This window comes from Ralstonia sp. RL, assembly GCF_001683835.1.
In the GTDB taxonomy this organism is placed as follows: Bacteria; Pseudomonadota; Gammaproteobacteria; order Burkholderiales; family Burkholderiaceae; genus Ralstonia; species Ralstonia mannitolilytica.
The window spans coordinates 1-56,965 of record NZ_LWRX01000095.1; the positions used below are offsets into that span (position 1 = coordinate 1).

53 protein-coding genes (1 of these 53 cut by a window edge) are annotated in these 56,965 nt (G+C 63.6%); 19 read left to right on the forward strand and 34 right to left on the reverse strand.

Annotated elements, in window-relative coordinates; all coding sequences use genetic code 11:
• The 3 genes from groEL to A6M56_RS09000 form a co-directional block, all read left to right on the forward strand.
• Positions 1 to 1,072, forward strand: a 1,072-nt coding sequence (gene groEL / locus A6M56_RS08990) for a chaperonin GroEL (RefSeq protein ID WP_286758078.1), incomplete at its 5' end; no start/stop codon positions are given.
• 210 nt (positions 1,073 to 1,282) lie between these two features.
• Positions 1,283 to 2,359, forward strand: a complete 1,077-nt coding sequence (locus A6M56_RS08995) for a YjgN family protein (protein ID WP_286758079.1) — start codon at positions 1,283 to 1,285, stop codon at positions 2,357 to 2,359.
• Positions 2,360 to 2,377: 18 nt separating this feature from the next.
• Positions 2,378 to 3,463 (forward strand): M48 family metallopeptidase, encoded by a 1,086-nt coding sequence (locus A6M56_RS09000; RefSeq protein ID WP_102080787.1) that lies wholly within the window; start codon positions 2,378 to 2,380, stop codon positions 3,461 to 3,463.
• Positions 3,464 to 3,478: 15 nt separating this feature from the next.
• On the opposite strand, the gene A6M56_RS09005 is transcribed toward A6M56_RS09000, so the two are convergent.
• From A6M56_RS09005 to A6M56_RS09090, 18 genes are all read right to left on the reverse strand, one after another.
• Positions 3,479 to 3,925: a GtrA family protein gene (locus A6M56_RS09005; RefSeq protein WP_045786116.1), complete on the reverse strand. Its 447-nt coding sequence runs from the start codon at positions 3,923 to 3,925 to the stop codon at positions 3,479 to 3,481.
• 17 nt (positions 3,926 to 3,942) lie between these two features.
• A complete protein-coding gene (locus A6M56_RS09010) occupies positions 3,943 to 5,016 on the reverse strand; it encodes a glycosyltransferase family 2 protein (protein WP_102080788.1) in 1,074 nt (357 codons plus the stop codon).
• Between the two features lie 57 nt (positions 5,017 to 5,073).
• Complete coding sequence (locus tag A6M56_RS09015; RefSeq protein WP_102080789.1) at positions 5,074 to 6,384, reverse strand: glycosyltransferase family 87 protein; 1,311 nt, start codon at positions 6,382 to 6,384, stop codon at positions 5,074 to 5,076.
• 29 nt (positions 6,385 to 6,413) lie between these two features.
• A complete protein-coding gene (locus A6M56_RS09020) occupies positions 6,414 to 7,436 on the reverse strand; it encodes a TadG family pilus assembly protein (RefSeq protein ID WP_045786119.1) in 1,023 nt (340 codons plus the stop codon).
• A 31-nt stretch (positions 7,437 to 7,467) separates the two neighbouring features.
• Positions 7,468 to 7,914 (reverse strand): TadE/TadG family type IV pilus assembly protein, encoded by a 447-nt coding sequence (locus A6M56_RS09025; protein ID WP_045786120.1) that lies wholly within the window; start codon positions 7,912 to 7,914, stop codon positions 7,468 to 7,470.
• Positions 7,915 to 7,959: 45 nt separating this feature from the next.
• Positions 7,960 to 8,904 carry a type II secretion system F family protein gene (locus A6M56_RS09030; protein ID WP_102080790.1) on the reverse strand — a complete coding sequence of 315 codons (945 nt, stop codon included), beginning with the start codon at positions 8,902 to 8,904 and terminating at the stop codon, positions 7,960 to 7,962.
• Between the two features lie 61 nt (positions 8,905 to 8,965).
• Positions 8,966 to 9,943, reverse strand: coding sequence for a type II secretion system F family protein (locus A6M56_RS09035; protein WP_062739522.1), 978 nt, complete (start codon positions 9,941 to 9,943; stop codon positions 8,966 to 8,968).
• Positions 9,944 to 9,955: 12 nt separating this feature from the next.
• Positions 9,956 to 11,320, reverse strand: a complete 1,365-nt coding sequence (locus A6M56_RS09040; protein ID WP_102080791.1) for a TadA family conjugal transfer-associated ATPase — start codon at positions 11,318 to 11,320, stop codon at positions 9,956 to 9,958.
• A gap of 45 nt (positions 11,321 to 11,365) precedes the next feature.
• The gene (locus tag A6M56_RS09045; protein ID WP_045786124.1) at positions 11,366 to 12,559 is read right to left on the reverse strand and encodes a CpaE/TadZ family protein; all 1,194 of its coding nucleotides are present in this window, start codon (positions 12,557 to 12,559) and stop codon (positions 11,366 to 11,368) included.
• 81 nt (positions 12,560 to 12,640) lie between these two features.
• Positions 12,641 to 12,949, reverse strand: a complete 309-nt coding sequence (locus A6M56_RS09050) for a hypothetical protein (RefSeq protein WP_045786125.1) — start codon at positions 12,947 to 12,949, stop codon at positions 12,641 to 12,643.
• Between the two features lie 28 nt (positions 12,950 to 12,977).
• Positions 12,978 to 14,861 carry a type II and III secretion system protein family protein gene (locus tag A6M56_RS09055; protein ID WP_102080792.1) on the reverse strand — a complete coding sequence of 628 codons (1,884 nt, stop codon included), beginning with the start codon at positions 14,859 to 14,861 and terminating at the stop codon, positions 12,978 to 12,980.
• A gap of 149 nt (positions 14,862 to 15,010) precedes the next feature.
• A complete protein-coding gene (gene cpaB, locus A6M56_RS09060) occupies positions 15,011 to 15,868 on the reverse strand; it encodes a Flp pilus assembly protein CpaB (protein ID WP_045786127.1) in 858 nt (285 codons plus the stop codon).
• 363 nt (positions 15,869 to 16,231) lie between these two features.
• Positions 16,232 to 16,774, reverse strand: coding sequence for an A24 family peptidase (locus A6M56_RS09065; RefSeq protein WP_045786128.1), 543 nt, complete (start codon positions 16,772 to 16,774; stop codon positions 16,232 to 16,234).
• Positions 16,775 to 16,896: 122 nt separating this feature from the next.
• The gene (locus tag A6M56_RS09070) at positions 16,897 to 17,073 is read right to left on the reverse strand and encodes a Flp family type IVb pilin (RefSeq protein ID WP_027678035.1); all 177 of its coding nucleotides are present in this window, start codon (positions 17,071 to 17,073) and stop codon (positions 16,897 to 16,899) included.
• 530 nt (positions 17,074 to 17,603) lie between these two features.
• Positions 17,604 to 17,819 (reverse strand): hypothetical protein, encoded by a 216-nt coding sequence (locus A6M56_RS09075; protein WP_045786129.1) that lies wholly within the window; start codon positions 17,817 to 17,819, stop codon positions 17,604 to 17,606.
• A 635-nt stretch (positions 17,820 to 18,454) separates the two neighbouring features.
• Positions 18,455 to 18,979, reverse strand: coding sequence for a TPM domain-containing protein (locus A6M56_RS09080; RefSeq protein WP_102080793.1), 525 nt, complete (start codon positions 18,977 to 18,979; stop codon positions 18,455 to 18,457).
• A gap of 17 nt (positions 18,980 to 18,996) precedes the next feature.
• Positions 18,997 to 19,860: a TPM domain-containing protein gene (locus A6M56_RS09085; RefSeq protein WP_286758083.1), complete on the reverse strand. Its 864-nt coding sequence runs from the start codon at positions 19,858 to 19,860 to the stop codon at positions 18,997 to 18,999.
• 22 nt (positions 19,861 to 19,882) lie between these two features.
• A complete protein-coding gene (locus A6M56_RS09090; RefSeq protein WP_082062813.1) occupies positions 19,883 to 20,509 on the reverse strand; it encodes a LemA family protein in 627 nt (208 codons plus the stop codon).
• A 406-nt stretch (positions 20,510 to 20,915) separates the two neighbouring features.
• On the opposite strand from A6M56_RS09090, the gene dapA reads away from it, so the two are divergent.
• From dapA to A6M56_RS09105, 3 genes are all read left to right on the forward strand, one after another.
• Positions 20,916 to 21,824: a 4-hydroxy-tetrahydrodipicolinate synthase gene (gene dapA, locus A6M56_RS09095; protein ID WP_102080795.1), complete on the forward strand. Its 909-nt coding sequence runs from the start codon at positions 20,916 to 20,918 to the stop codon at positions 21,822 to 21,824.
• A 456-nt stretch (positions 21,825 to 22,280) separates the two neighbouring features.
• Positions 22,281 to 22,724, forward strand: coding sequence for a hypothetical protein (locus tag A6M56_RS09100; protein WP_052698598.1), 444 nt, complete (start codon positions 22,281 to 22,283; stop codon positions 22,722 to 22,724).
• 87 nt (positions 22,725 to 22,811) lie between these two features.
• The gene (locus A6M56_RS09105) at positions 22,812 to 24,041 is read left to right on the forward strand and encodes a S1 family peptidase (RefSeq protein ID WP_045786133.1); all 1,230 of its coding nucleotides are present in this window, start codon (positions 22,812 to 22,814) and stop codon (positions 24,039 to 24,041) included.
• A gap of 89 nt (positions 24,042 to 24,130) precedes the next feature.
• Here A6M56_RS09105 and hemL read toward each other — a convergent pair whose 3' ends face one another.
• The gene (gene hemL, locus A6M56_RS09110; protein WP_102080796.1) at positions 24,131 to 25,432 is read right to left on the reverse strand and encodes a glutamate-1-semialdehyde 2,1-aminomutase; all 1,302 of its coding nucleotides are present in this window, start codon (positions 25,430 to 25,432) and stop codon (positions 24,131 to 24,133) included.
• A gap of 202 nt (positions 25,433 to 25,634) precedes the next feature.
• Between hemL and A6M56_RS09115 the strand changes: the two genes are divergently transcribed.
• The 6 genes from A6M56_RS09115 to A6M56_RS09140 all read left to right on the forward strand — a co-directional run bounded on the left by A6M56_RS09115 (position 25,635) and on the right by A6M56_RS09140 (position 36,080).
• Positions 25,635 to 25,817, forward strand: a complete 183-nt coding sequence (locus A6M56_RS09115; RefSeq protein ID WP_003261842.1) for a rubredoxin — start codon at positions 25,635 to 25,637, stop codon at positions 25,815 to 25,817.
• 281 nt (positions 25,818 to 26,098) lie between these two features.
• Positions 26,099 to 26,614 (forward strand): response regulator, encoded by a 516-nt coding sequence (locus A6M56_RS09120; RefSeq protein ID WP_045786135.1) that lies wholly within the window; start codon positions 26,099 to 26,101, stop codon positions 26,612 to 26,614.
• 30 nt (positions 26,615 to 26,644) lie between these two features.
• The gene (locus tag A6M56_RS09125) at positions 26,645 to 27,013 is read left to right on the forward strand and encodes a response regulator (protein ID WP_045786136.1); all 369 of its coding nucleotides are present in this window, start codon (positions 26,645 to 26,647) and stop codon (positions 27,011 to 27,013) included.
• Between the two features lie 76 nt (positions 27,014 to 27,089).
• Positions 27,090 to 27,635: a chemotaxis protein CheW gene (locus A6M56_RS09130; RefSeq protein ID WP_045786137.1), complete on the forward strand. Its 546-nt coding sequence runs from the start codon at positions 27,090 to 27,092 to the stop codon at positions 27,633 to 27,635.
• 208 nt (positions 27,636 to 27,843) lie between these two features.
• A complete protein-coding gene (locus A6M56_RS09135; RefSeq protein ID WP_045786138.1) occupies positions 27,844 to 30,075 on the forward strand; it encodes a methyl-accepting chemotaxis protein in 2,232 nt (743 codons plus the stop codon).
• A gap of 83 nt (positions 30,076 to 30,158) precedes the next feature.
• On the forward strand, positions 30,159 to 36,080 hold the full coding sequence (locus A6M56_RS09140; RefSeq protein ID WP_102080974.1) for a hybrid sensor histidine kinase/response regulator: 5,922 nt from the start codon (positions 30,159 to 30,161) through the stop codon (positions 36,078 to 36,080).
• Between the two features lie 65 nt (positions 36,081 to 36,145).
• On the opposite strand, the gene A6M56_RS09145 is transcribed toward A6M56_RS09140, so the two are convergent.
• Complete coding sequence (locus tag A6M56_RS09145) at positions 36,146 to 37,693, reverse strand: cryptochrome/photolyase family protein (RefSeq protein WP_102080797.1); 1,548 nt, start codon at positions 37,691 to 37,693, stop codon at positions 36,146 to 36,148.
• 77 nt (positions 37,694 to 37,770) lie between these two features.
• Here A6M56_RS09145 and A6M56_RS09150 point away from each other — a divergent pair, with 77 nt between their 5' ends.
• The 7 genes from A6M56_RS09150 to A6M56_RS09180 all read left to right on the forward strand — a co-directional run bounded on the left by A6M56_RS09150 (position 37,771) and on the right by A6M56_RS09180 (position 43,262).
• Entirely contained in the window at positions 37,771 to 38,523 is a 753-nt protein-coding gene (locus A6M56_RS09150; protein ID WP_102080798.1) for a 16S rRNA pseudouridine(516) synthase, read from the forward strand.
• Between the two features lie 83 nt (positions 38,524 to 38,606).
• Positions 38,607 to 39,179, forward strand: a complete 573-nt coding sequence (locus A6M56_RS09155; protein ID WP_045786142.1) for a YqgE/AlgH family protein — start codon at positions 38,607 to 38,609, stop codon at positions 39,177 to 39,179.
• Positions 39,172 to 39,615: a Holliday junction resolvase RuvX gene (ruvX, locus tag A6M56_RS09160; protein ID WP_045786143.1), complete on the forward strand. Its 444-nt coding sequence runs from the start codon at positions 39,172 to 39,174 to the stop codon at positions 39,613 to 39,615. The genes A6M56_RS09155 and ruvX overlap by 8 nt, the downstream gene beginning before the upstream one ends.
• On the forward strand, positions 39,612 to 40,130 hold the full coding sequence (pyrR, locus tag A6M56_RS09165; RefSeq protein ID WP_102080799.1) for a bifunctional pyr operon transcriptional regulator/uracil phosphoribosyltransferase PyrR: 519 nt from the start codon (positions 39,612 to 39,614) through the stop codon (positions 40,128 to 40,130). Before ruvX ends, pyrR begins: the two co-directional genes overlap by 4 nt.
• Positions 40,131 to 40,200: 70 nt before the next feature.
• Positions 40,201 to 41,172, forward strand: coding sequence for an aspartate carbamoyltransferase catalytic subunit (locus A6M56_RS09170; protein WP_045786145.1), 972 nt, complete (start codon positions 40,201 to 40,203; stop codon positions 41,170 to 41,172).
• Between the two features lie 7 nt (positions 41,173 to 41,179).
• Positions 41,180 to 42,457, forward strand: coding sequence for a dihydroorotase (locus tag A6M56_RS09175; RefSeq protein ID WP_062737515.1), 1,278 nt, complete (start codon positions 41,180 to 41,182; stop codon positions 42,455 to 42,457).
• Positions 42,444 to 43,262: a lysophospholipid acyltransferase family protein gene (locus A6M56_RS09180; protein WP_102080800.1), complete on the forward strand. Its 819-nt coding sequence runs from the start codon at positions 42,444 to 42,446 to the stop codon at positions 43,260 to 43,262. The genes A6M56_RS09175 and A6M56_RS09180 overlap by 14 nt, the downstream gene beginning before the upstream one ends.
• A 10-nt stretch (positions 43,263 to 43,272) precedes the next feature.
• On the opposite strand, the gene A6M56_RS09185 is transcribed toward A6M56_RS09180, so the two are convergent.
• The 14 genes from A6M56_RS09185 to rfbA all read right to left on the reverse strand — a co-directional run.
• A complete protein-coding gene (locus A6M56_RS09185) occupies positions 43,273 to 44,136 on the reverse strand; it encodes a symmetrical bis(5'-nucleosyl)-tetraphosphatase (protein WP_102080975.1) in 864 nt (287 codons plus the stop codon).
• Positions 44,137 to 44,167: 31 nt separating this feature from the next.
• Positions 44,168 to 45,028, reverse strand: a complete 861-nt coding sequence (locus tag A6M56_RS09190; protein ID WP_286758080.1) for a GumC domain-containing protein — start codon at positions 45,026 to 45,028, stop codon at positions 44,168 to 44,170.
• Positions 45,029 to 45,041: 13 nt separating this feature from the next.
• The gene (locus tag A6M56_RS09195; RefSeq protein WP_102080801.1) at positions 45,042 to 46,142 is read right to left on the reverse strand and encodes an MraY family glycosyltransferase; all 1,101 of its coding nucleotides are present in this window, start codon (positions 46,140 to 46,142) and stop codon (positions 45,042 to 45,044) included.
• Positions 46,143 to 46,272: 130 nt separating this feature from the next.
• Positions 46,273 to 47,706 (reverse strand): mannose-1-phosphate guanylyltransferase/mannose-6-phosphate isomerase, encoded by a 1,434-nt coding sequence (locus A6M56_RS09200; RefSeq protein WP_102080802.1) that lies wholly within the window; start codon positions 47,704 to 47,706, stop codon positions 46,273 to 46,275.
• Positions 47,707 to 47,757: 51 nt separating this feature from the next.
• Complete coding sequence (locus A6M56_RS09205) at positions 47,758 to 48,504, reverse strand: glycosyltransferase family 2 protein (protein WP_102080803.1); 747 nt, start codon at positions 48,502 to 48,504, stop codon at positions 47,758 to 47,760.
• Between the two features lie 9 nt (positions 48,505 to 48,513).
• The gene (locus A6M56_RS09210) at positions 48,514 to 49,557 is read right to left on the reverse strand and encodes a glycosyltransferase family 4 protein (protein WP_102080804.1); all 1,044 of its coding nucleotides are present in this window, start codon (positions 49,555 to 49,557) and stop codon (positions 48,514 to 48,516) included.
• Between the two features lie 19 nt (positions 49,558 to 49,576).
• Entirely contained in the window at positions 49,577 to 50,545 is a 969-nt protein-coding gene (locus tag A6M56_RS09215) for a GDP-L-fucose synthase family protein (protein WP_102080976.1), read from the reverse strand.
• 17 nt (positions 50,546 to 50,562) lie between these two features.
• Positions 50,563 to 51,690, reverse strand: coding sequence for a GDP-mannose 4,6-dehydratase (gene gmd / locus A6M56_RS09220; protein ID WP_102080805.1), 1,128 nt, complete (start codon positions 51,688 to 51,690; stop codon positions 50,563 to 50,565).
• Between the two features lie 51 nt (positions 51,691 to 51,741).
• Positions 51,742 to 52,896: an EpsG family protein gene (locus A6M56_RS09225; RefSeq protein WP_286758081.1), complete on the reverse strand. Its 1,155-nt coding sequence runs from the start codon at positions 52,894 to 52,896 to the stop codon at positions 51,742 to 51,744.
• A 92-nt stretch (positions 52,897 to 52,988) separates the two neighbouring features.
• Positions 52,989 to 53,768, reverse strand: a complete 780-nt coding sequence (locus tag A6M56_RS09230) for a 2OG-Fe(II) oxygenase (protein WP_102080807.1) — start codon at positions 53,766 to 53,768, stop codon at positions 52,989 to 52,991.
• A gap of 65 nt (positions 53,769 to 53,833) precedes the next feature.
• The gene (locus tag A6M56_RS09235) at positions 53,834 to 54,775 is read right to left on the reverse strand and encodes a glycosyltransferase family 2 protein (RefSeq protein ID WP_102080808.1); all 942 of its coding nucleotides are present in this window, start codon (positions 54,773 to 54,775) and stop codon (positions 53,834 to 53,836) included.
• Between the two features lie 4 nt (positions 54,776 to 54,779).
• Positions 54,780 to 56,039, reverse strand: a complete 1,260-nt coding sequence (locus A6M56_RS09240; RefSeq protein ID WP_102080809.1) for an oligosaccharide flippase family protein — start codon at positions 56,037 to 56,039, stop codon at positions 54,780 to 54,782.
• 5 nt (positions 56,040 to 56,044) lie between these two features.
• The gene (rfbC, locus tag A6M56_RS09245; protein ID WP_102080810.1) at positions 56,045 to 56,599 is read right to left on the reverse strand and encodes a dTDP-4-dehydrorhamnose 3,5-epimerase; all 555 of its coding nucleotides are present in this window, start codon (positions 56,597 to 56,599) and stop codon (positions 56,045 to 56,047) included.
• Positions 56,586 to 56,965 carry the 3' end of a glucose-1-phosphate thymidylyltransferase RfbA gene (gene rfbA, locus A6M56_RS09250; protein ID WP_102080811.1) on the reverse strand. Its footprint extends 514 nt past the window's final position, so the window shows 380 of its 894 coding nt (coding positions 515-894); its start codon lies off the right edge, out of view; the stop codon is at positions 56,586 to 56,588. Before rfbA ends, rfbC begins: the two co-directional genes overlap by 14 nt.

Sequence of the window (56,965 nt, forward strand, 5' to 3'; positions counted from 1 at the left end):
AGGCATGCAGTTCGACCGCGGCTACCTGTCGCCGTACTTCATCAACAACCCGGAAAAGCAGGTTGTCCAGCTGGACAACCCGTTCGTGCTGCTGTTCGACAAGAAGATCAGCAACATCCGCGACCTGCTGCCGGTGCTCGAGCAAGTGGCCAAGGCCGGCCGTCCGCTGCTGATCATCGCTGAAGACGTCGAAGGCGAAGCCCTGGCAACGCTGGTGGTGAACAACATCCGTGGCATCCTGAAGACCGCTGCCGTCAAGGCTCCGGGCTTCGGCGACCGCCGCAAGGCCATGCTGGAAGACATCGCCATCCTGACGGGCGGCCAGGTCATCGCTGAAGAAGTCGGCCTGACGCTGGAAAAGGCAACCCTGAACGACCTGGGCCAAGCCAAGCGCGTCGAAATCGGCAAGGAAAACACCACGATCATCGACGGTGCCGGCGATGCCAAGAACATCGAAGCGCGCGTCAAGCAAGTGCGTGCCCAGATCGAAGAGGCGACCTCGGACTACGACCGTGAGAAGCTGCAAGAGCGCGTGGCCAAGCTGGCTGGCGGTGTTGCCGTGATCAAGGTTGGCGCTGCCACCGAAGTCGAAATGAAGGAAAAGAAGGCCCGCGTGGAAGACGCGCTGCACGCTACGCGCGCTGCCGTGGAGGAAGGCATCGTGGCTGGCGGCGGTGTTGCGCTGCTGCGTGCCCGCGCTGCCATCTCGAACCTGCAAGGCGACAACGCTGACCAGAACGCCGGCATCAAGATCGTGCTGCGCGCGATGGAAGAGCCGCTGCGCCAGATCGTCACCAACGCTGGCGAAGAAGCGTCGGTCGTGGTGGCGAAGGTCATCGAAGGCAAGGGCAACTACGGCTACAACGCCGCCACCGGCGAGTACGGCGACCTGGTCGAAATGGGCGTGCTGGACCCGACCAAGGTGACCCGCACCGCGCTGCAGAACGCCGCTTCGGTTGCATCGCTGATGCTGACGACGGACTGCGCCGTGTCCGAACTGCCGAAGGACGATGCAGCTCCGGCAATGCCGGGCGGCATGGGTGGCATGGGCGGCATGGACGGCATGATGTAATTTGCCTGTCCGGCAGACCGGCCCGACCGCTGGATCTTCCGGTGGTCGTTCCAGAGAAGAACCCCGTGGGTGCGAGCCCGCGGGGTTTTTTGTTGCCCGCGCGCCGGCGCTTTGTTAAGGCGCTGTTAACGGTGCCGGGCGGCCGGTTCGCTACAATCGGCCCACCCGTGGCCAAGCGGGACATCACAACAACTCAGGGAAGGGAACAAGATGAACGACATCGCCAGCGAGTCCGTCCTGGGCAGCGCGCCCGCTCCGGCAGTCCCGCGGCCGCTGCGCCTGCGCTTTATCGGCAGCGGTTCGGAATACTTCCGCATCTGGATCGTCAACCTGCTGCTGACCATCGTCACGCTGGGCATCTACTCGGCCTGGGCCAAGGTACGCACGCTGCAGTATTTCTATCGCAACACGCAACTGGCAGGGTCGAGCTTTGATTACCACGGCAGCCCGATCGCCATTCTCAAGGGCCGGGCGATCATCTTCGTGCTGGCGTTGGCGTTCAATGTGCTGAGCCATTCATCGCCGGTGCTGGGCTTGGTGTTCCTCGTCTTGCTGGCGGCGGTGTTCCCGTGGCTGCTGGTGCGCTCGCTGCGGTTCCGCATGGCCAACTCGAGCTATCGCGGCCTGCGCTTTGCCTTTGCGGGCAAGGATGCCGAGGGCTACATGGTGTTCCTGGTGTGGCCGATCCTGAGTGTGTTCTCGCTGTATCTGCTGGCGCCGCTGGCGCATCAGCGCTTCAAGCGCTATCAGCACAAGAACACGCGCTTCGGCACCACGCCGTTTGATTTTTCCGGCACGCCGGGCAACTTCTACGGCGTGTACCTGCGCACGTTCGGCCTGGCGGTGCTCGCACTTGTGGTGGCATTTGGCGTCCTGCTGCTGCTGGGTGTCTCGGTCGGCAAGGGGCATGGCAGCGCCGGCCGTATCCTCGCCATCGGGCTGACGGTCGTGCTGACCTACGCGGCGATGCTGTTTCTCACCCCGTACTTCATGTCGCGCCTGCAGAACGTGGTGTGGAACCACACGACGCTGGGTGCGCACCGTTTCCAGAGCCAGGTGGGCGCAGCGAAGCTGTTCTGGATTTTCATCTCGAACGCCGTGCTGACCGTGATCACCGTCGGGCTGTTCACGCCGGTTGCACGCGTACGCACGCTGCGCTACAAGCTCGATTCGGTGACGATGCTGGCGGCCGGTTCGCTCGATACCTTTGTCGCCGGCGAGACCGCCAAGGTCGGCGCGCTGGGCGACGCCGCCGTGGATTGGTACGACATCGACATCGCCCTGTAACCGCGCAAGGCCCCGCCCGTGATTCTCGCCACCTACTTTGACGGCCGCACCTCGCGCGCGCAACCGGTGCGCCTCGCCGTCGAGGCGGGCGAGGCGGTGCTGTTCGACCCCGAGGGCACGCCATTGCGCCGTGCGCCGCTTTCCACGCTGCGGGTGTCGGAGCGCGTCAAGCATGCGCCGCGCCTGATCACGTTTGCCGACGGGGCCTTCTGCGAGATCGGCGACGCGGCCGAACAGGCGGCGCTCAATGCGCTGCTGCATCGCACGGGATATCACGAAGGCTGGGTGGTGCTGGCGCAGAACAGCTGGAAGCTTGCTCTGGGTGCGCTCGTGGCCATGATTCTGGTGCTCGTGCTGGGCTACCGGTACGGCCTGCCGTGGGGCGCCAAGGTGGTGGCGAACCTCGTGCCGCAACGTGTGGAGACGCAGCTCGGGCACGGCACGCTGCGGGCGCTGGACGAGCGCTGGCTCGAGCCGAGCAAGCTGCCGGCAGCGCAGCAGCAGCGCATCCGCGCGCGCTTTGCCGCACTGCGCACGCCGCACGAGGCCACGCACACCTACAACATCGTGTTCCGCGACGCGGGCAAGCTGGGCGCGAACGCCTTCGCGCTGCCCGGCGGCGACATCATCTTGACCGACGCCCTGGTGACGCTGGTGGGCGAGGGCGATGGTCTCACCGGTGTGCTGGCGCATGAGGCGGGCCACGTGGAGTACCGCCACGGGCTGCGTCAGCTGATCCAGTCATCGGCGATCGGCGCCACGGCGGCGCTGCTGTTTGGCGATGTGTCCAGCATTCTGGCCGGCGTGCCGGCGGCGATGCTCACCCTGCGCTACTCCCGCGACTACGAGCGTGACGCCGATCGCTACGCCGCCAGGATGCTGCAGGAGAACGGCCTGTCCGTCGGTGCGTTTGCCGACGTGCTGCAGGCACTCGAAGACACGCACGCCGGCACGCGCAAGGCGGATGCCAACAAGAAGCGCGATGCGGCCCGCGATGACGACGCCTCGGCGTTCTTCTCGTCGCATCCGCTCACGCGCGAGCGCATCGAGACGCTGCGGCGTTTTGATCGGACGCATGGTGCCAGCGACGGCGAGGCCGACTGACGCACCGGCGTGCCTTCAGCGGAACGTCCAGCACCGGTGCAGCACGAAGGTCAACGGCGGCACTGTCGCCAGGATGGCCGTCAGCCCGATCCAGTAGCTTTGGCCCAGCGTCTGGGCCGTCCAAGAGATCGCCAGCGTCAACGCGAGGCCCAGCAGCGAAACGGCGTAGAAGCGCAGGAAATTGGCGCCGCCCGGCTTGGCCGAAAAGCTCCACAGCGCATTGAGCAGGTAGGAGCACACATTGGCGCACACAAATGCCACGCCATTGGCTGTCACCTGAGACGCCGACACTCCGTTGATGAGCGCGGTGGCGATCGCCACGTGCACGCCGGTGGCCACCACGCCCGACACCCCAAAACGGAAGATGCGCATCAGCATGGCCGGATCCGGCAGCCAATGCGCCAGAGGCGGCGGCAGCCTGCCAGCCAATGCGGCCATGACGCTGGATTCGGTTTGTCGCATGATGTGGCTCCGTTGCTTCAGCGGCGCGTGGCGTGGCTGCGTTGGCGTTCGCCGTGCGGCTGGCGTGTGCGCGCGCTGGCAATCGGGATGACCTGCCGGCTGCCATTGCCGGGGACGCGGCTGCGCGGCCGGCGCTCCTGGTAGCGGCGTTTGACGAGATAGATCGGTCGGCCCTTCGCTTCATCGTAAATGCGGCCGACGTATTCGCCGATCATTCCCAGGCCGATCATCTGCAGCCCGCCGAAGAACAGCATCAGCGACAGCTCCGAGGCGTAGCCCGGCACCACCACGCCGAAGATCATCGTGCGCAGGATGATGAATGCGCCATAGCAGAACGCCAGCGCAGCAACGAGCGCACCGAGATACGTCCAGCTACGCAACGGCAGCGTGCTGAAACTCGTGATGCCTTCCAGCGCGAAGTTCCACAGCCGCCAGCCAGAAAATTTTGACGTGCCCGCGCTGCGTTTCTCGCGCTCGTACTGCACGATGACCGTGCTGAAACCGACCCATGCAAACAGGCCCTTCATGAAGCGGTGCCGCTCCGGCAGTTGCTTGAGCGCGTTGACCACGGCGCGGTCCATCAGCCGGAAGTCGCCCACGTTCTCAGGCAGCTTCAGGTCGGATAGGCGATTGTGGATGCGGTAATAAGCGGCGGCGGTCACGCGCTTGAGGAACGAATCGCAGGCGCGGTTGGCACGCTGGGCCAGCACGACTTCGGCGCCTTTGCGCCAGTGCGCGACCAGCGTGGGGATCAGCTCCGGCGGATCCTGCAGGTCCGCATCGATGGGGATGACGGCATCGCCCTGCGCGTCGTCCAGGCCGGCGGTCAGTGCCGCTTCCTTGCCGAAATTGCGGGTCAGATCGACCACGCGTACGCGCGGGTCGGCATGCGACACGGCGACGAGCTTGGCGAGCGTGTCGTCTGCACTGCCATCGTTCACGCACACGATCTCGAACTGCATGCTGTCGATCGATTCCAGGATCGGCACCACGCGGGCGAAGAAGAGGTGCAGCGCATCGCCTTCGTTGTAGAACGGTACGACGAGGGAAAGCAGAGGCGCGTCGTGTGGGTCTTGATGATTCGGTTGCATGACTTCCCCCAAGAACTCTGATGACGATATGCAGACCTATGACGGGTCTGTCGATGCTTATGCGGTGGTGCGTGCGTTCGCCGCTGCCGGCATGGCTGTCGCAGCCGGCAGGCCGGAGTTGGCGCTGGTGGCGGTGTGCACGCGTGCGTGCGTGAGCGTTCGGTGCACGGTCATCGCCATCATCGCCACCAGGAAAAACGGCCCGACCTGCGGTAGCTGGAACAACGGATTGGTGAATTCGAATACCGGCAACAGCCATGCCGCAACCAGCAGCCCGCGCTCCATGCCCGACAGGCCGAAGCGAATGCCATGGCTGACGTAGCCCGCGATCGCCACGACGAGCCACGTGAGTTCATACGCCCGCACATAAGGCGAGATGAGCAGCGTGGCAGTTGCCAGCGCAGCAACACGCAGCCCGGTATCGCTCGTGCGGCGCCACACGATGGCGGCGGCAAGCGTTGCCAGTACGGCCACCGACATTTGAATCGCATAGGCCAGCTTGATACCGATGCCGGCTGCGCGCGCCGCCGCGAGGAAAGTCGGCATGACATACCACGCGGTGCCGCCGTGTTCGACGAGGTTGGTCTCGGCCCAGTGCGCGCTCCGGATGAAGGCGGGCACGGTGTCCCAGCCGCAGACGGCAACGCTGATGGCGGCGAACAGAACCGCGGTGACTGCCGCGCTGGCCATCGTCTTCCATGCGCGGGTGACGAGCAGCACCACTGGAAACAGCAGCGCCAGTTGCGGCTTGATGGCGAGCAGGCCCATGGCGATGCCGGCCAGCACGGGCCGCTTGTCGAGCCATGCCACGGCCGTAGCGGCCAGCCCCGCGGTGAGCATGGAGTTCTGCCCCATCAGCACCGTCACGAACACGGCCGGCGAGCTGACCACCGACATCCACGCGTGCTGGCGCGCATCCACCTTGTCACCAAGCAGCCGGGTTGTGGCCTTCACATACAAGCCGCCGGTGGCGAGCATGAACAGCAGATAGCTCGGCCACAGCGGCAACAGCGACAACGGCAGCACCACCAGCAGGAAGGTCGGCGGATAGAGCCACGGCAGGATGCGCTCGCTGCCCGCTTCCAGCGTGCCGAACTGGTTGATCACCACCATGATCTTGTCGATGTCGTAGGCGTCGAGCGGGTGACCATGGAGGGCGATGTGCGACGCGCCCCAGAACACCGAGAAGTCTGACCCTGGCCCGGTAATGCGCGTATCCGTGAAGCCGTTCGTCACCCACGCACCCAGCGTGAAGATCAGCAGGAAGACAGCGAGCGCCAGCTTGCTGCCTTTGCGCACGGTGCCGGCGTTGATCCAATGACGATCGGCCACCGGCTGCGTGTGTTGCTGTTGATTCGACTGGACCATGGCGCCTTCCCCGTGAATGGTCTGTGAGCCTAGTTTGCGAGGCGCGGCGGCACATAGGCGCCGTAGTTCGTGCCGGAACCGCCGCCACTGACTTTCGTGTTGGTAGTGAAGTTGCCCTCGATGTAGGAATGCGATCCGTTGGTGACGACCTTTGTGATCGTGAAGCCGGCAAACGCCACCACAGGCGAACTTGAGCCGGGCACAACGTTGGCCACCACGGGCATCGTCACGGTGTACGGAAGCGACGGGATTGCGTTGTAGACGCTGGTCTTCACCCCGGTTGAGATGTTGATGCTGTCGCCAACGTTGATCGTTGTCGGGTTGCCGCTGCTAACCAGTCCCTTCTCGGTGTTCGCATCGGTAGGGCCGTTGAAACCCGTCCACTCGCCACTGGCGCAAGTGCCACTGCCCGATCCATAACTGGTGTTGATCTGAAGGACCTTTGGCTGGCCGGTCGCCGGGTCGTTGATGGGCTGGTTGGTGGTGGAGTTCCAATACAGATCGAACAGGCACTTGTTGAGTGCCACCGGAAACAGCGCCCCCGGGTTGGCCGTGCCCGGCGCGGCAATGACAGCGACCGCCGTGGCGCGGATGTCCGCCGTGCCGCCGCCAAACACCCACGTCAACCAGCCTTTGACGGCGCCACCGTTGACGCCCGATGCGCGCGTAATGGTCACTTGCACGCCTGGCACGTCGTTCTTCCCCGGTGTGATGCTCTGCGCTTGCATGCCGGCCGGGGTGCCGGTCAGATTCCAGTAGCCGGCCGTGACCGTGCCGGTGGCGAGCTTTGTGCCATCGGAAGCATTGAGCGTGACGGCGTTGGTGCCCTTGGTGACGGCGTTGCTCCACTGCGGCGTGGGGCTGATCGGGTTGAGCCCCGCCGCGCCTGCCAGTGCCGCCGCGTCCGCCGCGTTCTGCAGCTCATTGCGCACCACATACAGGTGCGCCACGTCGACGGCGATCGCACCGATCGACAGGAAGACAACCAGCAGCATCGGGGCAATCATTCCGACCGCGCCGCGTTGCCGTAGAGAGAGGGCTTGCTGGGTCATGGCATACCTCGCACAGTGCAGGAGCTGCGGGCTATTCGCAGAGCATGGTGGTCTGCGCGCTCATCGCCAGCGATCCTGTAAATGGCGCCAGCTTGCCGAGCACGAGGCCCGTGAACGTGTACGACACCGTCACCGTGAGTGGATTGCCGGAGGCCGAGCAGGTCGTCACCGCGCCCACCGTGCAGTTGGCTGCGGCACCGAACGTCACCAGTCGGTTCTGGCAGTAGTTGGTCGCCACGCTCTGGATCTTCGTGCTCGTGGGCACAGGGTTGCTGAACACCACGCCCGCGCGCGCGGCCTCGCGGCTGGCGTTGGTGATGACCGCCTTGTCGTACCACGCCGCGCCAAATTCGACGATGCCGAACACCACCAGCAGCAGGATCGGAAAGACCAGGGCGAACTCGACGCCGGCCGCGCCGCGCATCTTGCGCGTGCGGGCAGGGCGGTGCGCGGTACGTTGGGAGGCACGGGAGCGCATGATGGTCTCCTTGAAGCGATGGCGGGTCGGCTGTCTGACTTCGATTTACTGTTGGGCCGCGACCGAACGCAGTGCGCCGATCACCTGGATGGCTGCGGGGCCCAGCAGCACGACAAACAGCGACGGGAAGATGCAGAAGATCAGCGGGAAGAGGATCTTGGTGCCGATCTTGGCGGCGCGTTCTTCGGCCAGCATGTGGCGCTTGGTGCGCAGCATGTCCGAATGCACACGCAGCGATTCGGCCACGCTGGTGCCGAAGCGGTCGGCCTGGATCAGCATGGCCACCAGCATGCTGACGTCTTCCACGCCGGTGCGGGCGGCGAGGTTGCGCAGGGCTTTTTCCCGTGCGAGGCCGGCCCGCAGTTCGAGTGTCAGTAGTTCGTACTCTTCGGCCAGCGCGGGGCGCGCGGTCCGCATTTCTTCCACCACGCGCAGCACGGCGGCATCCAGCCCGAGGCCCGCTTCCACGCACACCATGATGAGGTCCAGGCTGTCGGGAAACGCTTCGAAGATGTCGCGCTGGCGGCGGCGGATCTTTGCGCGCAGCACGATGTTTGGTAGGTAGAAGCCCAGCAGCGCGGCACCGAACAGCACGCTCAGGAATTCGTTCTGATGGTTGGCGTCAAAGCGGCCCAGCAGCGCCAACGACAGCAGCAGCGGCAGCCCGATCGCCAGCAGCGTCTTGATGCCGAAGTAGATGGCGGGTGCATCCGGCGAGCGCCAGCCGGCATGCACGAAGCGCGTGCGCAGGTCGGAAGATTCCCAGCCATCCTTGGGTAGCGACGCCTTGGCCAGCGGCTTGGCGATCCGGCTGATCTTGTGCAGCCAGTCGTTGGAAGTGTCCTGCGGCACGAGGCTGGGCGCTTCACGGTCGATCTGCCCGAGACGCCGCTGCAGCGCACTCGGGCGCAGCACATTGAGCGCCACCAGCACCGCGCCAAAGACGATGATGAACGTGCCGCCAAGCAAGACTGTCTGTGCGATCTGCATGTTCGTTCAGGGTTGCCCCCGCCTCCGAATTCTGTTCTGTGCTCTATGGCGCCGTGTCGTGTCAGATGTGGATGCGTACGATCTGGCGGATCCACAACACGCCGACGCAGGTCATCACAATGGCCGACCACATCATCTGAATGCCCGTTGGGTCTTTCCACAGCGTGGACATCAATTCCGGGTTCAACTGGTAGACCACCAGTGCCATGCCCGGTGGCAGCGCGGTCAGGATCCAGCCGCCGAGGCGGCCCTCTGCCGACAGCACGCGCACCTTGTCGAGCAATTGCAAGCGCTTGCGAATGAGGGAGCCCACGTTGTCCAGGATCTCGGCCAGGTTGCCGCCGGATTCGCGCTGGATGAGGATGGCGATCACCAGGTAGCGCAGGTCGTCCACCGGCACGCGGTCGATCAGGCCGGCGAGTGCGTCGTTCAACGAGACGCCGTAGTTGATCTGGCTGAACACCATCGCCAGCTCGGCGCCGATCGGCTGCGGCAGTTCATCGCCCGCCATCTCCAGCGCGCTCGGCAGCGAGTGGCCGGCACGCAGCGCGCGGCTGATCAGGTCGGTGGCTTCCGGCAGTTGCGCTTCGAGCTTCATCAGCCGGCGCGTGCGTCGATGCAGCACGTAGAACAGCGGCAGCGAGGCGCCCGCAGCGGCCAATGCGAGCGAGGCGACCCACGGCGGATTGAGCGGCGAGATGCCGATGAACACCACCACGGGCACCGCAAGCGTCAGCGCCAGAAACCGGGCGACGGACCAGTCCAGCCCCGATTGCAGCAACAGCAGGTCGAGCCGATTGACGCGTGGCAGCCGGCCGAGCAGTGCCGCCACTTCGGGCGATTCCGCCAGCACGCGCTGCTTGAGGATGCTCTCGTCGGCGCCGTGCCGTGCGCTGCTGAGAAGCGCCATCTTCAGCCGCTGGCTCAGGCGCTTGGCGGTCTGGCTGTGGCGGCTGTCCCACCACAGATACGCAGCGGATACGCCCAGCACAATGGCCACGAAAACCGAGAGCGTGAAACCGATCACCATGGTGTCCATGTCGGTTCTCCTTTAGACCTCGTATTGCACCGAGGGGTCGTACAGGGTTTCCGGCAGATGGATGCCGAAGGCCTGCAGACGTTCCGAGAACTTGGGCCGCACGCCCGTCGCGCAGAAGTGGCCCTTGATGCGGCCGTCCGCGTCGATGCCCTTGCGGCGGAAGGTGAAGATCTCCTGCATGTTCACGACTTCGCCTTCCATGCCGGTGATCTCCTGCACGCTCACCAGCTTGCGATTGCCGTCGGTCAGGCGCGTCACCTGGACGACCACCGTCAATGCCGAGGTGATCTGCTGGCGCATCGTCCTGGGCGGCAGTTGCAGGCCCGCCATGCTGACCATGTTCTCGAGCCGCGTGAGTGCATCGCGTGGTGTGTTCGCGTGAATGGTGGCGAGCGACCCTTCGTGGCCCGTGTTCATCGCATGCAGCATGTCGAGCGCTTCGGCACCGCGCACTTCGCCGAGGATGATGCGATCGGGCCGCATCCGCAGGGCGTTCTTCACCAGCGAGCGTTGCGTGATCTCGCCGCGGCCTTCGATGTTGGCGGGGCGCGTTTCCAGGCGCAGCACATGGTTCTGACGCAGTTGCAGTTCGGCCGCATCTTCAATGGTGACGATGCGTTCGCTTGCCGGGATGTAGCCCGACAGGATGTTCAGCAGCGTGGTCTTGCCGCTGCCCGTGCCGCCCGAGATCAGGATGTTCAGCTTGGCCTTGACCATCGCATCGAGCAGCTGCGCCATTTCCGGTGTCATCGTGCGGAAGTTGACCAGGTCCTGGATCGTCAGCGGGTTGACGGAAAAGCGCCGGATCGACAGCAGCGGCCCATCGATCGCCGACGGCGGAATGATCGCGTTGATGCGGGAGCCATCGGGCAGCCGCGCATCGACCATCGGGCTCGATTCATCGATGCGGCGGCCAACGCGCGACACCATCTTTTCAATCACGCGCATCAGGTGCGCGTCGTCGTGGAACGTCACGCTGGTCAGCTCGAGCTTGCCGCGGCGTTCGACGTACACATACTTGTGCGTGTTGACGAGGATGTCGGAGATGGTCGGGTCGGCCAGCAGCGGTTCGAGCGGCCCGTAGCCGAGCATCTCGTCCTGCACGTCGGAGACGAGGCGGCGGCGTTCGCTCTCATTGAGCTGGTGCTTGCCTTCATCGACGATGCGCTCGACCAGTTGCGCCAGCTCGCGCTTGATCTGCTCGGGCGTGAGCTGCTGCAGGCGGCTCAGTTCCACGCGGTCGATGATGATCTGGTGCACGTCCTGCGCCACTTGCTGATAGGCCGCGCTGGTGTGGCCATTCGAGCCGTTCGCGTTCGTCACGCGTTGCGGTAGCGCCTCGCCGGCTTGCTGAAAGAGTTGTTCTCGCAGTGACATGATGGGCTCCACGCGATCGAGGGTTAGAGACGTGTCGGGCGCCTGTCAGGCCCGCACCGGCGCCGGTACATGGTTGGCATGGCCGAACAGCTTGCGCAGCAGGCCGTCGCGCTGCGGCTGCGTGGCAGGGAAGAGCTGCCGCGCCATGTCCGTCAGCGCGCGGCTGATCGGGCTGTTCTCGGCCACGTCCAGGACTGGGCGGCCCTCGTTGACAGAGTCGCGCACGGTGGCCGGGTCATACGGCAGCACATGCGAGACCGGCATCCCGAAGGCGCTTTCCAGGGTGTTCTGCGTGAAGGGCACGCGCTTCTCGTACTGATTGACGATGAGTTTCAGCCGTTCTGCGCGATAACCGAGCGAGTGGCAGATCTCCATCAGCCGGCGGCCGGCACGCAGGTAGGCGAGATTCAGTTGCAGCACGGCGTAAATCGCGCTGCTGTGGTCCAGCACCAGGATCGACGCCGGGTTGATGTCCTGCCCGAGGTCGAACACGACCACGTCGTACATCGATGCGGCGAGCGTCAGCAGGCGTTCCAGATGCATCGCCTTGATCTCGCCGGCCTTGATCGGGTCACCCGCGCCGGCCAGCACGTCGAAGTCGGGGCCGACATGCGTGACACAGGTATCGAGCAGGGCGGCATCGAGCCGGTCGATCTGGTTGCAGACATTGGCCAGCGTTGCCGGCGGGGTCTGGTCCGTCACCAGGAAGGCGGCGTCGCCGTATTGCTGGCAGAGATCGACGAGCAGCACATGCTTGCCGTGCCGTGCGCTGAGCACATGCGCAAAGTTGGCGGCGGTGAAGGTGGTACCGCTGCCGCCCTTGCACGACAGGAACGACAGCACCTGGCCCTCGTTGCGCGAGCCGGACAGCGCGTGGCTCGTGCAGCGTTGCAGCTCGTCGCGAAACTCGTGCGCGTCGGGCGGCCACGGCAGCACGCACTGCACACCCGCGCGCATGGCCCGCATCAGCAGGTCGGCGGACGGGTTTTCCGTCAGCAGCATGCAGAGCGTGTCGGGGCGGTCCGTCGTCAGGCGGCGCAGCTGCTGGATGTCGTCGGCGCTGAAGGTGGCAGCCTCCAGGATCAGCAGATCCGCGCCCTGCGCAAGCCCTGGCTTACCGAGTGCCTGGGCGGGCGCGGCGCACGTGCGGTGAACGACGTGGCTGGTGGCCTGTGCGATCAGCCCCGCGAGGTATTGCAGGTGCGATTCGTCGGCGGATACGAGAGCGATCTTGGCCATGGCCGGGCTCCTGTGAGCGTCTGGTGACGCGCCGCGGGTGGCGGCGCGTTTTCCTCTTTCAGCGTTCTTGCGTGGTGCGATCTACCGGTCTTCCGAACTCAGGCTCCTGCCCGATCCCACACCCACCGTGAAGGCGCTGACATCGGCTGACGGCTTGACGAACTGGGTGTTGTAGCGGTCCATGGCGGCGGTGGCGGCACGTCCGTCCACGCCCGTGACCGGGTTGGTGTTGGCCGATGCACTCGGGTTGAGCGTCTGCATGGCCCGCACCGAGCGGACGGCCTCACCGAAGTGTTTGTCGTACTCCGGGGTGGTCGTCATGCAGCCAGCCAGGGTGAGGGCGATTGCGCTGCAGCGTCCGGCCCGCGCCAGCTTCGAGGTGATGTTCATGATCGTCTCCTTGAAGGTTGCGATCGGGTCAATCGTGGAAGGGCTGTTCGCCCATCGACACGAAGCGGCGTGCCTTCGGTGCCGGCGCGATGGGAGCCGGCGCGGGCGGTGTGCCGTTGTGGGCCGGTGCAGCAGGTACCGTGGCGGCTGCGGGGGCTTGCGCTTCGGCTGCGGTGTCGGCTGCAGCCGAAGCGCTCGCGGTGGGGGCTGGCGCTTGAACAGGTTGGGCTGCGGGCGCTGCAGGTGCAGCTTCGGCAGCCTTCGGTGCCGGCAGTGAGGAAGCCGGGGCGGCCATCGCGGCCGGTGCCTTGACCGGCTTGGCCTTGTGCCCTTCCATGTTGCCGTTGAGCAGGATCTCGCCCGTGTTGACCTGACCGAACGTATCCGTCGGCAGCGGGTAATCGGCGGGCAGCGGCTTGACCAGGCGCGGGGTGACCACGAACACCAGCTCCGTCTGGTCCTGCTGGAAGCTTGTGCTGCGCGCCAGCGCACCGATTACCGGCAACTCGCCGACACCGGGGATGGCCTTCAGGCTGCCCGTGATGTTGTTCTTGATCAGCCCGCCGATGGCAAAGCTCTGGCCGTCATGCACCTGCAGCGTGGTGGAAGCGCGCCGGGTGGTGATCAGCGGCAGGATCTGCGTGTTGTTGGTGTTGGGTGAGGTCACCGATACACCGGTCGGAGAGAGCTCCGAAACTTCCGGTGAAACCTTCAGGTTGATGCGGCCGTTTTCCATCACCGTGGGCGTAAAACGCAGGCCCACGCCGAACGTTTCTTCCTGCAGCACGATGGTGGAGACACCGCCCACCGCAGCCCCTTGCGCGACAGGAATGAAGATCTTGCCGCCGGCAAGGAAGCTCGCTTCCTGACCGCTGATCGCCATCAGGCTCGGCTCTGCCAGCACCTTGACGAGCCCGTCGCCCTTCTGCGCATCCAGGGCGAACTTCAGCGGCAGGCGGTTGTTCTTGCTGAAGTTGACGATGTCGTTGGAGCCCGAGAGGAAGTTGGCGAGCGCGCCGACCGACCAGCTGCCGAAGGCACCGGCCACATTGAGCGCCGAGCCCATCTGGTCGATCAGGGTCTTGGAGACTTCCGCCACCTTCACTTCCAGCATCACTTGTTGCGGGGCTTCGACCGCCATCATGTTGATGATGCGTGGGCTGCGCAGCGGCGCGCCGTTCTGCCCGCCTGCATTCATCTGGCCGGTGGCTTGTTGACCACCGCCGCCTTCTTCTCGCACGGGGCCGCGCGCCTGACGCGTGACAAACGCATTGGCGATGTCGACGATCTTCTGCGCCTGCACCGAATCGCTCACCGTGCCGCCCAGCACGATGCTGTCGGCGGCGGCAGAGACTTCAACGTTCTTCGCGCCCGGCACCAGGCGGCGCAGCGCGGCTTGCAGGCCGGCCGGGTCTGCGCCCACCGACACATCAATGACCGTGCACGATCCGCTGCGGCCCTGCACGATCATGTTCGTGGAGCCGACTTCCAGCCCCAGCACGTACAGCGTCTGCGGCGACACCAGCATCGCCTGCACCACGCGGGGGTTGCCGACGGTGCGGCTGCGTACGGCTTCCGGCAGCTGCACCATCGTCGATTTGCCGATGGGGACGGTCACCTCGCTGTGTTCGCGCATGGCGCCGGTGCAGTTCGGCCCCTTGGGTGCCGAATCGCGGCTGGCTTCTGCGTTGCTTGCGCTGCCGATGGTCAGCTGGATCGGCCCGCTGGCCGACATGCGCATCGGCTTGGCTGGCGCCGCCGCGTTATTGGTCAGGATGGCGGATTCCACACCGACCTGCGCGTGCGCCGCACCTGCCCAAAGCCCCGCCAACATGGCCACTGCGGTTGCAGTCGCCTTCATGTACGTCCCCATGCAGCGTGTCTCGCCGCGTTGCGTGATGAGTCGGTTCATGGTGATCCCCCAGATTGGTTGTTCTGCAAGACAAGGCCGGTTATGTGTTGCCTGTGACCGTGCCGGAGCCCTCTTCCTGGGGCCTTTGGTCTGTTCTTCCTGTTGTGTTGTTGATCGTTGCCCGTGACTTTTGGGTGATGCGCTTCGCTTCAGAAGCACTCGGCGCCGCGATCCACGCCGGCAATCACGCCGATGCAGTTGCCGGGTGCGCGCTGCGCAGCAGCCACGCGGCGTACCACCTGCACCGTCTTGACCACCGGCACCGCCACGGCCGCCGTGATCTTGGGCTCCTTGAGCAGCGTGCTCTTGGTCGCGCCGGTGGTGTCGGCGGGTTGCGGGTCGATCTGGTTGCGCAGCACCAGCGAGAGCGTGCCCACGCTGCGTGCGAGGTCGAGCTTCTCGGCTTGTTCCGGTGTGACTTCCAGCGTGACGGCGTTCACGACCTTGGGCTTGGTGTCGTCGCGGTTGACCTCTTGCGCGACGGCCAGCACCAGGATCTTTTCCAGCACGATCTTCGAGATCGACTGATCGGACCGATCGCTCGCCGCTGCCTTGCCGTCTTTGTTGTCTTGCAGCGTGTTGACGATGATGTCGACGTAGCTGCCCGGCAGCGCGAAGCCCGCCACGCCCACCACGTCATTCACCCGTACGGTGATGGCGCGCTTGCCTTCGGCAATGACGGCCGACAAGCCGCCTGCCGTGCCCTGCGGCGTGAGCTTCGATTCCAGTACCGGCTCGCCGCGCGTCAGGCTGGCGCGCACGACGCGGCCGCTGAGCGCTTGCGCGTCGGAGATGGCGCCGGGCGGCAGGCTGGCGGTCGGCCAGTCCACCACCTTGATGAAGTCTGGCGACAGGCGCTGGCCGAGGTCAATGTCGGCGGCGGCTACGGCCACCTTGGTGATGCCGCTGCTGCTTTGCTGCGTGAGCCAGCGCGAGGCGAAGACCACCGCCGCAAGGCCGGCGATCGTGGCGATCAGCAACATGGAGAGAATGCGCAGGTTTTTCATTTCCCAACCCCACTCGGATGGTTCTCAATCCCACCGCCACCTGGTCCGAAGACACGTAGCGGGCATGCACGGCCGGCCAAGGCGCCGGTCAGCCGAAGAAGAGGGGGAGGCGGGCGGTGCGTGCCAGGATGGGCGAGGTCCACAGGCGTGGCGATGGGGCGCCGCGCAGGTCCTGGCTTGCCCGATGGTGCGACTGGATTGACGCATGTCACTTCTCCCCGGTCCCGGACCGTTCTTGCGTGGTCCTTGATGCCTTGTGTGTCTGGCGCGTGCCTGGTGGCGTTCATTCCGTCAGGCTGGCTGCGGCGACGCCGTGTGCTTGTCGTGCACCGCATCGGCACGCGTCAGGGGTTCCCCCCTCGGCTACAACACTCCCCACTTCACCAGCAACGTGCCCGCGGCAAACGCCACCGCGTACGGCAACTGGATCGTTCCGCTGCGCTTGCCCCCGCTGTCCGGCGAAGGCACGGCCTTGCCACCGAACGGCAGCGACATCAGCAGCGTTGAAACTCCTGCCAACGAGCGTTGCGCGTCACGGCGCAGCAACACCATGGCAAGCGCGAGCACCCCGCCTGCCAGAAAACTCACGAAGGCAATGTGGAAGGCGCCGAAGGGCCCCATGAAGGCACCGATCGCGCCCATCAGCTTCACGTCGCCGGCGCCCATGCCACCGAGCAGATAGACGCCGATGCACAGGCCCATGCCCACCGCTGCGCCACCGAGCCAGGCGAGCGCGCCAGCGGTGAAGCCCTGTGTGAGGCATTGCGCGAGAAGCGCTGCCACGAGGCCCGATGCCACCAGCCAGTTCGGGATGCGGCGCGAGCGCACGTCGCTCGCCGCGGCCATCACGATGAGCACGATCAGGCTGAGGTTCGCCAGGGCGCTCAGGCTTGTCAGGGTGGTCATCTCGGGTTCCTCTCGGGCGATTGTTCTGGCTGTCCGCGCGGCAGCGGGTGCCGCGGGCCAGCGTGTATTCGGCCGGATCAGGCCCGGGGCTGCCGGACCTGACCTGGGCGCACTGGCACTGCTCAGGCGGCGGCCGTCGACAGCTGGGTTGCGATCGAATTCCAGATGGCGCCGACCGCGGTCTTGACGGTGGTGCCGTAGGTCACCATCACCAGAGCCACAAAGGCCAGCAGCAGTGCGTATTCCACGCCGGCTGCACCGTCTTCTTCGCGCACGAAACGCTTGATCATGGCTTTCATTTCAATCTCCTCACGTCATGGTTCAAGGAAAGGCGCACCGCTGAAGATCGGGCGCTGGGTTCTGGCCAGACAAGCCGGCCAAGGCCAAACCAGGGGTTCCGGAGATCGTGTGCGCACACCGGTGCCACACCGGCGCGAAGGCCAGCATGTTCCGGAGCACGACAACACCAAGAGGCTCCCCCGACTTCACCAGTTCTCAGGGCTCGCACCGGCGTGGCCGCTGGTGGTCGCTCGCCCGGACATCGCCGCAAATCGCAGCAGGTGCCCACTGGGCGCCGTGGGCTGGTCCACCATTCCTCCAGGGACCGGCTCACGCCTGAAAGTGCAACAACTTCGGTGTTCGCCACAGGCGCTCCCGGCGGGTTGCCGGTCCCTGCAGCCGGCTGGCCTCTTTGTGCCAGCGCGTTGACAACTTCCCCGTACGTCTTCTGTTCTGTTCTGTTCTGTTCTGTTCGCTGCGCTGCTCGTCCGGCATGCGCTGTGTGCGACTGGCCCGTGCAGCGATTGCGTGCTACCCAGGCCTTGGAATATCAACCACCCGAACCACCGCCCTGCGAGCCCGATGATCCGAACCCACCAGGTGTCATCAACACCGATACCGCGTTGCTCCAGAAATCGCCCACGCTGGTTTCGACGCTCGCCATGACGCTGACCAGCACCAACGCCGCCATCACCATCAGTAGCGCGTACTCCACAGTGGCCGCGCCGGTCTGGCAGTGCTTGATGTGTGCGTCCCTGGTTTTCACATCGCACCCCCCAAGGTGTATGGCGCTTATGCTCTTTTGTTCCTAAACAGCGCCGCGCTATGGCGGCGGAAGCCATAGAGCGACGAGCGTGCCATTGCAGCCAAGTCCTTGATTTTCAAAGGGTAGGGACGCGGGTAAGGGCGGCGACGCGACGAAGCGGCGCGCCTTGTTTCCCCGGGCACCGGGCGCGCTTTGTGCGCGATGCGATATAGCAAACGGTTACGCACTTTCGATTTGCGCAAACGCCAAACGTGAAAGTGATGCGAAGGCGCTGTATGCGCAAACAACCCGCGGGTTAGCCCGCATGCACGTGGACGCTGTGAATGCGTGCATTCCTGCAACATGGCGGCCTTTGACGAGACACGCTCCGGTGCGTGGCAGCCGACCGTGGCGGCGCGGGTGCGGGGCCGCTCTGGATAGGGGTTCAGGGAAGAGGGGACAGCGTGATCGGTCAGACAGCCTAGAGCGGACGGTGGGCCTGACCTCGATGCCCGATGCGGTGGCGTCGGGCGGCTCATGCGGAAGGATTAGGCGCACGGCCGACAGCGATGGCGAGTGGGCGCCGGTCAAAACGGTTTCAGTCGTGAAACACGGCGGACGCGGCAGCAGGCGAAAAGGGCTCAAGCGCAGAGCGGTTACAGCACGACCGGCCGATCGCTCAACTCATTCGCGCGCGGCGCACCGTCGGACGGCGCATGCGTGGCCAGCAGGTCATTGGTCTGCGCCAGCGCTTCCAGCACGGGTGCCATCGACACACGCTGCGCAAAGCCGCCCGTGATCGTGTCGCAGATGGCGCGCCACGTGTGCGCGTCGACTTTGGCGGCGATGCCGTGATCGGCCAGGATCTCGACCGCGTGGTCGGCGAGGTTGATGTAGAGCAGCACGCCCACGTGTTCGCGGGTGTTCCACACCTCCAGCAGGCCGAACAGCGTGCGGGCGCGCTCGCGTGGCGTGATGCCGGCCCACGCATCGCGCACGGGAAGGGCGCTTTCGATGACGACGCGCACCTCGCCGCGATGGCGTTGTTCGCCCTCTCGCACGGCCGCTTCGAGCTGCTGCAGATCGGCGAGCGGGAACGCGCGCCGCGCGCGCGACGGCGTCGTGAGCAGATGGGCCAGGGCCCGGCGGGCGCCGCGATGGTGTCGGGTATGGGAAGCCATGGTCGCGTCGTCTGTCGTTACCAGTTGCCGGAGGCGCCGCCCCCGCCGAAATCGCCACCGCCCCCACCGCCGAAGCCGCCGCCCCCGCCACCGAGATCACCCCCGCTGCGTCCCCAGCCACCGCCCAGCCCGCCGCCCAGCCCGCCGCCAAGTCCGCCCATGGCGCCCGGGCCCCAGCCACGGTTGCCAAGCACCACGCGCGAACCGGGCCGCCCGGGCAGGCTGCCCGTCACACGGCCTCCCGAGCGCATGGCCGCGCTCAGCACAAAGAACACGATGATCGCCAGCGGGAACAGCACCGGCAGCCAATCTCCGATGCCGCTGCTCTGCTGCCGCTTGGCGCGCTCGGCGGGCGGCAGGTTTTCCTGCGCGATGACGGTCTGGATGGCCGAGATGCCCGCCGACAGCCCGCCATAGAAGTCGCCCTGGCGGAAGTGTGGCGCCATCACGTCCTGGAGGATGTGCTTCGATTGCAGGTCGGTCAGCGAGCCTTCCAGCCCGCGCCCGACCTCGATGCGCATCTTGCGCAGCGATGCCGGGTTGTCCTTGGCGATGAGGATGATCGCGCCGTCGTCCACGCCCTTGCGCCCGGCCTTCCACGCTTCGGCCACCCGAATGCCGTAGGCCTCGATCGGCTCGGGCGCGGTGGTCGGCACCATCAGCACGAAGATCTGGCTGCCGCGCTGCTGTTCGTAGTCGGCCAGCACCTGTTCCAGCGCGCCGCGCTGCTCGGCGCTGAGCGTGCCGGTCAGGTCGGTCACGCGCGCGGCCAGCGGCGGCACGGCGACCATGTCGGTCTGCGCACGCGCGGACAACGCTGCCATCAGCCACAGGGCCGCTGTCAGCAGGAGGGCGAAGAAGGCACGCACGCGCATCGGCATGGGGGGCAGGTTCAAGTGCTTGTCAGAACTTCACCGCCGGGGCGGTGGAGATGCCCTTCTCGTTCTCGACCGTGAAGTTCGGCTTGACCTGGTAGCCCATCACCTTGGCCGTCAGGTTGGTCGGGAAGCTGCGGGCCAGCACGTTGTAGTCCTGCACCGACTTGATGTAACGCTGGCGCGCCACGGTGATGCGGTTCTCGGTGCCCTCGAGCTGCGATTGCAGATCACGGAACGACTGGTCGGCCTTGAGTTGCGGGTAGTTCTCCGACACCGCCATCAACCGAGACAGCGCGCTCGAGAGCTCGCCCTGCGCCTGCTGGAATTTCTTGAACGCCTCGGGGTCGTTGAGCGTTTCCGGCGTGACCTGGATGCTCGTGGCGGCCGCCCGGGCGCGCGTCACGGCCTCGAGCGTGTCCTTTTCGTGCGAGGCATAGCCCTTGACCGTGTTCACCAGGTTCGGGATCAGGTCGGCGCGGCGCTGGTACTGGTTGACGACCTCGGCCCAGGCGGCCTTGGTGGCTTCATCCTTCGACTGGAAGTCGTTGTAGCCGCAGGCCGACAGGAGCGGTGCAGCCAGCACGGCCAGCGACAGCGCCAGCGCGCGCAGCATCGAGAAACGCGTCGAGCGGAAGGTCAGGGCAGGGGTCATGAAGTCCTCTTCTGGATCGAACAATCGGCAACAGATGTGGCATGAGACCGACATCGTCTCACGGCGTTCCGGCCATCTCTAGCTTATGCGCTTGACGCTCCGGTCACACATCAGTACGGTATTGGGACATTTTTGACAATTTCCATGCGCGTGATTTCCCCTGCCTCGTCGAACCGCACGGCACCGGCCTTCAGCCGGTCGGTTGCGTCGACGCTCGCACGCGCCAAAAAAGCCTCCAAACAGCCGCTCGTCTGACCGGAGCGCTGTTCCGTCAGATGGGCGACGGAACAGCGGACAACCAGCGGTTCGACACGGTTGATCTACTCACCCGCATCTCGCGGGCCTGCCTTCCCGATGCTCTCCTGACGGTCTTCGATCGGTCGTTGATTCGTCCAGGAGTGTTGTCATGCTTGAAAACCCGTTCACCCCCTCGTCCGCCAGCATGCGTCCGTCGTACGCGGGCATCTGGGTGCCCATCGTCACGCCGTTTGCCGAGGATGCGGCGCGCTCGGTCGATTACGGCGCGCTGTATGCGCTGGTCGTGCGCTATCGCGGCCTGGGCGTCGCCGGCTTCGTCGCGTGCGGCAGCACGGGCGAGGCGGCCGCGCTCACCGATCAGGAGCAGGCCGACGTGCTCGATACCGTGCGTGCCGCCGCCGATGGCCTGCCGGTCGTGATGGGCCTGTCGGGCAGCGCGCTGGCACCGGTGCACGAGCGCATGCTGCGCCTTGCCGGGCATCGTCCGGCCGCGTTCCTGATCCCGGCGCCTTCGTACATCCGCCCATCGCAGGCTGGGCTCATCGAATACTTCACTGCCTTGGCCGATGCGTCGCGCGTGCCGGTGCTGCTGTACGACATCCCGTATCGCACTGGTGCCACCATCGAGACCGAAACGCTGCTCGCGCTGGCCGCGCACCCGAACATCCATGGCATCAAGGATTGCGGCGGCGATGCCGACAAGACGCAGCGCGTGATTGCCGACGGCCGGCTGCAAGTCTTGGCGGGCGAGGATGCCCAGGCATTCGGCACGCTGTGCGCGGGCGGCGTGGGCGCGATCATTGCGGCCGCCCATGTGCGGACCGAGCTGTTTGTGGAGATGGCGCGAGCCGTGCATGAACAACGCCTGAACGATGCGCGGCGCTTGCATCATGCGCTGGCGCCCGTGATCCGCTTGCTGTTTGCGCAGACGAACCCGGGGCCGCTGAAGGCCTGGTTAGCCGCCGAAGGGCTGGTGAAGAACGTGTTGCGGCCGCCCATGGTGGCCGCCTCCGAGGAAATCGGCGCCGAACTGGCGGAGGCAGTGAAGGCGGTTTGATTGCATTTGGCTGTGGCGCGCCGCCGTATATCGCTTTCCGCAAGCAAGGCCTGTTGAATTCCGCGCCGCCTGGCCGAGTGATTGCAATGCGGCGGTGTTTCTTGAAAGGGTGAATGCATCAAGCCTGGCCCGTTCGAGCGTTATGCGCGACTGGCAAATCAAACTGGCAATACTGTGGGCGGCCAAGAATTTCGATTATGCTGGCCACCCTGCTGAAGTAGGGCGCGTCCGGTTCAATCGCCGCGCTACATTACCGGCCATCTGCCAGAACGCAGATATCGGAAGAAATAGAAGAACAACACCAGGGCGTCAGGGAAAATGCGGTCAACGCTGTTATTGGTCATTGCCAGCACGAGTCTGGCTAGCGGTTGCGCGTCCATTGTCGGCGGCACCGGGCAGGTGGTCTCCGTCGAAACCCATCAAGCCGAACGTCCTGTGGACGGCGCGCGCTGTGAAATGGTCAACAGCAAGGGCACCTACTACGTAACGACACCCGGCACGGTCACGATTGGCCGTGCGTACGGCAACCTGACCGTCCGGTGCGACAAGGATGGGATGGATGCAGGGCAGGCGACGGTGGTCTCCGCCACCAAGGCGCTTGCGTTCGGCAACATCCTGTTTGGCGGGGCGATTGGCGTTGTGGTGGATACCAGCTCGGGCGCGGCCTACGACTATCCGGAATTGATCCGGGTGAGCATGGGCGAGAGCGTGGTCATCGATGCACGCAACGGCGGGGGCGACAGCGGCCCCGTGATCGTCGCGTCAGGCACGCCGGCCTCGGGCGCGGCTACGTCCGGCAACCCGTCTGTGCCAGCGGTGCAGCCCAGCGCGCCGGTTCAGCCTGGCCGCGAGCCCAAGCGCCCAACGATGGACGACCTGCGCGACGTGCTGCCGCGCTGATCCGTGCCCATCAGCCTTTACATGTTGCGATGCCGGGCAGTGCAACGTCCGCCCGCGCCTGTTCTACCGTTCCCGTCCTTCGCTGCCATGCACACCTACCGTTTGCCCGTTGTTCTCGGATTGCTTTCTGCTGCTGCCACGCCCGCTTTCGCGCTCGACCTGGAGCAGTTGAACGCGAGTGTTTATGCCGTCCAGGCCCACGGGCAGCAGGAGACCCTGTTGCGCGCCGGGTCCGGTGTCGCGATCGGGCCGGGTCAGATCGTCACCACCTGCAATGTGCTGGCCGGCTCCAGGACGATTGCGGTGCGCCGCGGCAACGTCAGCTACGGCGCCACGCTCGAGGCACCGGATGTGGAGCGCAACCTGTGCCTGCTGAAAGTGCCTGACCTGAATGCACCCGGCGTGCCGTTGTCGGTAGCGGTCGCACCCGGCTTCGGGCAGAAGGTCGTGGCCGCGTCGGTCAGCGGCAACGCGATCGTCGTGCGCACGGCGACGATCGCCGGCCTGCAGGCGGATACCAACGGCAAGCTCGATCGCATCGACGCTTCGGTTGCGGCCGATGCCAGCGCTGCCGGCGGTGGCCTGTTCGATGAGAGCGGGCGGCTGGTTGGGATTCTCGTCAGCCCGGGCTCGCCCAAGGACGCGCGCCAGCAGGCGGTTCCGGCCGCCTGGATTCCGGAGATTCGCACGCGCGGTGTTGCCGCTATGGCCAGCTACCGGGCGGCAGCGGTCAATCGACCGGGAGATGCCGTACCGACGCAGGCGTCCTCAGTTGGTTCGCCGAAGGTGGGTGAAGTCTGGCGCTACCAATTGCGCGACGACCTCACTCGCAGAAGCCACGATGTCTCCTACCGCGTTGACCGAATCGACAACGGCCGCGTGTTCTTCAACCAGGGCGCGCGCGTTGAGTTTCTCGATGGCAGGCTTGACCGCATCAATACCTCGATTGGGGGCGAGTTTGACGTGGCTACGCCTCCGGGCGGCTGGGTGCCGCCAAACGTGAAGGTGGGGAATCGCTGGAAGGTCGCGTACAGCCGATCGAAGCGGGGGACCGACATCAGCCTGGAGGGCATTGCCGAGCAGGAAGAGACGATCCGGGTGGCGGCAGGCACCTATCGGGCCATCCGCATTGCCTATCGCGGCTACCTGCAACGGGGTGGCTACATGAACGGCATGGGCTCCAGCTCCGTTCCATACAAGGCGACACTTTGGTATGCCCCTGAGCTTGGGCGCGTTGTGCGATTTTCAGGTGGCTATTCAAATCGCGCCGATGTGCTTGCCGAAACGCTCGAACTCGTCGAACACCGCGTTGAATGACAAGGAGCCGCACAGCGGCGGCTCCAATCCCGGATACGACGGGAAACGAAAGGGAGGCCTGCGCGGCCTCGCTCCTCAATCCGGTCGGGTCAGATGGCCTTGAACGCCTTCCGCGCGGCCGCAAAAGTCGCATCCAAAACCGCATCATCATGCGTTGAGGAAACGAACCCCGCCTCGAAAGCCGAAGGCGCCAGATACACGCCTTCATTCAGCATCGCGTGGAAAAACGCATTGAAGCGGCCCACGTCGCTCTGGGTCACTTCCGAGAAGCTGGTCGGCACGCCTTCGCGGAAATAGATGCCGAACATGCCGCCGACGCTGTCCGCGGCAAACGGCACGCCGGCTTCACGTGCAATCTCGGACAGCCCATCGACGAGCTTGCGTGTCTGCGCGGCCAGGCGGTCGTGGAAACCGTCGGCGGCAATCAGGCGCAGTGTGGTGAGACCCGCCGCCACGGCCAGCGGGTTGCCCGACAGCGTCCCGGCCTGGTACACGCTGCCCAGCGGCGCCAGGAAACCCATGATGTCGCGCCGGCCGCCAAACGCCGCAGCGGGCATGCCGCCGCCGATGACCTTGCCCAGGCATGTCAGGTCCGGCGTGATGCCGTACAGCGCCTGCGCGCAGCCGAGTGCCACGCGAAAACCCGTCATCACCTCGTCGAAGATCAGCACGGCCCCGTGCTCGGTGCATAGCGAGCGCATGGTCTGGTGGAACTCGGTGCTGCCGCGCACGAGATTCATGTTGCCGGCCACCGGCTCGACGATCACGGCGGCGATTTCGTTAGCGTGCCGCGCAAATGCCTCGCGCAGCGCGCCAACGTCGTTGTACGGCAGCACCATCGTGTGCTTGACCACGTCTTCGGGCACACCGGCGGACGAAGGTGCGTTCTGCGTGGTGTCGGCAAACGTCAGCAGGCCCGAGCCCGCCTTGACCAGCAGGCTGTCGGCGTGGCCGTGGTAGCAGCCTTCGAACTTGACGATCAGGTCGCGGCCGGTAAAGCCGCGTGCCAGCCGCAGCGCGCTCATGGTGGCCTCGGTGCCCGACGATACGAGGCGCACCTGCTCGATCGATGGGACCAGCTTGCAGATTTCCTCGGCCATGACGACTTCGGCCTCGGTCGGCGCGCCAAACGAGAAGCTGTCGGCCGCCACCTCCTGCACGGCGCGCACGACGTCCGGATGTGCGTGGCCAACGATCATCGGGCCCCACGAGCCGACGTAGTCGATGTAGCGCGTGCCGTCGGCGTCCCACAGGTACGGGCCGGCTGCCTTGGCAATGAAGCGCGGCGTGCCGCCCACGGAGCGGAAGGCCCGGACGGGCGAATTCACGCCCCCGGGGATGGTCTTCTGGGCACGTTCAAACAGGGCAGCGCTACGGGAAGGAGTCGACATGGAAACGAGTGGAATAGAGTGGCGCCACGCGAAATGGCGCAGCGGCGCGGTTTGAAGTCGGATATGCAGTGGTTTGACGCAGATGCCAGCCGGATGCAGTCAAACGCCGCGCCGCCGCCGTGCGTGTTCTGGCGTGCCGGGGCGGGTTTGGGTACCATCTGGCCTGCCATTTTAATAGACGGAACCACCGAAGCTTTGCCCTATGGAACAACAGATTGAATACAAGACGTGGATGTGCCTGATCTGCGGCTGGATCTACGACGAAGAACAGGGTGCGCCCGACGACGGCATCGCCCCCGGCACGAAATGGGAAGACGTGCCCATCAACTGGACGTGCCCCGAGTGCGGCGCGCGCAAGGAAGACTTCGAAATGGTGCAGATCTGATCCGGATCTGACCTGTCCCACGGCCGGCAAGTGAGCGATTGCCCTCTTGCCAGCCGCCAGATATCGGCAAGTGACGCATCCGAAAGGTCTCGTCGCTTCCATGCCACAAGCGGTCGGCGACAAGCCGGCGCCATTGACGGCGAATAGGTGACTTGTCACACTTCGTCAAATTCTGAGCTTCACACTTCATAAGCGGGCCGGGGGGCGTAGTTTTGAAGTCGTCGCCAGCGTGGCCGTTCGGGCGCGCTGCGCGGCGATTTGCCGCGATCCATCCGGTCAGAATGTCGTGGCGACCCGTGGTCGCGCAATGCGAGAACATGATGCAAACCGCGCGGGTGGAACAACTGACCGACTCCCAACCGCTGGCGTCTTCCACGCTGGCCAGTGCTGTGACGCCGCTTGCGGGCTGCAAAGTCCTGGTGATCGACGATTCCAGCACCATCCGCCGTACCGCGCAGATCTTTCTCTCCCAGGCCGGCTGCCAGGTCGTGCTGGCCGAAGACGGTTTCGATGCGCTGGCCAAGGTCGGTGACCTGAAGCCCGATCTCGTGTTCTGCGACATCCTGATGCCGAATCTCGACGGCTACCAGACCTGCTCGCTCATCAAGAAAAGCCCGAAGTTTCATGCCACACCCGTGATCATGCTGTCTTCGCGCGACGGAATCTTCGACCGTGCGCGCGGCCGGCTGGTCGGGGCGGTGGATCACCTCGCCAAGCCCTTCACGAAGGAAGCGCTGCTTGAGGCGGTCCAGACGCATCTGCCCGCGGCGCCGGCCCAGGCCCTGGCCGCGCAGTGATGGCATCTCCCTTAACGAAGGACTGTTTGTATGGCAATCAAGAAAGTGTTGGTGGTCGATGATTCTCCGACCGAAGCGCTGCACCTGTCGGAGATCCTCGGCAAGAACGGTTTCAAGGTGACGGTTGCGGCCGACAGCGAGCAGGCCATGGCCAAGCTCGAGGCCGAGCCGTTCGACCTGATCCTGATGGATGTGGTGATGCCCGGCCAGAACGGCTACCAGACGACCCGCGCGATCAAGAAGGACGATCGCTTCAAGGACGTCCCGGTCATCATCTGCACGACCAAGGGGCTGGAGACCGACCGCGTGTGGGGCATGCGCCAGGGCGCGTCGGACTACATCGTCAAGCCGGTGAAGGCCGAAGACCTGCTCGACAAGATCGCGAAGCTGGCGCAGTAACGCCGCAGCAACTTGTTCAACCTCGCGACGCCAAGTCGGGCGCGCAGCACAGATGCAGCACGGAGATGAGCCAGACGTGAACGAACAGCGCACCAACCTGACCTCGCGCCAGCGCCTGCACGAATACCAGGCGATGCTCGCACGCCGCCTGCAGGAGGCGCGCGCCAAGTCGTCGGCGGAAGGCTTCCTCGGCGTGCAGGTCGGCGAGCGCCACTGGCTTCTGTCGCTCACCGACACGGGCGAGGTGCTCGACTACCAGGCGCCCACGCGCGTGCCGCTCACGCAGCCGTGGTACCTCGGTCTCGTGAATGCGCGCGGCAACCTGCTCGGCGTGATCGACCTCGGCCTGTTCTGCGGCGAGGCGCCCACGGCCGCGGGCCCCGGCGCCAAGATCGTGGTGCTGTCCAAGGACCCGCAGCGGGCGTGCGCGATCGTCGTGCCGCGTGTGGCGGGCTTGCGCAGCCTGACCGATCTGCAGCCGGCTGACGTGGCCACGGAAGAGAGCCGTCCGTGGCAGGGCCGCGCCTGGCGCGATGCGCAGGGCACCCTGTGGCGCGAGCTCGATGTGCGGCAGTTGCTGGCCGATCCGGCCTTCCTGCAGGTGGGCCGCAGCCGCGCGTGACCGTGCGGCATACGTAGTACCGACCGGGCCGCTCGATCGGCCCGGCAGCACACAACAAGCGATTGGGCGCGTTCGCGACGGGAGCGGGCGCGCACAGGGCAAGAGGTGCGGACCACGCCAGGCATGACAAGGCGTGGACGCGGATGGGAAATCCATGCCGTCGATCCCAACCAGACGGGGGCGGCGTCGACAAGACAAGAGGGGTCCTATGGGGTTCAAGTGGTTCAACGCGGGGCGCAGGGCAGGGGCGCCGGAGGTTGCAGCGGAAGGGGCGTCGGCCGCCGCCGTGCAGTTGGCGCAGTCCGACAATGCGCCCCACGTGGATGACGACGATCCTGCCGGCCCTCCCACGCAGCTGGGCCGCACGCCCATCGACGCCGTGGTCGGCTGGATGGAGCGCGTGCCCTTTGCGGCGCAGCAGCGTGTCTTCACGATCGGCCTGGTGCTCGGCCTGCTGGCCCTGCTGATTTCCGTGTACCTGGATAACCGCCAGGCAAATAACGGCTCCGTCCAGATTGAAATCGCCGGCGACACGCTGATGCACTCGCAGCGTCTGGCCAAGGCGGTGCCCGTGGCGCTGCTCGGTAACGCCAACGCGTTCGCCCAGCTCAAGGAGAGCCGCGCGCGCCTGCAGGACAATCTCGACGCGCTCAAGAACGGCAACTCCGATCGCGGTGTGCGCGCCACCTCGGGCGGCGACGCCCAGGCGCTGCTCGACAAGTCCATCGAAGAATGGAAGCGCAGCGAAAAGAGCGCCCAGGCGGTGCTCGCGCAAGAGAAGACGCTGGTGGCGGTGGGCAAGACGCTGAACGTGTTCAACGCGTCCAACCCCGAACTGCTGGAAGAAGCCGAGCAGATCGCCTCGATGAAGCTGCAGACCAACGCGCCGGCGCGTGAAGTGGCCGCCTCGTCGCAGCTCGTGATGCTGACGCAGCGCCTCGGTAAGAACATGAACGAGTTCCTGGCCGGTGAAGGCGTGAACCCGGAAACGGCGTTCCTGCTCGGCAAGGACACCAACACCTTCCGCGAAACGCTGAACGGCCTGCTCAACGGCTCCGAAGCGCTGCGCCTGTCGCCCGCCACCGACCCCGAGACCAAGGGTTACCTGCAAGAATTGTCGACGCGTTTCGACAACGTGCAGAAGACCACGCAGATCATCCTCGAGAACCTGCCGGGCCTGATCGCCGCCAAGCGCGCGCAGCAGCAGATCTTCAACGACAACGAAAAGCTGCGTGCCGACCTGTCGGATCTGCAGTCGGCGTATGCGAGCAGCGTGCGCAACCGCCCGCTGACCCTCGGCGCGGTGGTGCTGTCGGCCATCCTCACCGTGGTCTGCCTGGCGGGCCTCGCTGCCCTGTACCTGCGCGATTCGCGCGTGCGAACGATGGAAGCCGAAGCGCGTCAGCGTGAAGCCGAAGAGCGCCGGATGGTGGAAAAGCGCAACAACGACGCCACCCAGGCCGCCATTCTGCGTCTGATGAACGAGCTGCAGGACATCGCAGACGGTGACTTGACCAAGCAGGCCACCGTGTCGGAAGACATTACCGGCGCCATTGCCGACTCCGTGAACTACACGGTGGAAGAACTGCGCGAGCTGGTCGGCCGGGTGCAGCAGACGGCCGAGCAGGTGACGCAGGCATCGTCGGCGGTGCAGAGCACGTCGGAAAGCCTCGTGGCCGCATCGGAAGAACAGTCGCGCCAGATTCGCCAGACTGGCCAGTCGGTGGTGGAGATGGCGGACCGCATTACGCAGGTTTCGCGCGGCGCAGCCGAATCGGCCAACGTTGCACGCGCCTCGCTGGCCGCTGCCGAGCAAGGCCAGCAGGCCGTGCAGAACGCGATCTCGGGCATGAACGACATCCGTGACCAGATTCAGGAAACCTCGAAGCGGATCAAGCGCCTGGGCGAATCGTCGCAGGAGATCGGTGAAATCGTGGAGCTGATCTCGGACATTACCGAGCAGACCAACGTGCTGGCACTGAACGCTGCCATCCAGGCGGCATCCGCTGGTGAAGCCGGCCGCGGCTTCTCGGTGGTGGCAGAAGAAGTGCAGCGCCTGGCAGAACGTTCCGCCGAGGCAGCCAAGCAGATCGGCGCGCTGATCCGCACGATTCAGACCGACACGCAGGACGCGGTGCACGCCATGGAGCGCAGCACGGCGGGCGTGGTGGAAGGGGCGAAGCTGTCCGATAACGCCGGTGCCGCACTGGTGGAGATCGGCCGCGTGTCGCGCCAGCTTGCAGAGCTGATCGAGAGCATTTCGCAGACGACCTCGCACGAAGCGACGCTGGCTTCGGACGTTGCGCAGAACATCGAGCAGATCCTGCACATCACGGAACAGACGTCCAACGGTACGCGCCAGACTGCGCAGTCGGTGCGCCAGCTCACGCAGCTTGCCGAAGAACTGCGTGACTCGGTGGCGCGGTTCCGCATCGCTTGATCGGCGTCACGTCGTCACTGGATTTCGGGCGGGAGCGCCAAGCGGTCAACGCGGCAACCGCCACCTGCTTTTTGGAAGCACACATGCGTCATCCATCTTCCGCCCAGCCCGAAACCGCTTCCTTTGAGGCGGCTGGAGCCCCTGCGCGCGCGCCGTCTTCCGTGCCGGCGCGCGACCTTTCTGCGCTCGCCTGGGTTGTGCCCAACATGCGCGCCGCGCTGGACGACGCGGTGCGCGAGTTCGGCGAATACGCGGCGGACGTCATTGCCCATCCGGAAGTCCTCGGCGCGCGCGATACGACGTCGCTGCGCCTGGCCGGCCAGTACCTGCACCAGGCTGCCGGTGCGCTGCTGATCGTCGGCCTGCGCGGTGTGGAGGTGTACTGCCAGGCCGCCAAGCGCCTGCTCGAAGCCGTCGATGCGGGCACCGTACCGGCCGATGTGCAGACGCTGGACGTGTTCTCGCGCGCCGTGCAGGCGCTGCAGGAATACGTGGCCGACCTGATGGCCGGCATGGCCGAAGAGCCGCTGCGCCTGTTCCAGCCGTATCAGGCCGTGCTCGCCCGCCTGGGCGAAGAGCGCATCCACCCGGCCGACCTGTGGGCCGACGAGTTGCGCCACCTGCCGGCGCTGCTGCTGCCCTCGCGTGACCTGGCGGGCCTGGCGCGCCTGCGCCGCAAGTTCGAGCTGGCGCTGTTGACCGCGCTGCGCGCCCCGGCCGGCGTGGATGGCCCCGACGCCGACCCGGCCGCCGCTGCCGCCGCGTACGCGCCGCTGGAAGACCTGCTGCACAACATCCGCGCACTCGAGCGCGAACCGCGCCGCGCCGGCGACGACCTCCAGCGCGATCTCTGGCTCGTGCTGGCGCTCACCTTCGGTGCGCTGCGCGCGGGCCTCGTGCCGGCCGACCTGATGGCCAAGCGGCTGGCCGCGCGCGTCAACCTGCTGCTGCGCCAGTATTCGCAGAACAACATCCAACTGCCGCAGGGCCTGCTGAACGACGCCCTGTACCTGCTGGCCGGCATGGCCTACGGCAACGCGCCTGCCGCGCCGGTCGGGGACGACACCCTGGGCCCGGACATCGTCGCCTGCGTCCAGGCGTTTGCGATTCCGCCCACGCACGCACCGGCCGGCGCCCTGCATACACGCCAGTACTACGCGTTGCTGCCCGCCGATGCCAGCGAGACGCTGCAGCGCGTCGGACGCACGCTCGACGCGCTCAGCCAGCAGCCTACGCCCGACGCCGAGGAACTCCACGCCGCGCTGCAGACGCTCGCGTTGCATACCGACACGCTGGGCCAGCCCGCATTGCGCGATCTGTCGCAACGGCTGGCAGAGGCGCGCGGTCACGACGTGGTGCCCACGCTGCAATTCCTGTCGCGCATGCTGGCGCGACCGTGGGCGCTGCATGGCGAATCCGGCGACCTGCGCAGCGCCTGGTTTGCCGCCCGCTGCGGCGAACTGGCCGAGCATGTGGGCGCCGTTGAGCGCGATCACGCCGAACCGGCTCCCGCCTGGCTGACGCTGCTGGCCCACGAAATCGCGCAGCGCCGCACCCGTGCCGAACAGGTCCGCGCGCTGCAGACGCTGCTGGCCTCTGCCGAAACGCACCTCGATGCGTTCGAGCGAGAGGGCGACGAGGGCGGCAGCCTGAACGAGGCTGCGCGGCTGTTTGGCGAGATGCACAACGCCTTCGCAGCGCTGGACGCCGGCGAGGCGCTCCATGCGACCGCGGCCGCCCAGTCCACCATCGCCGCGCTGCAGGCCACCGGCAGCGGTGCAGCCGCCGATCGCGAAAGCCATCTCGCCGCGCTGGCTGCCAACGTGAGCGGCCTGCAGAGCCTGCTCGACGCGCTGTCTGCCGGCACGGAGCTGAGCAGCACGCAGATCGACGAGATCGTCATCGAAGGTCGCCTGACCCCGACCGAGCGCGAGACCGCCTGGCGCGCGTTCGCATTCGATGCGGAATCGGGCATGCTCACCCGCCGCGAAACGCATACCGACGTGCAACCCAGCAGCGCGATCGAGGCCGATACCGCGTCGCCGCTGCACGCGCTGCTGGATCGCCTGCTGGCCAAGCAGCCGGTTGACCCCGCCGACCCGTTGGCCGCCGAGTTGCGCACCGCGCTGCAACAGGCGCGTGACGCCGCCGCCATCGACGACGACCCGGCCCGCCGCCGCCGTCTGGAAGAGGCGCTGGCCCAGTTCGATGCCTGGCAGGTGGGCAGCGCCGGCGCGCTCGAGCGGCTGCAGGCCGCACTGGCCGCGCCGGTGGCCGTGCCGGCAACGGGCCCCGCGCCCGCCGTGCCTGCGCGTGACACGCAATCCATCGATGCCGAACTGCTCGACATCTTCCTGTCCGAAGCCGAAGACGTGCTGGCCGGCGTGCGCACCGATCTGCAAGCGTTGCACGCCGCCGCGGATGCCGGCACGGGCGGTGTGGCCGCCGGCTCCGACCTGGATCTGCTCACGCAGCTGCGCCGGGCGTTCCACACGCTCAAGGGCTCCGGCCGCATGGTCGGCCTCACGCGCTACGGCGAAGCGGCCTGGGCCATCGAACAGGTCATGAACGTGTGGCTTGCCGAGAGCCGCGTGCCCACGCACGACCTCGCTGCGTTGCTCGCGCGCGCCGAATCGGAACTGTCGGCATGGGCGGCGGCCATTGCGCAGTCGCCGCAGGCCGATCACCCGATCGAACCGCTCGTCGCGGCGGCCGAGCGCGTGCGCCATGGCGGGCCGTTCGTGTGGCTCGAGACCGTGGCGCAGCCGCAGGAGGCGGCGCCCGCCGCGCCGGTCAACGATGCATCGTCGCTCGTCTGGGACGAACCGGCCGCTGCGGAGCCCGAGGCTCCGAACGTGCAGGCCGAAGGCTTGCAAGCGGAATCCGAAGACGCGGACGGCGAGTCCGGCGCTTCCATCGCCGCATTCACGGCGCCGCCCGCCGACTCGGACGCCGCGCCCGCCGCAGATGGCGACGCCAAGGTGATCCCGTTCCCATTCGCGCAGACCGGCGACCCCGAAGAGACCCCACACGACGACGGCGTGAAGGAGATCGGGCCGGTGCGCATCAGCGTGGCGCTGTACAACGTCTACCTGCAGGAAGCCGATGACCTGATCCGGCGCCTGGGCGTCGACTTTTCGGAATGGCGCCACGAAGGCCGCACGCCCCCGAGCGAGCTGGCCCTGCGTGCCGCGCACACACTGCAGGGCAGCTCCGCCGTGGTCGAACTCGAGCCCGTGCGCCAGTTGGCCGATGCGCTCGAGCAGGTGCTGCTGAACCTGCACAGCCGCCCGGTGGCGATGCACCCGGGCGATTTCCGTCTGCTCGACCAGGCCGTCGAGCGCATGCGCGGCATGCTGCATCAGTTTGCCGCCAGCGTGTGGCCCGATGCCGACGAGTCGCTGCGTCGTAGCCTGGGAGAGCTTTGCGAGCGCGTGCTGGTGCGCCCGCGCCTGCCGCTGGAGCCCGCGCCGCCGGTGTTGACCGACGCCGAACAAGCCGAGAACGAAACCGCCGGCCTGGCCGACGAAGCCGCATTCGAGCCGACCGGGATCACGCCGTCACTCGTGCCGGTATACGAGGCGCCCGCCGCAGAACCCGCCGTCGCCGAACTCGTGCGGCAGGCGCCGACCGACGCACTGGACCCGGCGCTGCTCGAAATCTTCCTCGAAGAGGCGCATGTCGCATTGCCGGAGCTCGGCCAGCAACTGCGCACGTGGGAAGCCGCACCGCAGGACCGCGCCACCGCCGGCCTGCTGCTGCGCAATCTGCACACCGTGAAGGGCAGTGCACGCATGGCCGGCGCCATGACGCTGGGCCAGGCCGCGCATGAAATGGAAAGCGCCATCGAGGCCGGCCTGCGGCAGAACCGGGTGGACGACGCGCTGTTCCGCAAGCTCTACGTCTGGTTCGACCGCATCCAGGCGCACGTCGATGCGCTGGGCGCGGGCAACGTGCTGCCGCTCGATGCGGGCCTGGCCGATGCGGCTGAGTCGCAGCAGGTCGCGCCCGACGCGCAGGCCCCGTCCGGCGCGTCGATGCTGCCGGCCGTGGCCGCGACGACCAGCGTGGACCTCGCCGGCACGCGCAGTGCCGAAGCCGAAGCCCTGGAAGTGGCCGAACGCCAGCGCGCCATGGTGCGCGTGCAGGCGCGCGCGCTCGATGCCCTCATCAACGACGCCGGCGAAGTCGGTGCGGCACGTGCGCGTCTGGAGTCCGAGGTCGATGCGCTCAAGACGTACCTGTCGGAACTGAACGACAACGTCGCGCGTTTGCGTGCCCAGGTGCGCGAGATCGAGATCCAGGCCGAAACGCAGATGGAGTCGCGCATTGCCGACGCCGCCGCGCACGCCGAAGCGTTCGACCCGCTGGAGTTCGACCGCTTCACGCGCCTGCAGGAACTCACGCGCATGATGGCCGAGAGCGTGAACGACGTGGCGACGGTGCAGCAGAACCTGTTCCGCGGCTTCGATCAGGCTTCGCTCGACCTGGAAACGCAGGCACGCCTCACGCGCGGCCTGCAGCGCAGCCTGATGCGCGCGCGCATGGTGCAGTTCGATACGGTGGCCGATCGGCTGTATCGCGTGGCGCGCCAGGCCGCCGCCGAAACCGGCAAGGAAGTCCGCCTGTTCATCAAGGGCGGTACGGTGGAGCTGGACCGCAGCGTGCTGGACCGCATGGGCGGACCGCTCGAGCACATGATCCGCAACGCCGTTGCGCACGGCATCGAGCCCGCCGACGAGCGCCGCGCCAAGGGCAAGGCCCCGGCCGGCGAGCTGACGCTGGAAGTGCAGCAGGAAGGCAACGAGGTCGTGCTGCATTTCGTGGACGACGGCGCGGGCCTCAACCTCGACCGCATCCGCGCGCGGGCGCTCGAGCGCCAGTTGCTGGCCCCCGACGAGGAAGCGAGCGACGCGCGCCTGACCGAGATGATCTTCACGCCGGGCTTTTCCACCGCCGACCAGGTGTCGGAGCTGGCGGGCCGCGGTGTCGGCATGGACGTGGTGCGCGCCGAGACCGTCGCCCTGGGCGGCCGGATTTCGCTGCAGACCACGCCCGACGTCGGCACGCGCTTCACCATTCACCTGCCGTTGACGACGGCGATTACGCAGGTGCTGCTGGTGCGCGTGGGCGAGCGTGTGTATGCGATCCCGTCGGGCATGATCGACCACGTGCAGCAGCTGCGCCCACAGGCGCTTGCCGAGGCGTACAACGCGGCGGCGCTGCAATTGCCGAGCGGTCCGGTGCCGTTCCATTACTTCGGCGCGCTGCTTGAAGAGGCGCAGGCCGTTACGGGTGGGCGCAAGTATTCCCCGGCCGTTGTGGTGCGCAGCGGTGCGGACCGTGCCGCCGTGCACGTGGACGAAGTGATCGGCAACCGCGAAGTGGTGGTCAAGCACATCGGCCCGCACCTCGCACGCCTGGAGGGCATTGCCGGTGCCACGACGCTGGGCGACGGCGAGATCGTCCTGATCTACAACCCGGTGGTGCTCACGCAGCGCTTCGAGCGCGAAGCCGCCGCACTGGGCCTGCCGCAAGCCGACCAGGAAACGACGGGCGCGGTGGCCGAGCTGCAGCGCAACGGCAGCACCGATGCAGTGCCGGGCCTGGCCACCGCGCCGATCGTCATGGTGGTCGACGATTCGCTCACGGTGCGCAAGGTCACGCAGCGTCTGCTGACGCGCTCCGGCTATCAGGCCGTGCTCGCGCGCGATGGTGTGGATGCGCTGCGTCAGCTGCAGGAGATCACGCCCGACGCGATGCTCGTCGACATCGAAATGCCGCACATGGACGGCTTCGACCTCACGCGCAACGTACGCGCGGACGAGCGCATCGGAGCCACGCCGATCATCATGATCACCTCGCGCACGGCGGACAAGCACCGCCGCTACGCAGCGGAGATCGGCGTGAATGTCTACCTCGGCAAGCCGTACAACGAAGAGGAGCTGCTGCAGCATCTGCGCACGCTGATCGGCGAACGCGCGCCGGCCGCCAACCTGGGGTGATGCCCCGCCGCGCGGGAACGACAACGGGCAGGTGTGTTACCGGCCCGTTGCGTTTGGTGCGCGCTTCACTCGTTGCCGCTCTTGCGTAATGCAGCCGCTTCGGCGCCCGACGTGCGGTTTGCCTTGGTGATCGCGTAGCGCTCGAGCGTAGCCGCGCGTGCGCCCGCGTGGTCGACGATGGGCCGCGGGTAGGTCTCGCCGAGCACGACGCCCGCTGCCTTCAACACGTCGGCGGGCGCGGTCCAGGGCGCGTGGATGTACCGGTCGGGCAGCTTCGCCAACTGCGGCAGGTACTTGCGGATGAAGCGGCCCTGCGGGTCGAACTTCTCCGATTGCGTGACGGGGTTGAAGATGCGGAACCACGGTTGCGCATCGCACCCGCTCGATGCCGCCCATTGCCAGCCGCCGTTGTTGGCGGCGAAGTCGAAGTCGTTGAGGACGTCGGCAAAGTACTGCTCGCCGCGCCGCCAGTCGACGCCCAGGTCTTTGATCAGAAAGCTGGCTGCCACCATGCGCAGGCGGTTGTGCATGTAGCCGCTCTGGTGGATCTGCAGCATGGCGGCGTCCACGAGCGGGTAACCGGTGCGCGCCGCCTTCCACGCCGCGAAGCGCGCCTCGCCGGTTTCGCCGTCTACCCAGCGGATGCGGTCGAACTCCGGGTGGAACGACGCTCCATCGGCCAGGTCCGGGCGGTGATGCAGGATCATGAAATAGAAATCGCGCCAGATCAGCTCCGACAGCCACGTTGCCGCACCCCGGCTGCCACGCAGCATGGCGGCATGCGCGTGCGCGGCTACTGTGCGGATCGACACGGTGCCAAAGCGCAGATGCGTCGACAGGTAGCTGGGCCCGCGCAGGGCCGGGAAGTCACGCCGCGCATGGTAGTCGTCCATGCGGCCTTCGAAATCGTCGAGCAGCGTCTGGGCGCCGCGCATGCCGGTAGGCAAGGCGATGTCGGCGAGATTCGAGCGCACGAAGCCCAGCGCTTCCAGCGAAGGCGTGGCGCGTGCAAGTGCGTGCGGCTTGGCGAGCGCGCCAAAGTACGGCTCCGTCGGATACGCGCGCACATCGAACGGCGAGAGCGCCGCCAGCCACGCGTTCTTGTAGGGCGTGAACACGCCGTATGGCTTGCCCTGGCCGTTCACGATTTCACTGCGCTCGAAGATCACCTGATCCTTGAAGTCGAACCAGGCGCACGGCTGCTGCGCCAGCGCCTTGCGCACCGCTTCGTCGCGGGCTTGCGCTTGGGGCTCCTCGTCGTGGTTCGCGAAGACGGCCTGCACGTCGAGCTGGCGGGCGATGCGCGGGACGGCCTCGCGCGGGTGGTCGTGCACGACGATGAGGTCGCCGCCGGCCTCGCGCAACACGCTACGCAGTTCCTCGACGGAGGCAAGGATGAACTCCACGCGCCGGTCCGCCTTGAGGCCGCGCGCAAGTAGCGCATCCAGGATGTCGCGGTCGAACACGAACACGCAATAGACTTCGCGGCAGTGGCGCAGGGCATAATGCAGCGCCGCGTGGTCGATGTGCCGCAGGTCACGCCGGAACCACACCAGTCCGCGCTCGAAATGCGCTCCAATGTCATAGGGTTGGCGGGGTCCGGTGGGCGGCATGCTGTGTGGTCGGTGGGTTTCGGATCGGCCGAGCGTATCGCAAAATCGGCGCGCTTTTTCTTTTTCACGTTGTCGTCATGGCTGATTCTCCTGCCCGTCTCCCGCTGTACCGCATCCTGCAATCGCAGGGGTTTGGCACGCGCCGCTATTGCAAGGACCTCGTGCTGGCGGGGCTCGTGTCCATCGACGGCGTCGAGATGGAAGACCCCGACGCGCTGGTCGATACCGCCGGACTGGTCCTCGACGTGGACGGCGAGCGCTGGACGTACCACGCTCGCGCTTACCTGATGCTGAACAAGCCTGCCGGCGTGGAGTGCTCGCAAAAGCCGAAGCATCATCCGAGCGTCTACACGCTGCTGCCGGTGCCGCTGCGCGAGCGCGGCGTGCAATGCGTCGGACGGCTCGATCAGGACACCACCGGTTTGCTGCTGCTCACCGACGACGGCCAGTTCGTCCACACGCTCACCAGCCCGCGTCATCAGGTGCCCAAGGTGTACGAGATCACCACCGCCGAGCCCGTGACCGATGCGCAGGTCGCCCAGCTGTGCGCCGGCGTGCTGCTGGCCGATGAAGACGAGAACGTCGCCGCCGCCTGGGCCGAGCGCGTGGACTCGCACCACCTGCGCATGGCGCTCACGCAGGGCAAGTATCACCAGGTGAAACGCATGGTTGCCGCGGCTGGCAACCACGTCGCCGCATTGCACCGCAGCGCCATCGGCGGACTGTCGTTGGGCCACGATCTGGCCCCTGGCGCGTGGCGCTGGCTGGACCCGGCAGACCTGGAGGCGCTCAATGCCACGCCGGCACGCCCCGATAGCTCGGGTGCTTGAGCCGCCACAAAAAACCCTGCGCCCCGCGCCGTTTCCTCCAAATGGAAGGGGCGATGACCGGGCCCTTTTGGTAAACTAGCCGCATGGCCTCGCCGGACGCACCCATCAATCTCACGAACCAGTTCCTCATCGCTATGCCCGGCATGGCGGACTCCACGTTTTCGGGCACGGTCGTGTACATGTGCGAGCACAACGAGCGCGGCGCGCTCGGCCTCGTGATCAACCGGCCCATCGACATCGACTTGGCGACGCTGTTCGACAAGATCGACCTCAAGCTCGAAATCCACCCCCTCGCAGAACAGCCCGTGTATTACGGCGGCCCGGTGCAGACCGAGCGCGGCTTCGTCCTGCATGACGCCACGGGCGCGTATTCGTCGTCGCTGGTGGTGCCGGGCGGGCTGGAAATGACCACCTCCAAGGATGTGCTCGAAGCCGTCGCCCAGGGCGGCGGGCCGCAGCGCTTCATCCTGACCCTCGGGTATGCCGGCTGGAGCGCCGGCCAGCTGGAAGACGAAATCGGCCGCAACGGCTGGCTGACCGTCCAGGCCGATCCCGACATCATCTTCAACGTGCCGGCCGAGGAGCGGTTTGCTGCCGCGCTGAACCTGCTCGGCATCAACCCCGCCATGCTGTCGGGCGAGGCAGGGCATGCCTGAGCCCGCATTGTCTGCGGGTCGGGCAGTCCACGCCGGCGTGCCGGCCGAAGGCACCTTGCTGGCATTCGATTACGGCGAAAGGCGCATCGGCGTGGCGCTGGGCAACACGATCTCGCGCTCGGCACGGGCGCTGGAGACGATTCCCAATCGCTCGGTCGATTTCCGCTTTGCGCAGATCACGCGCCTGGTCAACGAATGGCAGCCGGTCGGCTTCGTGGTCGGCATGCCCGTACACCCCGATGGCGAAGAGCAGCCGATGATCAAGCTCGCCAAGCGCTTCGGCAATCAATTGCACGGCCGCTACGGCCTGCCGGTCACGTGGGTGGACGAGCGCTATTCGTCGATCGCCGCGCAGGATGCCGGGGCTTCCGACGATGTGCTCGACGCCGAGGCCGCGCGCATCATCCTCCAACAGTTTTTCGACGAACTCGCATGACATCGCAACAGATCGATGCCGAGGCGCTGTACCAGAGCCTCGTTGCACAACTGCGCACGCGCATGGCCGAGGGCCACACCTGGTCGATCGCCGGAATCGTGAGCGGCGGCGCCTGGATCGCCAAGCGCCTGGCGCATGACCTCGGCTTGTCGGAATACGGCGTCGTCAACGTCGCCCTGCACCGCGACGACTACGCCAAGAAGGGCCTGCACGCCAAGGCGCAGCCGACCACGCTGCCATTCGACGTGAACGAGCGCCGCATCCTGCTGGTGGACGACGTGCTGGCCAGCGGCCGCACCATCCGCGCGGCCATCAACGAACTGTTCGACTACGGCCGCCCCGCGGCGGTGGAGTTGGCCGTGCTGGTGGACCGCGGCGAACGCCAACTGCCTGTGGCGCCGGATTACATCGGTGAACGCGTCTCGCTGCCCGCCAACGAATCGCTCGTGCTGGGCGAAACGGGCGAGGGCAGCGCCGCGCGCTTCACGTTCACGCGCGAGCCCAAGGGTGCCTGAGCTTGCGCGTTGCATCGCTTCTGCTTTGTCCTGTCCTGACTTGACCTGACCTCGTCGCTTTTCGTTTCTCATGCCCAAGACTTTCGCCAACCCGCAGCTCACGAAAAACGGCGAGCTCAAGCACCTGCTGTCGATCGAGGGGCTGTCGCGCGACATCCTCACGCACGTGCTGGACACCGCGCAGCAGTTCGTGTCCGTCTCGGACGCCGACCGCGAGGTCAAGAAGGTGCCCTTGCTGCGCGGCAAGAGCGTGTTCAATCTGTTCTTCGAGAACTCCACGCGCACGCGCACCACGTTCGAGATCGCGGCCAAGCGGCTGTCGGCGGACGTGATCAACCTGAACATCAACGCGTCGTCCACGAGCAAGGGCGAATCGCTCCTGGACACGATCAACAACCTGTCGGCCATGCAGGCCGATATGTTCGTCGTGCGGCATGCAAGTTCGGGCGCGCCGTACCTGATTGCCGAACACGTTGCGCCGCATGTGCACGTGATCAACGCCGGCGATGGCCGCCACGCGCACCCCACGCAGGGGCTGCTCGACATGTACACCATCCGCCACTACAAGAAGGATTTCTCCAACCTGACGGTGGCGATCGTCGGTGACATCCTGCACTCGCGCGTGGCGCGTTCCGACATCCACGCGCTGACGACGCTGGGCTGCGCCGAAGTGCGCGCCATCGGGCCGCGCACGCTGCTGCCGAGCGGCCTCGAACACATGGGCGTGCGGGTCTTCCACAGCATGGAAGAGGGGCTGCGGGGCGTTGACGTCGTCATCATGCTGCGCCTGCAGAACGAGCGCATGAGCGGTGCGCTGCTGCCGTCCGCGCAGGAGTACTTCAAGGCCTATGGCCTGACGCAGGAGCGCCTGGCGCTGGCCAAGCCCGACGCCATCGTGATGCACCCAGGCCCGATGAACCGCGGCGTGGAGATCGACTCCGCCGTGGCCGACGGCGTGCAGTCGGTGATCCTGAACCAGGTGACGTTCGGCATCGCGGTCCGCATGGCCGTGATGGGCATCGTGGCTGGCAACAACGACTAAGAAACCGATGAAACTGCATATCAAAGGTGGCCGCCTGATCGACCCGGCCAACGGCATCGACGCGCAACAGGATCTGTACATCGCGGCAAGCAAGGTCGTGGGCGTGGGCCACGCACCGGCGGACTTCCATGCCAACAAGACGATCGACGCGACGGGCCTGATCGTTTGCCCGGGCCTGATCGATCTGTCTGCCCGCTTGCGTGAGCCGGGCTTCGAATACAAGGCGACGCTCGAGTCGGAAATGGCCGCGGCGATGGCGGGCGGTGTCACGTCGCTGGTGTGCCCGCCGGATACCGACCCGGTGCTGGACGAGCCAGGCCTCGTCGAGATGCTGAAGTTCCGCGCGCGCAACCTGAACCAGGCGCACGTGTATCCGCTCGGCGCGCTGACCGTCGGCCTGAAAGGCGCCGTGCTGACCGAGATGGCCGAGCTGACCGAATCGGGCTGCGTGGGCTTCTCGCAAGCCGATGCGCCGATGGCCGACACGCAGGTGCTGATGCGCGCGCTGCAATATGCGCAGACGTTCGGCTTTACGGTCTGGCTGCGCCCTGAAGACCCGTACCTGGGCAAGGGCGGCGTGGCGGCGAGCGGGCCGCTGGCTTCGCGGCTTGGCCTCTCAGGCGTGCCGGTGATGGCCGAGACGGTGCGCCTGCATACGATCTTTGAACTCATGCGCAGCACCGGCGCACGCGTGCACCTGTGCCGCCTGTCGTCGGCCGCCGGCGTCGAGCTCGTGCGCCGCGCCAAGGCGGAAGGCCTGCCTGTGACGTGCGACGTGAACGTCCACCACATTTCGCTGACGGACGTGGACATCGGCTACTTCAATTCGCAGATGCGCTTCGTGCCGCCGCTGCGCTCCGGCCGTGATCGCGACGGCATCGTGCGCGGCCTGGCCGACGGCACCATCGACGCGATCTGCTCCGACCACACCCCCGTGGACGACGACGAGAAGCTGCTGCCGTTTGCCGAGGCCTCGCCCGGCGCGACGGGCCTCGAAACGCTGCTGCCGCTGACACTGCGCTGGGCCGCCGAGCACAAGGTCGAGCTTCCGAAGGCTCTCGCGCGCATCACCAGCGAGCCGGCCCGTGTGCTGGGCTTGCAGGCGGGCTCGCTGGAAGTCGGTGCGATGGCCGATGTGTGCGTGTTCGACCCCGAGGCGACGTGGAAGGTCGAGCCGCGCAGCCTGCGCAGCCAGGGCAAGAACTCGCCGTACCTCGGTTTCGAGTTGGCCGGCCGCGTGCGCGCTACGCTGGTCGCGGGCCATCTCGCCTATGACGCGCAGTGACGGCGGCATGAGCGACGTCGCGCCCGAGGCCACGTCTTCGGCTCCAGCGGCGTCCGTGCCGCAGCGCAAGTTCGTGCTGCGCAAGCTGCGGCTGCTCGTGCATCTGGCCGAAGGCATCGTCACCTGCGCGCTGCTCTTCTGGTGGATCGGGCCGCGCGCCAAGCAGGCGCTGATCCAGCGGTGGTCGCGCAAGCTGCTGGCATTGTTCCGCGTCTCATTGGTCGTGCGCGGCGAAACCGCCGACGCCAAGGACCTGGCCGGCTCGATGCTGGTGTCGAACCACGTGTCGTGGCTCGACATCTACGCGATCAACAGCTGGCACCCGCCGCGCTTCGTTGCCAAATCGGAGATCCGCTCCTGGCCGGTGATCGGCTGGCTGTGCGCCCAGACCGGCGTGCTGTTTGTCGAGCGCGCCCGCAAGCGCGACGCGCACCGCATCATGCACGCCATCGCGGATGCGCTGCGCGCGGGCGATGTCGTGTGCGTGTTTCCGGAGGGCACGACGTCGAGCGGGCTGCAACTGCTGCCGTTTCACGCCAACCTGTTCCAGGCGCCGGTGAGTGCCGGCGCGCCGATCCGCCCGCTGGCGCTGCGCTATCGCATCGCCGCCACGGGCGAGTTGACGACGATCCCCGCGTACATCGACGACCTGACGCTGCTCGATTCCGTCAACGCCATCCTCAACGGGCCGCCGCTGGTGGTGGAAGTCTTCGTGGGGGCCGCGATGGCCCCTGAGATGGACCGTCGCGCGCTGGCCGCGCACAGCGAGCAGGCCGTCGCCGCGCTGATCCACCGCGCGGGCTAGGGCGTTTCAGCTACTTCGCCTTGTGGGCGAGCGGGTCCTGCGCCTGCTCGCACGACACCTGCACGACGCTTCGATCGGCCGGCGCCAGCGCCAGCTTGGCCGCTGTAAGCTTGCCGCCCCACACGCAGCCCGTATCCAGGCCCATCACGTCGTCGCGCATCACCAGCCCGCGCGTCGACCAGTGTCCAAAGACGATCGGCGTGCCGCGTGTGCGTCGACCGGGCACGTCGAACCACGGCATGTGGCCGTCCGGCGCGCCGTCGGCATCCGTGGTCTCGAATTCCATCGTGCCGTCGGGCTTGCAGAATCGAAGGCGGGTGAGGGCGTTGATGGTCAGGCGCAGACGGTCCATGCCCACGAGATCGGGGCTCCACTTGTCGGGCTGGTTGTCAAACGCGTCGGCCAGGAAGGTCTTCCAGTGTGCGCTGCGCAGCTCCCGCTCGACTGCGCCCGCGAGCTCCAGCACGTCGCCGGTGGTCCATTGGGGCAGTACCCCGGCATGGACCATCAGGAAGCTGTTCTCGAAGATCGCCAGCGGTTGATGGCGCAGCCACGTGATGAGCTGGTCGCAATCCGGTGCGGCCAGGATGTCGGCGATGGTGTCGCGCTTGCCGGGCTTGCGTACGCCGGCAGCGACCGCCAGGAGATGGATGTCGTGGTTGCCCAGGACGGTGCGGGCCCGCCCCGCCTCGCATAGGGCGATCACCTGGCGCAGCGTGGCCAGGGAGTCGGGGCCGCGGTTGATGAGGTCGCCGACGAAGCGCAGGGGGGTGTTGGGGGGGATTTGTGCCAGCAACTTCGCAAGAGCCAAACAGCAACCCTGCAAATCGCCAATTGCGTAGGGTTCGATAACTTGCGGAGGGCTGGTAACCATGTTGGGCATTGTCAGCAAAGCGGGGAAGAGGCTAAGCGAGATGCTTTTTTTCGCGCCATGCGCCAAGCAGTACGCCAACGATGAGTCCTGCCATCACGCCTAGTAAGCCAAAAACCGATTTCTGCGGATATATCGGCTTTCGACTTATGTCCACGTCTCCCAATGCCCGCGTGTTGAACGTAAGCTCAGGATTGAGTTGCTCTTGCAGTGCAGATTTGCGCAAGCGCAGGGTTCTGATTTCTGCATCATTCCGACTGATCAGCTCGCTTAACAACACGCTTTCGGAAAACCGGCCAGCTCCAGCCTGTGCCAAGCTCGACTTGGCAATTTTATCAAGCTCCGCCCGCCGAGCTAGCTCGGTATTCAGCGCCGTGGAAACCTCTTGTAGATCGGACGCCAATCGACCGATGGAAGCTTTAGCTAGTAAGGCGTGCTCATTGATGAGTTCGCGTTCATACGCTTCCGCATATTGCTTGGCTCGTGCGTCACTGAAGCCTCGGACTGTGATTGAGATGAGATCTGCATTGCGAATCAACATGGCGCGAGCCGAGCCGCGGATGATGTCCGTTTCTTTGTTGACGTCAGTGGCCAACGGCAGTCCAAGTTGTGTTAGGACGGCATTTTCGAAAGAGCCAAGCTTGACGCGTTCCAAAGCTCGCGGCGGTGGCTCAATATATGTAACCCCATTTTGGCCAGTGGGGCCCGAATATATCTGACCAACTTGCAGTACGACGGTGGCTGACCACTCTTTGGGAATCGTCATCGCAATGCCGACTGAAAGTATCCCCCCAGTTAGTGTCGTTGCTGCCAACACGGCTGCATTGCGCCGGGCGAACTCAATAATGTCCGTAATCCCGAAGCCGGATTCTTCATCAAGTCTGTTGATAGTCATGCTCTGTCAATCGTCAATTCTTCTTGTCGATAATCATCCAACGTGGGGACTTGAAGCGAACAATGCTCCAGTAGAGCCAAACGTAGGTGATGATGAAAACGAGGATGAAGGGCACCAAGACCGCAGTGTTGTGCCAGAATAGGGTCGCAGGCGCGACTGCAAGAAGACTGAGCATCCAGAGGTAGGGCGCTGTCATGGAGTTACGGCGCAGGCGCTGGCGTTCTTCTTTCGAGCCGATTGCCCAGCGTAGCAGGCGCTTATAGATGAGCGTGTGCAAATGTACACCGTCGGGATAGCCCGCAGGTACACCACGTAGAATACGTCTGCGGTAAATAGAGAATAGTGTCTCAAAGATCGGATAGATCACCATCAGCACTGGGTACCAAGCCGAAACATTCGGGTGGCGCATTACAAGGATGATGGCGAGTTCCGCCAGCATGAAACCTACAAAATAGGCGCCGCCATCACCCAGGAATATATGGCCACCCGGGAAATTCCAGATGAAGAACCCAAGGATTGCCCCAATCATCGTAAATGACACGGCAACGATAAACGCATCACCAACTTGAAAAGCAACGTAGGCCAGTGATAAGAACATCATGGCGGAGATCATCGAGGCCAAGCCATTAAAGCCGTCAATGATGTTGATCGCGTTGGCAAGGCCGGCAACTGCCACCATCGTCAACGGCACGGCAATAATGGCTATATGCAGGATTGCATCCACCGAATTCACATCAATGCGAACGATTCTGGCATCAAGAAGCCAGGCGGCCATGAGCGCAGAGATCATGGTCGCAATCAAGCGCTCGCGAGGACTTACCTTTTTTGTGATGTCTTCGATCGTCCCGGCGGCAAATGCAGCAAGCGCGCTGACGCCGAGCAGCATGGATTGGTGTGCAACCCAATGCGGGCCGCGGATGTACAGGCTCAGGATCACTGCTACAAAGCCGATTGTGATTGCTAGGCCGCCAATCCGCGGCACTGGCCGCGAGTGATTCTTTTGGACACCGGCAAGATCCCAGTCGGCCGAAAAATGCGCGTGCATATGTGCATATCGGACGATGACCAAGCTCATCAGGAAGGAAACAAGGAAACCGAGACAAAGGCTCAGCATAGCAATCTCACGAAATCTCTCTCTTCGCAGCACCGAACCCTGTGATGTTGACGCTCGACAGGATTCGGTGCGGCCGCGAGCAAGTCTTAGTTTCTAGACGCCATCAAGGCGCTGCATGTAACAGGCTTGGTTATTTCTGTTCGGCGGTACGGCCATAGTGGTCTTCGAACCGGACGATATCGTCTTCTCCCAGATAGGCGCCCGACTGAACCTCAATAAGCTCCAGCGGGATATGGCCGGGGTTTTCAAGCCGATGCGTTGTTCCAAGCGGGATGTACGTGGACTCATTCTCTGCCAGCAACAAGGATTTTTCGCCGCAAACGACGCGTGCCGTCCCTTTCACAACGATCCAATGTTCGGCCCGGTGATAGTGCATCTGCAGACTTAGCGACGCGCCTGGCTTGACAATGATGCGCTTAACCTGGAAACGATCGCCTTGATCAATGCCTTCGTAGCTACCCCACGGGCGGAACACACGGCGATGCAGCATGGATTCTGAGCGACCTGCTGCTTGCAGCTGCGCAACGATAGTCTTCACGTCTTGCACGTTATCCTTGTGGGCAACCAAGACGGCGTCGGCTGTTTCCACAATGATGAGATCCTTGACGCCCAAGGTTGCAACCATCCTGCCGTCAGCCCGGATATAGCACCCCTGGCAATCATGGGCGAAGACGTCACCGATGAGCGAGTTGCCGTTCTCATCGCGCTCGGTGATATCCGCTAGCGCAGACCAAGAGCCGATATCGTTCCAGCCCAGCTCTGAAGCTTTGACAACGATGGCATTGTCGGTATGTTCCATGACCGCATAGTCGATCGAATCGCTGGCACATGCTTCGAAAGGCTCGCGTGCCAGCCGTAGGAAGTCCAGGTCATTTGCTCCTTGAGCGACGGCGTCCCGTACGGCAGCGAGCATTTCAGGCTGGTATTGACCGAGTTCGTTCAAATACACGTCGGCCCGGCACATGAACATGCCGCTGTTCCAGAGATAGTCGCCGGACGCTAGAAATTCTTGTGCAGTCTCCAGATCCGGTTTTTCGACGAATCGCTTCAGCGAATACAACTCATGTGCGCTTTCAGGATGCTTGCCATGCAAGATGTAGCCATATCCGGTATGTGGCGAATCGGGTTCGATGCCAAACGTAGCAAGTCGTCCCTTGCTCACGGGCTCCGTTGCTATTCCGATTAAGCGCGAAAACGTATCAACATTCTCGATAGCATGATCGGAGGGGAGGATTAATAGTATCGTTGCCGGATCAGATTCGGCGGCGACAATCGCTGCCGCAGCAACAGCGGGAGCCGTATTGCGTCCCACTGGTTCAAGAATGATCTTGCTGGGCTCGATCCCGATATCGCGCAATTGCTCTGCTACCAGAAAACGCTGTTCCTGGTTGGTAACAACTATCGGCGGCTGAGCTTGGGGTAGGGCGACTGCCCTAGCGGCGCACTGCTGCAGCAGGGTCTTGTCGCCGTTCAGCGCGAGGAATTGTTTGGGGTAACCAGCTCTGGAGGCGGGCCACATGCGTGTGCCACTGCCGCCGCAGAGAATGACCGGAACGATGTTCATGATGATGAATTCAGATGGCTGAGTGAACTACTGTTTATATTGAGGCAGCGTCTACTTGCGGAGAAACTGGGGCAATTTACACAGGTTTTTTAGCACCAGCGTATACAAGCCGCCGATGCCGTTGATTTGTTGCGCCCGCAGATCCTCCCGGCTTTTGCGCACGATGTTGGCGAGCGAACGGTTGCTCGCCCCCCCTAAGCGCATGCGAACGAGCACCTGGTCAATGTATGCGAGTTTAGCGCCGTGCTTTCCGACGAAGCGCAGCACAGATTCGTAGTCCGCCGAAATGCGAAACGACGTGTCGAACAATCCTGCCGCCTCATACAGACTGCGCTTAACGTAGAACGTGGGATGCGGCGGCATCCAGCCTCGTAGCAGGCTATTGGGTTTGAACTCGCCGCTACGCCAGTAGCGGATGGTTCGGTTAGGGTCGTTGCTACTCACGTAAAGCAGGTCCCCGTACACGGCGTCAACGTCTCGCTCAGCAAAAGTGCGAGCGATGGTAGCCAGTACCTCGGTATTTTCGAAGAGGTCGTCAGAGTGAAGAAATCCGATGACGTCCCCTGTTGCCGCGCGAATCCCCTTGTTCAGTGCGTCGTAGATGCCCTTGTCCGGTTCGCTGATGAAATACGCAAACCGATGACGGTATTCGTTGAGGATATCGACGGTGCCGTCGCGAGAACCGCCGTCGATCACGATGTACTCGACGTCAGGCCAGGTTTGCGACAGGACCGACTCGATGGCATCTCGCACGGTGGAGCAGCTATTGTAGGTGGCTGTAATGACGCTGATTTTCATAAGGCAAGATCAGGGCGAGGCAAGAGACGCATATAGGGCTCGCGTGTCGGCATAGGTTTTTTCCCAGCTGAACTGCGCAGCCTGGCGAAAGCCTGCTGTGCGCAACCGCATACGTGTAGCGGGATCGCGCAGTCCATCCAGGGCGCTAGAGATGAGGTCAATATCGGCATCTTCGAGCAATAGAGCTGCGTCACCCGCAACATCGGGAATCGAGGATGCGCGCAGTGCGACGACGGCGCATCCGGCTCGCATTGCCTCGATGACGGGAATGCCGAATCCTTCGTAGGCGGAGGGATACAGCAGGCAAAAGGCGCTGTTATAGAGCGCGTTCAGCTCGGCGTCCGTGACGAGTCCCGCGTGCTGATAACGCGTTGGCAGGATGCGATCAAGGAGGGTAATCTCGCTTTCCGAAAATGATCCACCACCAACAGCGACCAAGCGCAAATCCTTATGCCGAGCGACCGCACGTGCGGCTGCCAAGAAATTCTTGTAGCCGCCGCGGGCGCCGACGAACAGCACGACGTTACGGTCGGCATCATCGGGTTGCGCGGTCAGTGGTGCATAGTTTTCTGAAACCCCGTTGTGGATGACCACGACACGATCTTCAGAGATGTCGGGTAAGAACTTCAGTAGATCTCGACGCGTGTTCTCCGAAATGCAGATGATTTTTTCGGAGGCGCGAATCGCCGCAAACTTCTGCGCACTATGCACCCAGCGCCGTGGACCTTTGGCAAAGAGCTCGTATGTGAAGTCGTGTACCGTGGTGACGTTGCGAACTCCGCCGCCGCGAACCACCCGGTAATACGTCGAATGAAAAATCGTTGGACCCTTGATCTGAGGTGCACGATAGCGTTCCAACGTGCGCATCGTAAGCTGCATGGTATCCGGTGATCGCACAATCTCGGCGGGCAGCCTGCCACCGTAGCTGAGCACGCGCATGCTTACCTGATCGCGAGCCAGCCGCCGTAGCAGTTCGTTGGCATAGACCGTGATGCCTCCATGGCTCTGGAGCCGGTAGATGATGGCATCAATGGTCAGGGTTGCACTATGCATGTCGGCATTGGGTGTGTTGTCAATGACTCGCTGCCAGTTGTGCCAGAAAGTCCCGGTATGCGGCAGTCAATCCATTGTCGAAATCCATCTCGTGCGTCCAGCCAAGCTCGCGGATTCGACTGACATCCAACAACTTGCGCATCGTGCCGTCCGGCTTGCTTGTGTCGAATACCAAGCGCCCTTGATAACCGACGGCACGGCACACCGATTCGGCCAGCTCACGAATCGTGATGTCGACACCCGTACCGATGTTGACGAGTGGTGGATGGTCTGCTGTCAGCAATTGGCTGTAGCGGGCATCGTCCAAGTTCGCCAGATGCACGCAGGCGCGCGCCATGTCGGTGCTAAATAGAAACTCCCGGCGGGGTGTGCCGGTTCCCCACACAATCATTTCTTCGGCCCCCGAACACTTGGCGTCATGCGCCTTACGGATCAGGGCTGGAATGACGTGACTATTTTCGGGGTGGTAGTTATCGCCAGGCCCATAAAGATTCGTCGGCATCGCTGCGATAGAGCGGGTGCCGTGCTGACGGTTGAAGGACCAGCAAAGCTCGATTCCTGCAATCTTTGCCAACGCATACGGCTGATTGGTCTGCTCGAGAGGACCCGTCAGCAGGTAGCTTTCCTTGATCGGCTGTGGGCATTCGCGAGGGTAGATGCAACTGGATCCCAGAAAGATCAGTCGATCAACCCCCCGCGCGTGTGCAGCCTGGACGATGTTGCACTCCATCATCAGATTTTGATAGATGAAGTCAGCGCGATAGACATTATTGGCATGAATGCCACCGACCTTTGCTGCAGCCAGAAAAACATGACGTGGCTTTTCCGCGGCAAAGAATGCCTCGACGTCTTGTTGTCTGGTCAGGTCGAGTTCGGCATGTGTGCGAAGGATCAGATTGGTGTAACCGAGTCGTCGCAGTTCGCGCACGATCGCTGACCCGACCATACCGCGATGGCCCGCAACGTAAATTGGAGCATCAAGCTCCATGTATGGCTTTGCGTTGATCATTCGTGATAATCCATCGCCTTGAAACCGTGTGCCTTGACCAATTGGTCACGGCGAGCGGTTTCGTAATCGCTCTTCACCATTTCGCTGACCAATTCCGCGAACGACGTGCGCGGCTTCCAGCCAAGTTTTTGATGAGCCTTCGTCGGATCGCCAAGCAGCGTTTCCACTTCGGTGGGCCGGAAGTAGCGCGGGTCTACTCGAACGACCACTTCGCCAGGCTTGATGGGGCTTTCGTCGCCGGAGTTGGACACCACGATGCCAACCTCGTCGACGCCTGTGCCTTCCCAACGCAATGTGATACCCAGCTCGAGAGCCGCTGCCTCCACGAACTGACGCACGCTGTATTGAACGCCGGTCGCGATCACGAAATCTTCCGGCTGCTCCTGCTGCAGCATCAGCCATTGCATCTCGACGTAGTCGCGCGCATGGCCCCAATCACGCAACGCGTCCATGTTGCCGAGATACAGGCATTCCTGGAGCCCCAGTTTGATTCGAGCTATGGCGCGCGTGATCTTGCGCGTCACAAAAGTCTCGCCACGGATGGGAGACTCGTGGTTGAACAGGATGCCGTTGCACCCATAAATGCCATACGCCTCACGATAATTGACGGTGATCCAGTAGGCATACAACTTCGCAACTGCGTAAGGGCTACGTGGGTAGAAGGGCGTCGTTTCCTTCTGGGGAATTTCTTGCACGAGGCCATAGAGCTCTGACGTGGAAGCCTGATAGAACCTGGTCTTCTTGGCCAAGCCCAAGATTCGGATGGCTTCCAGAATGCGCAGTGCACCAATGCCATCGGCGTTGGCGGTGTACTCCGGCTCCTCGAACGAGACAGCAACGTGACTCTGTGCGGCGAGGTTGTAGATTTCGTCAGGTTGTACCTGCTGGATAATACGGATCAGGCAGGTGGAGTCGGTCAGGTCACCGTAGTGGAGAACGAAGTTACGTCCGCGGACATGCGGGTCTTGATACAGATGGTCAATGCGGTCCGTATTAAAAAGGGAAGCACGCCGCTTGATGCCGTGAACTTCGTAACCTTTGCTCAAAAGAAACTCAGCAAGGTAAGCACCATCTTGTCCGGTGACCCCGGTGATCAGAGCAATTTTTTTTGGTTGAAGTGACATTGTTCTCTCCAAAAATCTATTTCGACTTGCGCGAAGCAAGTAAATCAAAATTTATTCACAAAGATTGCCTTCGCCTAAATTAATAAGAAGATTGCATTTTCTTGTTGTTTCATAGCGAAAGTCGACGTTATTTTTTATCCAATGACTCACGTACGTTTGATACGCCATGACATCCGGGCCAATGATTGGGTCCATGAAGGGGCGTGCAGCTTGTCCGATCAGAAATGCGATAATAATCCATCGTGCCGAGGTTTCTTGCGTTATTGGCTTTGCATTTAGAACCTTGTTCGCTCGGAAGAAGACTGCAAAGCAAAGTACGGCAAATGGGAAGAAGTAATAGCTTAGGCGGAAGAATATAATTGATATTCTGGAAACTAAGGCAATTCCGATGAATAAGAGCGCGCAACAAAAAACGGTGTGCGTAAGATCCTCGGTTTCAAATATTTTTCGTCGACTGGCTAATGCGCATAACAAAGCAGCATCAAGAAAGAATCCAAGCCCAATGACGCTGCGGTTGTAGCGTTCTGAGTCGGCGTAGTATTCCAGTTTGCGAGCGAAGGTATTTGAATCGAGGCCAATTGAGTTTAGAAGCCCGGAAATTTCCTGCAGTTGGCTGAGAAGTAACCCGGATGCTATGCAAAAAATAGCGATTGCGGCGTATCGAAATTGAGCCGGAATCAATAGGATGATCATTGGTGCCATAGCTGCGAGCGCCGATGCGTGAAAAAAAGCAGCCATTGCAACCATTGCAATGTATTGAAGGTATTTTCTTCTGACTAAGTATTCGATACCCAGCAATACAATGGAAAGCGCAAGCGCTTGCCGAATTTGTTCGACGTAAACATACCAGCCGTAGAGAAGGACAAAGCAAAGCACTGCCAATCCGCGGTTTTGCAGTTGCTTGGAAAAGCGAAGCAGACAGAGGACATTGACGATGGCAATGAAAAACACTACAGCTTGGTAGTTCAGTGTTGCTGCCATCGAAAGGATCGCGTGAAAACCTGGTTCAAATTCGAGCAATCCTTCGGAGCAGATGCTTTCCGATAAACATTGGTATGCTTTAAAATAGTTGATCCAGTCGAATCCATTGGCATATCCAAGTCCCCAGAAGCAGAGCAGCGCCAAGCCCGACAACCACACATAGCGGTTGCCGTTCTTTAGTGCCGTTAGGCCGGCGACGAGCGCGTAGAGCGCTGCTAGTTGCATAGGTCGGATCGAAAGGTTAATTGAGGTGCAAAAGGAATCCTTACCCCGGTCTGCAAGCAATTGGGGTGAGGAGCAGCCGCGTCATTTCGTACTTACTTCTCGGTTCGATACACACTTGAAGAGTGAGCGACGTTAGAGCGCAGTTGAATGATGCGATCTACCTCCTCGTCGTCCTTCTGGTCTGCTCGTGGAGCGAACAGCGCGCGGCCGCGCGGGCTAGCATCATCCTCCGGTTCGCAAAGGTAGTAGACCGCAAAACTCTTGCGAAAAATATCCGATGGCTGAGTCAATGGACGCGACATGCCATGCCAAGAGTTTTGTGTCGTATCGAAGAGAATGGCTCGATTGAAGCGCGGCGCGACTTCGACTGCCAGCGCGCCGGGCTGGTTGGTGTCGGGATCGTGATGCCAGAGGCCCAGGTGGCCACCATGCTCCTCCTGCAATTCCGGCGAGAGGTAGATGATGATGTTGAGCTTGCGCTGCAGCTTAAGTTTCGGGTGAATCGAATAGTCAAGGTGGGGGTTTAGGTTGCCACCGGAGGCATGAATGTGCCATCCGCCCCCATGCAATCCGTTATCGGGAAACAAGGGTTTGCCGACTGCGGCGGAGAGCAGCCCAACGAATTCTGGTGAATTCAAATATGAGAACGCCCGGTATGTGAGATCTGGGAATACATTCCAGTCGTTGAGGGCTTTCTTGTCTTCGATTGGGTTCTTGTAATAGAACCACTTCTCCGAATCATATTGGAGAAACTGCTGGCTTAACTGGTGGGCGATGCTCTCTTCAAAGAAGTCATCGATGATGCAGTGATGGAAGGGCTGACCTTGCTGGAAGCTGGCTAAGCTAGCCAGCGTTGACGGCATATTAATCATATTGATTCTCCGGACTCGGTGCCGCGCTTTTTATGCTCGCGGCATTGCTTGTCGTCAAGTTGCTTTCAGTGCGGGCTGCGAGCAGATAAAAGAAAAGCAAGCGCAAAAGTTAATGAGAAGGGAACCTGTCCCTTTGCATATGGCAGTACGTATCGTGCAATAAATTTCAATCGTCCGACCAGATCGGTAGCAACTAGCAGGTTCTTTTGTCGCATAGCCTCTCGATCGGAGTCGCGCCGCCCAAGTTCTGCCAGTTGTTGCTTGACTCGGATGGCACGATTGGTGATGCGCCGCCAGTACCAGCTAAATCGCCGAATTTTCTGGATCGGATTCGTCAGCATCGCACCCATATCATTGTTGCTATGTTGACGATACAGCACAAATGATCGATCCAAATAAACAATGCGTCCATGCAGGGCGGCTTGTAGCGCAAACCATTGATCGTGCATGATGGCGCTACAAGGGACCGGCGTCGCAAGCTTGGCCAAAGCGCGATTGAATCCGACAGAGCAACCATAGACGGAGCTGAACCAGAGCAAATAATCTGCGTGCAGATTCCGCATCGGATCCAAGTTGCGATACCGGTACAGGCTTGGGCTGATCTCCGTTAGGTTTTCAGTCACGATAGTTAAATCCGAGAATACCAGCACAGGAGTATCGGATTTATCACCTTCCGCTTCCGCCGTTGCTGTCACTAGCTCAGATACCTTGTTCGGCAACCAGATATCATCTTGGTCTGCAAACAGGATGTAATCCGCATTGGAATACTCCATGGCCTTGCTGAAATTGGCCGCGACACCGCCTTGCCTCTCAAGGTTTACGATCCGGATTCTGGGTTCTGCTGCAGCCCATGCGTGCAGCATGGGGACGGTTTGATCTTGGGAGCCATCGTCACTGACAAGCAGGGTCCATTGTGCGAAATCCTGCTGTTGCAATGATTGGATAAAGGCATCGAGAAAACGCTCCCCATTGTATGTGGCGAGTACGATGTCGACTGTTTTATTCATTGCACTAAACTATGAGAGTGCGACCCGGTTGCAACGGGCGGGCGCATTTGCAAAAAATCAGCACCATGGCGCCAGTGGCGAGGAACTCGGTAAGGTATACCGAGACAATTAAACCAGTTCCCTTCCAGGCAAAAATCAGTGGGATGGCGTAGATCAGGTGGCAGAACCCGCATATTAGATAGATGCGGCTCATCTTACCCGACTGCCCGGCTCCCAAGAGTCCCCACTGCCCAATCGTGATGGCAATTGCAATAATCAATGGCAAACCAGCAAGCAGCCGAAGGTAAAACGCGGCGGGTTGCAAATCTGGGCCAAGGTAATGCGAGGTAATGGGTTCGCTCCCGAAGATGAATAGAGTGCCGGCAGCGATGGCAAGTGTGACAAGCAACGCGCCTCCTTTTTTCATCAACCGGCGAGCGTCATCTTGTCGGCCTTCAGAAAAGGCCAGACTCACGCGAGGGTAGATTGCTTGGGCAATCGGTTGAAGCACGCCTTGGGCTGCAAAACGCAATTTGTCTGCGGCGCTGAAATAAGCGACATCGCTCGATGTGCCGAACAAACCGAGAAGGACCGTATTCAGTGTCGTATAAAAACTGATCGCGATATTGGCCAGAAACATCGACCATCCGTCTTTCATCGCTGCCCACGTGCCTTGCCACGACGGACGAAGCAAGGACGCGGTGCGGTGATACCGAATCAGTCCCACGGCTATCAAGCCGGCAAAGAGAGTTCCTGCATTTTGAAGTACCGCCGCAGACACCAAGTCTCGATCATCGTGAACCGTGAGAAAGATTGCGATAACAGCTAGGATGCGAGCCGTGCTGGAGGCAAGCACTAGCAGTTTCATGTCCTCCAGACCTTGAAAGAGCCAGAGTGGTAACAGCACACTCCCAATCACGCCGACATAACTTGCTGACACGAGCAATGCCATACCCTCGAACTTTGGCACGATGCTGACCAATGCCATCACAAAGGCGTACCCGGCGGCTGCGAGGACGGTTTTCGCTGCAAGTGTGTCCGTGAAAATGCGCGACACCGCTTGCCGGTCGCTTCGGGCAATGGAGATGCGACGAGTTGCGGTCAGATTGAATCCGTACTCAGTTAGCATTACCAAGTACTGTGTCAACGCTTGCGCAAGAGCAAGGCGTCCGAACGCATTCACGCTGAGCACGCGACCAAGATATGGCAGCGTCAGCAGCGGGAGCAGATAGTTCGACGCTTGAACGATCGTCAACAGCAGGATATTGGTGCGCAACTTCGCCATGAATGCTATTTGGCAGCTCCTGCTGATACATAGTCGCGCAATGATGCGGCCGCGAGATCCTTGGCCGACAACACTGGTTCTCCACTTAGGGGCCAGTTGATCCCGATGTCGGAGTCGTTCCAGGCAATGCTGCGCTCATATTCCGGGTACCAGTAGTCCGTCGTCTTGTAGAGGAAGTCCGCCGAGTCAGACATTACATAGAACCCATGTGCGAATCCTTCCGGAATCCACAGCTGGCGGTGGTTTTCCGCAGATAGGATTTCTCCAACCCATTGGCCAAACGTAGGCGACCCGACCCGAACGTCTACCGCAACGTCAAAGACCTTGCCCAACACAACGCGTACGAGCTTACCTTGCATATGTCGCGATTGTAGATGTAGTCCGCGCAGGACCCCCCGTGCTGATCGCGAATGGTTGTCCTGGACGAAATTGACTTGACGACCTACAGCCTGCTCAAAGGCGCGCGCATTGAAGCTCTCAAGAAAAAAGCCTCGTGCGTCGCCAAATACCTTAGGTTCGAGCAGCTTGACTTCTGCAATGCTGGTTTCAATGACGTTCATAAAGGATCTTGTCCTCAAGAATCTTTAGCAGATACTCGCCGTAGCCGCTCTTTTTGAGCGGTGCGGCCAACGCCTGAAGCTTGGCGGCATCGATATAGCCCAGTCGGTACGCAATCTCTTCGGGGCAGGCCACCATCAGTCCTTGGCGCTTTTGCAGTGTGGCAATGAAGTTGGCCGCTTCCTGAAGCGACTCGTGCGTGCCTGTGTCGAGCCACGCGTGTCCGCGGCCGAGGATTTCTACCTGCAGGGCCTTGTCGGCGAGGTAACGCCTATTGACATCCGTGATCTCCAGTTCCCCTCGCGGTGAGGGGCGGACTTCGCGGGCGATTTCACACACTCGGTTGTCATAGAAATAGAGTCCCGTGA

Bases quoted from the DNA above. Each gene is read 5' to 3' on its own strand.
- A6M56_RS08995 (WP_286758079.1), top strand. From the start codon at position 1,283: ATGAACGACATCGCCAGCGAGTCCGTCCTGGGCAGCGCGCCCGCTCCG.
- A6M56_RS09005 (WP_045786116.1), bottom strand. From the start codon at position 3,925: ATGCGACAAACCGAATCCAGCGTCATGGCCGCATTGGCTGGCAGGCTG.
- A6M56_RS09010 (WP_102080788.1), bottom strand. From the start codon at position 5,016: ATGCAACCGAATCATCAAGACCCACACGACGCGCCTCTGCTTTCCCTC.
- A6M56_RS09015 (WP_102080789.1), bottom strand. From the start codon at position 6,384: ATGGTCCAGTCGAATCAACAGCAACACACGCAGCCGGTGGCCGATCGT.
- A6M56_RS09020 (WP_045786119.1), bottom strand. From the start codon at position 7,436: ATGACCCAGCAAGCCCTCTCTCTACGGCAACGCGGCGCGGTCGGAATG.
- A6M56_RS09025 (WP_045786120.1), bottom strand. From the start codon at position 7,914: ATGCGCTCCCGTGCCTCCCAACGTACCGCGCACCGCCCTGCCCGCACG.
- A6M56_RS09030 (WP_102080790.1), bottom strand. From the start codon at position 8,904: ATGCAGATCGCACAGACAGTCTTGCTTGGCGGCACGTTCATCATCGTC.
- A6M56_RS09035 (WP_062739522.1), bottom strand. From the start codon at position 9,943: ATGGACACCATGGTGATCGGTTTCACGCTCTCGGTTTTCGTGGCCATT.
- A6M56_RS09040 (WP_102080791.1), bottom strand. From the start codon at position 11,320: ATGTCACTGCGAGAACAACTCTTTCAGCAAGCCGGCGAGGCGCTACCG.
- A6M56_RS09045 (WP_045786124.1), bottom strand. From the start codon at position 12,559: ATGGCCAAGATCGCTCTCGTATCCGCCGACGAATCGCACCTGCAATAC.
- A6M56_RS09050 (WP_045786125.1), bottom strand. From the start codon at position 12,949: ATGAACATCACCTCGAAGCTGGCGCGGGCCGGACGCTGCAGCGCAATC.
- A6M56_RS09055 (WP_102080792.1), bottom strand. From the start codon at position 14,861: ATGAACCGACTCATCACGCAACGCGGCGAGACACGCTGCATGGGGACG.
- cpaB (WP_045786127.1), bottom strand. From the start codon at position 15,868: ATGAAAAACCTGCGCATTCTCTCCATGTTGCTGATCGCCACGATCGCC.
- A6M56_RS09065 (WP_045786128.1), bottom strand. From the start codon at position 16,774: ATGACCACCCTGACAAGCCTGAGCGCCCTGGCGAACCTCAGCCTGATC.
- A6M56_RS09070 (WP_027678035.1), bottom strand. From the start codon at position 17,073: ATGAAAGCCATGATCAAGCGTTTCGTGCGCGAAGAAGACGGTGCAGCC.
- A6M56_RS09080 (WP_102080793.1), bottom strand. From the start codon at position 18,979: ATGGCTTCCCATACCCGACACCATCGCGGCGCCCGCCGGGCCCTGGCC.
- A6M56_RS09085 (WP_286758083.1), bottom strand. From the start codon at position 19,860: ATGCCGATGCGCGTGCGTGCCTTCTTCGCCCTCCTGCTGACAGCGGCC.
- A6M56_RS09090 (WP_082062813.1), bottom strand. From the start codon at position 20,509: ATGACCCCTGCCCTGACCTTCCGCTCGACGCGTTTCTCGATGCTGCGC.
- dapA (WP_102080795.1), top strand. From the start codon at position 20,916: ATGCTTGAAAACCCGTTCACCCCCTCGTCCGCCAGCATGCGTCCGTCG.
- A6M56_RS09100 (WP_052698598.1), top strand. From the start codon at position 22,281: ATGGTCAACAGCAAGGGCACCTACTACGTAACGACACCCGGCACGGTC.
- A6M56_RS09105 (WP_045786133.1), top strand. From the start codon at position 22,812: ATGCACACCTACCGTTTGCCCGTTGTTCTCGGATTGCTTTCTGCTGCT.
- hemL (WP_102080796.1), bottom strand. From the start codon at position 25,432: ATGTCGACTCCTTCCCGTAGCGCTGCCCTGTTTGAACGTGCCCAGAAG.
- A6M56_RS09115 (WP_003261842.1), top strand. From the start codon at position 25,635: ATGGAACAACAGATTGAATACAAGACGTGGATGTGCCTGATCTGCGGC.
- A6M56_RS09120 (WP_045786135.1), top strand. From the start codon at position 26,099: ATGTCGTGGCGACCCGTGGTCGCGCAATGCGAGAACATGATGCAAACC.
- A6M56_RS09125 (WP_045786136.1), top strand. From the start codon at position 26,645: ATGGCAATCAAGAAAGTGTTGGTGGTCGATGATTCTCCGACCGAAGCG.
- A6M56_RS09135 (WP_045786138.1), top strand. From the start codon at position 27,844: ATGGGGTTCAAGTGGTTCAACGCGGGGCGCAGGGCAGGGGCGCCGGAG.
- A6M56_RS09140 (WP_102080974.1), top strand. From the start codon at position 30,159: ATGCGTCATCCATCTTCCGCCCAGCCCGAAACCGCTTCCTTTGAGGCG.
- A6M56_RS09145 (WP_102080797.1), bottom strand. From the start codon at position 37,693: ATGCCGCCCACCGGACCCCGCCAACCCTATGACATTGGAGCGCATTTC.
- A6M56_RS09150 (WP_102080798.1), top strand. From the start codon at position 37,771: ATGGCTGATTCTCCTGCCCGTCTCCCGCTGTACCGCATCCTGCAATCG.
- A6M56_RS09155 (WP_045786142.1), top strand. From the start codon at position 38,607: ATGGCCTCGCCGGACGCACCCATCAATCTCACGAACCAGTTCCTCATC.
- ruvX (WP_045786143.1), top strand. From the start codon at position 39,172: ATGCCTGAGCCCGCATTGTCTGCGGGTCGGGCAGTCCACGCCGGCGTG.
- pyrR (WP_102080799.1), top strand. From the start codon at position 39,612: ATGACATCGCAACAGATCGATGCCGAGGCGCTGTACCAGAGCCTCGTT.
- A6M56_RS09170 (WP_045786145.1), top strand. From the start codon at position 40,201: ATGCCCAAGACTTTCGCCAACCCGCAGCTCACGAAAAACGGCGAGCTC.
- A6M56_RS09175 (WP_062737515.1), top strand. From the start codon at position 41,180: ATGAAACTGCATATCAAAGGTGGCCGCCTGATCGACCCGGCCAACGGC.
- A6M56_RS09180 (WP_102080800.1), top strand. From the start codon at position 42,444: ATGACGCGCAGTGACGGCGGCATGAGCGACGTCGCGCCCGAGGCCACG.
- A6M56_RS09185 (WP_102080975.1), bottom strand. From the start codon at position 44,136: ATGGTTACCAGCCCTCCGCAAGTTATCGAACCCTACGCAATTGGCGAT.
- A6M56_RS09190 (WP_286758080.1), bottom strand. From the start codon at position 45,028: ATGACTATCAACAGACTTGATGAAGAATCCGGCTTCGGGATTACGGAC.
- A6M56_RS09195 (WP_102080801.1), bottom strand. From the start codon at position 46,142: ATGCTGAGCCTTTGTCTCGGTTTCCTTGTTTCCTTCCTGATGAGCTTG.
- A6M56_RS09200 (WP_102080802.1), bottom strand. From the start codon at position 47,706: ATGAACATCGTTCCGGTCATTCTCTGCGGCGGCAGTGGCACACGCATG.
- A6M56_RS09205 (WP_102080803.1), bottom strand. From the start codon at position 48,504: ATGAAAATCAGCGTCATTACAGCCACCTACAATAGCTGCTCCACCGTG.
- A6M56_RS09210 (WP_102080804.1), bottom strand. From the start codon at position 49,557: ATGCATAGTGCAACCCTGACCATTGATGCCATCATCTACCGGCTCCAG.
- A6M56_RS09215 (WP_102080976.1), bottom strand. From the start codon at position 50,545: ATGGAGCTTGATGCTCCAATTTACGTTGCGGGCCATCGCGGTATGGTC.
- gmd (WP_102080805.1), bottom strand. From the start codon at position 51,690: ATGTCACTTCAACCAAAAAAAATTGCTCTGATCACCGGGGTCACCGGA.
- A6M56_RS09225 (WP_286758081.1), bottom strand. From the start codon at position 52,896: ATGCAACTAGCAGCGCTCTACGCGCTCGTCGCCGGCCTAACGGCACTA.
- A6M56_RS09230 (WP_102080807.1), bottom strand. From the start codon at position 53,768: ATGATTAATATGCCGTCAACGCTGGCTAGCTTAGCCAGCTTCCAGCAA.
- A6M56_RS09235 (WP_102080808.1), bottom strand. From the start codon at position 54,775: ATGAATAAAACAGTCGACATCGTACTCGCCACATACAATGGGGAGCGT.
- A6M56_RS09240 (WP_102080809.1), bottom strand. From the start codon at position 56,039: ATGGCGAAGTTGCGCACCAATATCCTGCTGTTGACGATCGTTCAAGCG.
- rfbC (WP_102080810.1), bottom strand. From the start codon at position 56,599: ATGAACGTCATTGAAACCAGCATTGCAGAAGTCAAGCTGCTCGAACCT.